Raw genomic sequence first — 55,314 nt, forward strand, 5'->3', positions numbered from 1 at the left:
ACGCACCACCCCGCTGGGACCGCCGGATGCAACAGCGGCTGGCGCGCGGCGAGGCGGCGGCTCTCGGCGAGCTCTACGACCGGTTCGCGGCGCTCGTCCACAGCCAGGCCCACCGGATGATCGACGACGAGGACGCCGCGGACGTGGTGACCCGCGAGGTGTTCGGCTACGTCTGGGAGAACCCCGACGCGTACGACCCCAAACAGGGCTCGATGAGGTCCTGGGTGACGCGCCTGACCCACAACCGTTCCGTGCAGTGGCTCCGCAGGGCGCACGACGGGACCGGTTCCGACGGCGAGGACGGCGCCCTGTCCGCGGACGAGCTGGAGCAGCGGGTGCGCAGGGCCACCGCCGCGGCCCGCGCCGACTACATCGTCGCGTCGATGCCCGCGTCGTTGCGCGCCGCGCTGGAGCTCGCGTACATCCAGCGCCGGGACTACCGGCAGACCGCGGCCGACCTCGGTGTCACCGGGGACGAGGCCCGGCGCCGGCTGCGCCTGGGGCTGCAGCTGCTCTCCACCGCCAACACCCGCCCGCTGGAAGGCTTCTCGCCGCCCGGATACGGGCGGGCACTGTGACCGGGGGCGGCGGCGGGAACGGCCGGGACGGGGAGAACCTGGGTGCGCGGCGCATACCCGGACCACGGGCTGCCGCGGACGACAGCGAGGGCCTCGCGTCGATGACCCCCGAGCCCGCTCCCCCGGTCCTCTCCCACAAGGTGCTCAAGTCCCTTCTCGGTGCCTGGGCCCTGTCCGCCTGCTCGGCCGAGGAGACCGCGGCGGTCGAGGACCACCTCACCGCGTGCGCCCCCTGCGCGGAGGAGGCTCTGCGGCTGCGCGACGCCGTGGGGCTCCTGCACAGCGACGTGAGCCTGGACCTGGACCCGATGCTCCGGGGGAGGGTCCTGGAGGGCTGTCTGGGCCGCCGCCCGGCGAAGATCCCGGTTCCTGCCTGGGCCGCCGCCTACGACGCGGAGACCGCCAGGCTCGACGCCCTGCTCCGGGACTTCGGCGACTCCGAGTGGCATGCGCCGGTCCGGCTGAAGTGGTTCGAGGACGAGCGCCAGATCAACCGCAAGACGACGGTCGCCGGGGTGATCGCCCACCTGATGGCCGTGGACGGTCTGGTCTCCACGGCTCTCGGCCTCGACGACCCGCTCGGAACCGGTGTGAAGCCCCTGTCGCCGACCGAGCGCACCGAAACATATTGGTCAGCCGCTTTCAGGCCTCTCACGCGGGCCGTCCGTGAACCCTGGCGCGACCAGAGCCACACCCTCATCCGTACGGTGTCCTTCGCCGGCCGCGGTGTCGCGGAGCAGTCCGTTCCGTACGGGGACTTCGCCCTGCCGCTGCAGGACTCGCTCCTGGAGAGGGCCTTCGAGTGCTGGGTGCACGGTGGCGACATCGCGGACGCGGTGGACTACCCGTACGAGCCGCCCGCCGCCGCCCATCTCCACCGGATGATCGACCTGGCGGCCCGGCTGCTGCCCGCCACCCTCGCGGGCCGTCGCCGCGCCGGGCTGGCCGCGCCCGCCCGGCAGCTGGTCACGGCGGGATCCCCGGGCCGCTCTCTCCACCTGGAGGTCGAGGGCCGGGGCGGTGGCAACTGGTACATCGCGCTGGACTCACCGGCCGCCGTCGGCTCCCCCGACCACACGGTCGCGCAGGTCGCGCTCGACGGCGTGGAGTTCTGCCGGCTGGTCGCCGGACATGTCCCGCCGGTGGAAGCCGCTGCGGGGCAGGAGGGCGACCGCGAGGCGATCCGCGACGTCCTGTTCGCCGCGGCGTCCCTCAGCCGGCTGTGAACCGGGGCACGGTCCGAACGGGAGGCCCTAGGCGAAGACCACCGTACGGCGGCCGTTGAGCAGGATGCGCCGCTCGGCGTGCCACTTGACCGCGCGTGCCAGCGCCTGGCACTCCACGTCGCGCCCGACGGCGACGAGCTGGTCCGGCGTGACGCCGTGCCCCACGCGCTCGACCTCCTGCTCGATGATCGGCCCCTCGTCGAGGTCGGCCGTCACGTAGTGAGCCGTCGCACCGATCACCTTCACACCGCGCGCATGGGCCTGGTGGTACGGCTTCGCGCCCTTGAAGCTCGGCAGGAAGGAGTGGTGGATGTTGATGATCCGGCCGCTCAGCTGCTTGCAGAGGTCGTCGGAGAGCACCTGCATGTAGCGGGCCAGGACGACCAGCTCGACGTTCTCACCGCGTACGAGCTCGAGGAGCTGCGCCTCGGCGTCCGCCTTGTTCTCCCTGGACACGGGGATGTGCCGGAACGGGATGCCGTACGAGGCGACGAGCTCGGCGAAGTCCGTGTGGTTGGAGACGACGGCCACGATCTCGACCGGAAGCGCCCCGATACCGGACCGGAAGAGCAGGTCGTTGAGGCAGTGCCCGAACTTGCTGACCATCAGCACGACCCGCATGCGGTCGGAGGAGCGGTGTATCTGCCAGTCCATCCGGAACGAGTCGCCGATCGCGGCGAAGCTGGCCCGCAGCTTGTCCACGTTCACCGTGACGTCCGCGGAGAAGTGGACCCGCATGAAGAAGAGACCGGTGTCGTGGTCGCCGAACTGCTGGCTGTCCTCGATGTTGCAGCCGGTCATGAAGAGATAGCTCGACACGGCGTGCACGATGCCCTGTTTGTCGGGGCACGAGAGCGTGAGGACGTACTGCTCGGCAAAGGCGTCCGAGGCAGCGGCGGGGACGGATTCGGCAGGCTGCGGCGCGGTCATTCCCGTAGGGTGCCACACCCTTCGCGGGTCAGGCCGATCTGGTCATGATGCGGAGCACGTCCAGGGAACGCGGCGGAATGTCCGGGTCCTCCGCGTCGTTCGTGGCGAGCATCACATGGGCTTCGCGAGCTGCCGCGACGGCGTCGGGCCAGCCCTGGTGCTCCAGGTAGACGGAGACGGGAGCGTCCGCGCCGACCTGGTGCATGATGCGCAGCACCCGCAGCGCGGCGACGTCCACGAGGGCGGCCTCGGCCGAGTCGCGGAAGATCGTCCCGACGTACTTCTCGGCGGACCAGTTGTCCAGCCAGGTGTCCTCGACCAGGCGGTACACGGCGTCGGTGACGTCGCCGTACCCCTCCCGGCCGGCCAGCCAGCACTCGTGGTGGAAGACGGGGTCGGAGAGCATGTGCAGCGCCGAGCGCACATTGCAGCGCCAGCGCCACCACGGCATGTCGTTGAGCGGCATGTCGCCCATGGTGGAGGAGCGACGGCCGCGACGGGAGGTGTTCTCCGAACCTTGCTGCACGGTTGTCGATCGTACGTTCCCTTCGCCCGTGTGCACACTGCCCCCCGCAATTCACCTTGACGTCACCGAGCGTTGAACGGAGCACACTGCGGCGTTACCCCGGGCGCGGAAAAGTTCATGCACATGACCGGATGGCGACGCCCCACCTCCCCCCGCCCCTACAAAATCCTCACGTGTACGGCGGCGGCAGGGGCGCTGCTGATATCCGGCTGCGGGGTGATCCCTGGAGTCTCGGGGGGCTCCAGGGAGCCCGTCACCGTCATGACCTGGGCCCCCGACACGACCGGGGCCGACTCGGTGAACATGGCGGGCATGCCGGCCATGGCGAGGACCTACGGCCGCTGGATCGACGAGCAGGGCGGGATCGACGGGCACGAGCTGCGGGTGATCACCTGCAACGAGGACGACACCTCGCGCGGCGCGGCGAAGTGCGCCCGTCGAGCGGTCGACGAGAACGTGGCCGCGGTCGTCGGTTCGTACAGCAGGTACGGCCGGTCCTTCCTGGCTCCCCTGGAGGCCGCCGGGATCCCGTACATCGGCGGTTACGGCGCCTCGGCCGACGAGTTCGTCAGCTATCTCTCCTACCCGGTCAACGGCGGCCAGTCGGCCCTGCTCGCGGGCAACGGGCAGCAGCTGGCGGCCACGTGCGACAAGGTGTCGCTCGTACGGCCCGACTCACTGGTCGGTGACGGCATGCCCTCGCTCCTCGACTCGAGCCTCACCAAAGCCGACCGGCCCGCGTCCTACGACATCAGGGCTCCCGAGGGGGCCACGTCGTACGACTCGCAGGCGTCCAAGGCTCTCCAGCAGGCGGGCGACGGCTGTGTGACCGCGGTGCTGGGCAAGCGCACGGAGACGTTCTTCGACTCGTTCCGCCGCCTCGAGCCGGAGGACAGCGAGGTCCGCATCTCCTCCGTGCTCGGCAGCATCGGGCAGCCGCTCATCGACCGTACGGGCGGCCGGAACAGCCCCTTCGAGGGCGCGTACGTCACCGGCTGGTACCCGGACTCGGGCGACGGCCGCTGGGACGAGATGCGGGGCGTGATCGAGAAGTACGCCTTCGGCGACAACCGGATCGACCCCGAGGACACCGGTGTGCAGACGACGTGGATCGCGTACACCGCGCTCAGGAAGGTCATCGAGGCGATGGACCGGCCGGAGATCACGGCGAGCAGCCTGGCGGTCGCCCTCAACCGGGGCGCCGAAGTGGACACCGGCGGCCTGACACCGGTCCTGCGCTGGCGCTGGGCGGACACGATCGGCTCGCCCGGGTATCCGCGCATCGTCAACAGGCAGGTGACGTTCCAGGTGGTACGCGAAGGACGGCTGGTCGCCCAGAAGAAGGGCTTCGTGGACGTCACGGAGACCCTGATGGACGCGCGACGGAGGTTCTGACGCACGGCCGACGTGCCCCCGGCCGAGGAGCCGGGGGCCTAGGTACCGCCCGTCAGAGCTGGGTGGGGGCGCGCTTGGTCAGGCCGTACTTCTGAGCGATGGTGTTCCACAGACCCGAGGCCTCGCGCTTAGCGAGAGTGGCCTCGCCGCTGGACGCGTCGGCCTTGGCCTTCTCGTCGGTCGACCTGGCGCTGCCGCCCTTGCAGACCTTCTTGTTCTTCGCCTGGCCTGCCCAGGCGGCGTAGTGGTCATCGGCCTCCGCGGACGCCTGCCAGGCCTTCGTCAGCGAGGACTTCAGCTCCGCGTTGGCCGGCAGCTGGTCGACGGAGAGCCCCTCGAGCCGGGTCACCAGATCGCGCCGCTGCGCAGCGGCGCCCTTGAGGTCGGCGGCCGCCTGGTCCAGTGCCCGGCAGCTCTTGATCTTCTCCACCGCGCCGATCACCGCCGCACGGCTGTTGTTGCTGTCGGCGAGCAGCTTGTCCAGCGCCTGGGCCTGCGGCTCCGCCGGGTCGGCCGCCTTCGCGGTCGGATCCCCGGCGGCGGGTGAACTCTGCGCGGCCACCGGCTGCTTGTCGTCCTTGCCGTCCTCGTCGCCACCGCTCATCAGCGCTCCCGCACCGAGCCCGATGACGGCACAGCCGACGACGACCGCGGCGATCAGCTTGATGTGTGAGGACCGTCCGCCCTGCCCTCCGCGTCTCTGGTGCTCCGGCGGCTCCTGCGGGCCCTGCACGCCCGGCTGGAAAGGCTGCTGGGCCTGCGGCGGCTGCGGCTGCCCGTGCGCGCCCTGGTAGGGCCGGCCGGGCTGCTGGTGACGCGGCTGCTGCTGCCCGGCGTCGAAGCGGGGCATCTGCTGCGTGGCGCCCGCGGGCTCCTCGCTGCGGAACAGGCTGTCGAACTCCGCGGGCGGCTGGCGGTCGCCCGGGGCCCCGGGCCGTATGCCGTACGGAGCTCCGCCGGGAACCGGCGGTATGTACTGGGTCGCGTCCGCGTCGCCCGCCTGGGCGGGCTGGGACGTCTGTCCCAGGTACTGGGTGGACTCGGCGGGACGCTCGGGCGGCAGACCGCCGGGACCGGGTCCCCCGGGGACGGGCGCGATGTACTGCGTGGCGTCCGCGTCCCCGCCCGCTCCCGGTACGGCCTCCGGCGGGAGGGGCTGGGCGTACGGCTGCTGGTACAGGTCCTGCCGGTGCGCGTACGGGTCCTGCGGGGCGGCGTACTGCTGCTGGGGCTGGTACTGCCCGTGCTGCGGTGCGTACGCGCCCGGCTGGTGCTGCTCCGGCGGGAGCTGCCCGGGGACCGGGCCGTCCTGGTGCGCGTCCTGCGGCCCCCAGGGCTGGCCCCACGGCTGCCCGCCCGCGGGCGCGACCGGGTCGGCCGCCGGGCCTCCTGCGGGCCCTCCCGCGGTCCAGGGGGCACCGCCCTCCGCGGGCAGCACGACACCTTCGTGCGCGGGCCGTACAGCAGGGAGCTGCCGTTCGTCACCCTGTCCGCTCTGCGTCACCGGGACTCCTACGTGTGAACCTATGGAATCGTCGGCTCACGCTATCGGGTGGCTGCCGCCCCACGCCAAGCGCCCAGGAGCGCTCACCACCCCTTCACACAGCCGGTAACACGCAGCGCGCCTCCGGCGCTGTTCATGGCCGACTCGAAGAATCGGCAGCTCAGGCGGCCTGAAGCTCCATCCGGGCGCCGAACTCCCGGACCGCGGGAGTCTCCCCGTACGGCAGGAGCCGCTGCTTGAGGTCATCGAGATATTCCGCACCCCGGCTGGAGCGCACGGTGCCCAGGAGCTCCATCGCCCGCAGCCCCGTGTGGCACGCCTGCTCCACCTCGCGCTGCTGCACCTGCGCGGTGGCCAGCAGCACCAGCCCGATCCCCCGGCGGCGGGTACGGGACGCGGGGAGAGCCGCGAGAGCCTCCTTCGCCCTGCGGGCGGCCGGCTCCGCCTGCCCGAGGTCGCGGTGGCAGTGCGCCAACTCGTCGGCGAGGTAGGCCGCGTCGAAGTGGGCGATCCAGGACGGGTCGTCGCCGGTGCCGGGGTCCGCCTGCTCCAGCGCCGTCAACGCCCGGCCCGCCACCACCTGGCAGGTGCGGGCGTCCCCCATCAGCGCGTGCCCCCGGGCCTCCGCCGCGTGGAACATCGCCTCGGCACGCGGCGTCACCCGGCCCCGCGCCCCCTCCTGCGCCGCCCGTGCCAGCTGGGCGATCTCGCGCGGATTGCCGAGCTGGGCCGCGAGATGACTCATCGACGCGGCCAGCACATAGCCGCCGTACGCCCGGTCGCCCGCGGCCTGGGCGAGGCGCAGCGCCTGGATGTAGTACCGCTGGGCCAGCCCCGGCTGGCCGGTGTCGACCGCCATGTACCCGGCGAGTTCGGTGAGCCGGGCGGCCGCCCCGAACAGCTCCCGGCCGACGGACTCGCGGTACGCCCCCGAAAGGAGCCCCGAAACCACGCTGTTGAGGTAGTGCACGAGGACGGGCCGCACATGTCCGCTGCCGAAACGGTGGTCGAGGTCGACGAGCGCGGTCGTCATCGCCCGGACCGCCGCCACGTCCGCCATGCCCACCCGGGCCCCCGCCGTCCGCCCCACCTGGGGGTCGGCACCCGTGATCAGCCAGTCGCGGCTGGGCTCGACCAGCGCCGAGGCGGCCACGGCCGATCCGGACAGCATGTCGCGGCGCCCCACGTCGCTGCGCCACAGCTCGCAGACCTGCTCGATCGCACCGAGCACGGTGGGCGCGAACTGCAGGCCGACGCCGGAGGCCAGGTTCTTGCCGTTGGCCATGCCGATCTCGTCGATCGTGACCGTACGGCCGAGCTTGCGGCCGAGCGCCTCGGCGATGATTCCCGGCGCCCTGCCACGGGGTTGCTGCCCGCGCAGCCAGCGGGCCACGGAGGTCTTGTCGTAGCGGAGGTCGAGTCCGCGCTCCGTCCCGACCATGTTGACGCGGCGCGCGAGGCCCGCGTTGGAACAGGCGGCTTCCTGGATGAGCGTCTGGAGCCGTTCGTTCGGCTGACGGGCGACGAGAGGCCTGGCTGCCATTTTTCCCCCTGAGACCGCAGTGATCAATGAAGGGATCACTGCCCGGCACATACACAAGAAATGCGCATATTCATCTGCATTGGGTACGAGCAGTAGCGAGTTGGCACAGTCCTGCAGTGGTTACCCGCACATCGGTGCACTGCCTCACGCGCGCCCCCGTCCATGCATCCGTGCGCCCCATATGCAGGATCGATCCGCCGTGTCCCACCGCGCCACGCCCGTAACCCCAGGTGGCGGCGGTAGTTGTGTTCTTCGTGGAAGAGCCCATCGGAGTGACGGAAGCCGCACAGGTCCCCCAACAGCGAGGTGAACAGCTGCTCGACGCCGCAGCACGGTACGCGGAGGAGCGGCACTGGGACGTGTTTCCCGGCACCTGGCTCGAAGCGGTGAAGGGGATGGAACGCTGCTCGTGCGGCGACACCGCCTGCCCCTCCCCCGGCGCCCATCCCACCCGGCCCGACTGGGCCGGGCAGGCCACCGGCAGCGCCGCGGCCGCACGCCGGATGTGGGCCGAGCACCCGAAGTCCTCGGTGCTGCTGCCGACGGGGCGCGCCTTCGACGCACTCGACGTCCCGGAGTCCGCCGGGTTCCTGGCCCTGGCCCGGATGGAGCGGATGGACGTCACGCTCGGACCGGTGACCTGTACCCCCGACGGCCGCATGCTGTTCTTCGTGCTGCCCGGCGCCGCCGCCAAGGCACCCGAGCTCGTGGGTCACCTGGGCTGGGACGCCGCGGCGATCGACCTCGTGGGCCGGGGCGAGGGCCACTACGTGGCCGGGCCGCCGACCCGTGTCGGCGGGCGCGGTGCCGTGCAGTGGGCCCGCCGCCCGACCCACACCAACCGGTGGCTGCCCGACGTCGCGGAGCTCATCAGCCCACTCGCCTACGCCTGTGCACGGGAGGCCGCCGACGCCCGGACGCGCCTTTCGTAGGGTGTCCCCAGGAGCGGGGATACCGAAAGGCAGTGCCATGCCGGAGCAGGCGGACGCGGACAGCGGAACCGTGACGGACAACGCGGACATCTCTGACGCGTTGGTGGGTGCCCCCGCTGTGCGGGTGCAGGGGCTGTGGAAGCGTTTCGGCGAACAGATCGCGGTCGCCGGGATCGATCTGGAGCTGCCCGCAGGCAAGTTCGTCGGCCTGGTGGGCCCCAACGGTGCGGGCAAGACCACGACGCTCTCGATGGTGACCGGGCTGCTCAGGCCGGACATGGGGAGGATCGAGGTCGGCGGGCACGACGTCTGGCGGGATCCGGTCGCGGTGAAGGCCCGGATCGGGGTGCTCCCGGAGGGGCTGCGGCTCTTCGAGCGGCTCTCGGGGCGCGAACTCCTCGCGTACACGGGGCGGTTGCGCGGCCTGCCGGGCGCCGAGGTCGACAAGCGGGCCACCCAGCTGCTCGACGTGCTCGATCTGGCGGGTGCCCAGCACAAGCTGGTCGTGGACTACTCGACCGGGATGCGCAAGAAGATCGGTCTGGCGGCCGCGCTGCTGCACAACCCCGAAGTCCTCTTCCTCGACGAGCCGTTCGAGGGCGTCGACCCGGTGTCGGCGCAGACCATCCGCGGGGTGCTGGAGCGCTACACGCGCTCCGGCGCGACCGTCGTCTTCTCCAGCCATGTGATGGAGCTCGTCGAGTCGCTCTGCGACTGGGTGGCCGTCATGGCGGCGGGCCGGATCCGGGCCCACGGCACGCTGGCCGAGGTGCGCGGCGACGCGCCCTCGCTGCAGGACGCGTTCCTCGAACTGGTCGGCGCGGGCAGCCGGAACACCGGGGAGTCCCTGGACTGGCTGGGCGGTACCCGATGACCGTGCTCGACGCACCCGTGGGGTCCGCCGTCCAGGCCGTCGGGGGCCACGGCCTCGTACCCGTCTTCGTACGACTCAAGTTGACGCTGCTGCGCAACGGCCTGCGCCAGTCGTCCGGGCGGCGGGCCGCCTATGTCGCGTCCCTGGTCGTCACCGTGCTGCTCGCGGTGGGCCAGGTGATCGGACTGGTCGCGCTGCGCGGCCACGCCCAGGCGACGACCCTCGTGGTGCTGATGACCGCGGTGGTGGCGCTCGGCTGGGCGGTGATGCCGCTGTTCTTCCCGAGCGGTGACGAGACTCTCGACCCGAGCAGGCTGGTCATGCTTCCGCTGCGGCCCCGCCCGCTGATCGGGGCGCTGCTCGTGGCCTCACTGATCGGCATCGGGCCGCTCTTCACGCTCGCCCTGGCCCTCGGCTCGGTGATCGCCGTGGCACGGGGCGCCGCCGCCGTGGTGACGGCGGTCGTCGCCGTACCGCTGATGCTGCTGGTCTGCGTGGCGCTGGCCCGGTCCGTCGCGACGGCGAACATCCGGTTGCTGACCTCCCGCAAGGGCCGCGATCTCGCGGTGCTCAGCGGGCTGGTGATCGGGGTGGGCATCCAGTTCGTCAACTTCGGTGCGCAGCGTCTGGGCCGGGCCGGCGGGCTGTCCTCGCTCGAACCGCTCGCGGACGTGGTGCGCTGGCTGCCGCCGGCCTCGGCACTCGGCGCGGTGGGGTCCGCGTCCGAGGGGGCGTACGGGACGGCTGTCGCGCAACTGCTGCTCTCCGTGCTCGCCCTGGGTGCGCTGGGGTGGCTGTGGCAGCGGAGCCTGGTGAAGCTGATGACCTCACCGGACGGTTCCACGATCGCCGCCGCCGAGCCGGCTTCCAAGCGGTCCAAAGCCGGCCGCTCCGGGCTCTTCGCGCTGCTTCCCGAGGGGCGTACGGGGACGGTGATGGAGCGGAGTCTGCGGTACATCGCGCGGGACCCGAAGACGAAGGCGACCTGGGTGACGGCACTGGCGATCGGTCTGATCGTGCCGGTGCTCAACGCGGTCCAGGGGACCGGCTCGGTCTACCTCGCGTCCTTCGCGGCGGGCATGCTCGGCATGCAGATGTACAACCAGTTCGGGCAGGACACCTCCGCCTTCTGGATGGTGGCGCAGACGATCTCCTCGACCCGGGACGCCTACCTCGAACTGCGGGCGCGGGCGCTGGCGCTGCTGCTGATCACCCTGCCGTACACGGCTCTGGTGACCGTCGTGAACGCGGCGGTGCTCGGGGACTGGGCGACGCTGCCGGCGGGTCTGGGGCTGTCGTTCGCCCTGTTGGGCGGGATGCTGGCGACGGGTGCCATGGCCTCGGTGCTGTTCCCGTACTCGATCCCGCAGGACGGCGCGTTCAAGAACGTGGCGCCGGGGCAGGGAGGGCTGGCCTGGATCTCCATCCTCGGCGGGATGGTGACGGCCGGTCTGCTCTGCGGGCCCGTGATCGGGCTGACGATCTGGCTGCACACGGCCGGGCTGCAGGAGTGGCTGTGGCTGGTGCTGCCGGTGGGCACGGTGTACGGCGCGTTCATCGGGTGGCTGGGGGTACGGCTGGCCGCGCCCCGTGCGGCGGACCGGCTCCCGGAGATCCTGACGGCGGTCAGCAAGGGCTGAGGGGCCGGGCCCGCCCGGAGCGGTGGGACGTCAGGGGCTGACATGTTCCCTGTCGTCCCGGAAGTCCTCGGCGAGCTGCTCCAGGAACGGTTCCACCGCCGTGCGCCAGCCCTCCGGCTGGTCGTAGTGGACGAGGTGGCCGGCATCGGCCACCTCCGCGTACTGCCCGCGCGGCAGGACGCGGACCATTTCCTGGGCCTCGGCCCGGCCGAGCTCGCCGTCGAGGCCGCGCAGCACCAGGGCGGGGCACTGGACCTGCGCCAGCTCCTCCCAGTGGGCGTCGTAGACCCAGGTCGCCCGGGACCGGAGCATCTGGCGGCGGGAGAAGACGGGGCGCCAGCCGTCGGACCGCTCGGCCATCACCTCGGCGAAGAACTCACCGCGGGACGGGTTGGGCCGCTCCACCCAGGGATCGTCCTCACCGAACCACTTCCGTACGTCGGCGAGGGTCGCGAAGGGGACGGGCCACGCGTCGAACCAGTCCTCCCATTCACGTTGCGAGGCGGCTCCGAGTGCGGAGGCCCGCATGTCGCAGATGATCAGGGCCTTGACCAGGTCGGGGCGCTTGGCCGCGAGCTGCCACGCGGTGAGGGCGCCCATCGAATGTCCGATGAGGGTGACGGGCGCGAGACCGAGCTGTTCGATCGCCGCCTCGGCGTCGGCGACGTACGCGTCACGGGTGTACGGGCCCTCGGCCGGCTTCTCGCTGCGGCCGTGCCCGCGCTGGTCGAGGCCGACGGGCCGGTGCCGCTCGGAGAGCCAGCGGGCGGTGGAGGCCCAGTGCGTGGCACGTCCCATCAGGCCGTGGAGCAATAAGATCCCGGGGGCGCGCTCGGCCTCCGCACGCCCTTTGGGCGGATTGGCGAAATCCCAGGCGGCTAGGCGTACGCCGTCGGATCCGGTCACATCAATGCGCCGCACCATAGGTTCTGGCACCCCCTTCTGGTCCTCGATCACCGTGTGGTCGCCTCCGCCAGACTATCGAACCTTTATTCGAAAATCGGGTTCCGACTCGTAACACCCCACGTTCGAGTGACAGCCCTCCAGGATTGACGCCCGCCGCTGCGGGGAGACCTTCTGCGGGAAGCGGACCGCTCGGGGACAGGGGTCCGCGGGGACTGACCTTGAGAGCTCGGGGCTCCAGGTCAGCGCAGGGGAGGACCGGCCCCGGCGCCCTCGGGCGCCGGGGCCTTCCACTGTTCCGGAACAGATCGGTCCGCGCTCACAGGGAGCCATCGGTCCACGCCCACACGGAGCCATCGGGGCACGCCACCCGTGCCGTCCGGCCGTCAGGGCGTCCGGGAGCGCGGCAGCCACCTCCCGGTGCACATGCCAGTACGACGGGCGCATTCCCTGCTCCCTCCCCGACCGCGCGGCAGGCTCTGCCGACACCCTCAGGTCATATGCCTGGCCACAGCCTGGCACGCGATTCGCCCGGGCGCTGCGATTCCGGACGGAAAACAGAAAGCGGGCTTTACTGGTCCACTTCTGCACGTGCATCTGCATCCGCGACTGCAATCGCAAGGCCGCCGCGGCCGTACCCGCCGAGGCCCCGAGGGACCCCGGCGAAGCCTTCGCCGGGCCTAGCGCTTGGCCACGAAGACGTGCGAGGCGACCTCGGAGTTCAGCTCCGCCGCCTCACCGCTGGAACCGACCAGCACACCGCCGGGCGACTCCGTCACGCTGACCACCGAGCCGGGCTGCACGCCCGCCCGTCGCAGCGTGTACATCAGCTGGGCGTCCGTCTGGATCGGCTCACCGATCCGGCGCACCACCACGGTCTTGCCCTCCGCACCCGGGTCGAGCTCGGAGAGGCTCACCATGCCCTCGTCCAGGAACGGATCGGCCTCCGCCTGCTCGCCCAGCTCCTCCAGGCCCGGGATCGGGTTCCCGTACGGAGACTCCGTCGGGTGCCGCAGCAGCTCCAGCACCCGGCGCTCCACGGCCTCACTCATCACGTGCTCCCAGCGACAGGCCTCGGCGTGGACCTGCTCCCACTCCAGGCCGATCACGTCGACGAGCAGACACTCGGCGAGCCGGTGCTTGCGCATCACGCGCGTCGCGAGGCGGCGCCCCTCGTCGGTCAGTTCCAGGTGGCGGTCGCCCGCGACCTGGACGAGCCCGTCCCGCTCCATGCGCGCCACCGTCTGGCTGACCGTCGGACCGCTCTGGTCCAGCCGCTCCGCGATCCGGGCGCGCATCGGGACCACGCCTTCCTCTTCGAGCTCGAGGATGGTGCGGAGATACATCTCCGTTGTATCGATCAGTCCGGACATACGTGCCCCTCGATGCTGTGACATGAAGTCGTCGTGCGATGGCCCTGCACCAATTCTGACGCATAGGACCGACAACCGTGCCGCCGCGGCGACAGCCGGTGCCACGGAGCGGTATTGACAGCCCAGTGGTCCAGACCGCAACGTGATCCGCGGCACGGACACCCCACCCCGTAGGAAAGGCCTCCTCGATGAGCGACAACAAGCTCGCCGGTCAGTTCTTCGACGCAGCGATCGGCCTGTTGGAGCGGGTGCGCGACGAGGAGTCCGCCGCCATCGCGGCCGCCGGTGCCGCGATCGCCGACACGGTCGCGGCGGGCGGGCGGCTCTTCGCCTTCGGAGCGGGACACTCCTCACTCGCCGCGCAGGACGTCGTCTACCGGGCGGGCGGATTCGCCCTGATGAACCTGCTGGCCGTCCCCGGCACCGTCGGCGTCGACGTCATGCCGGCCACGCTCGGCTCCGCGCTGGAGCGGGTGGACGGTCTCGCGGGCGCCGTGCTCGACTCCAGCCCCGCGACGTCCGGCGACCTCCTCGTGATCATCTCCCTGTCCGGGCGCAACGCCCTGCCCGTGGAGATGGCGCAGAACGCCCGGGCGCTCGGACTGACGGTCATCGGCGTCACCTCGGTCGCGTACGCGACGGGCACCCGGTCGCGGCACACCTCGGGGGGCTTCCTGCGGGACCACTGCGACATCGTGCTCGACAGCAAGATCTCGATCGGCGACGCGGAACTGACGACGGACGGGATCGAGGCGCCGTTCGCGCCCGCGTCGACGGTCGTCACCAGTGCGCTGATGCAGGCGATGATGGCCACCGCCGCGGAGGAACTCGTCGCCCGGGGGATCGAGCCGCCGCTTCTGCGGTCGGGGAACGTGGACGGCGGGCACGAGTGGAACGGGCGCGTGATGCGGGAGTACGGGGACCGGATCTTCTACCGGCACTGAGCGGCACCCCGGACCGGGCGACTCGGCTCCGTCCTCAGCCGCCGGACGGGCCGGCACGACCCGCGCCGTCCGGGCCGGCTGTCAGGTGGGCGAGGTCCACTGCCGAGGCGACCCGGACCGCCACGCTCTCCGCGTACATCGCGTCCGGCCGTTCGAACGCGCTACGGCTTCCCGAGCGCAGGAACGTCACCACACCCAGCGTCCGCCCCCGGCTCCGCAGCACCGCGCACAGCGCGTGGACCGAGTCGCGCGGCCACTGCCGCTCCACCGCCCACTCCTCGCCCGCCCCGGCCCGCGCGCTGGCCCGTACCGAGCCCGTACGCTCCACCGCCTGCAGGGCAGGGTGCGCCGGCCCGTACCGCGCCGGGATCGAGCCGCCCGACACCGGCAGGCACGGGCCCGGCGCGTCGGCCGGCGTCGCCGCGGCCCGCACCAGCCGCTTCCCCGCCAGGAGATCGACCACCACGTGGTCGGCGAACCCGGCCAGGGCGTAGTCCAGCGAGGAGGTCGCCGCCTCCATGGGGTCCTCGCACTCGGCCGCCTGGCGGGCCGCCCGGTGCAGCTGGTTCGACCGGAAGCGCACCCGGTCCGCCTCCTGCTCCGCGAGCTTCGCCGCCGTCACGTCCCGGAACAGCCAGCCGACCCCCAGCGGGACGGGTTCCTCGGCGAGGGGCGACGCCAGCCGCAGGAACCCGCTGCGCCAGCAGCGCCTCCGGTCGCCCTCGGCCGTCCTGAGCGTCACCCACAGCTCCGCGGGCGCGGGCGGCGCCCCTTCGGCGAGCACGTGCTGCAGTGCGCCCTCCAGGTCCTCCACCCCTTGGACGACCAGCTCGCCCAGCGGACGTCCCAGCAGCGCCGTACGCCCGCCTCCGAGCGCCCGCGCGGCGTAGGAGTTGACAACGGTCGGCCGCAGATCGACATCGACGAGGACGACACCCCAGGACGCGTCCTCGAACAGCGCCTCGCTCAGCGCGATGGACCGCTCCAGATCGATCTGCGCGTGCACCTCGCTGAACGCGCAGTACACCCCGGCCGGCTTCCCGCCGTCGCCGCGCACCCCGGAGGACTGTGTCCGTACGAGCACCCGGCCGCCGTCCTTGCGCAGCAGCGCGAACTCGTGCACCTGCCGGCCGGGGGCGTCCATGGCGGACATCAGCCGCCCCTGCACGTCCCCCGCGTCCGCGCTGCGCACCGCCCATCCGGCGAAACCGCTCCGTCCCACGGCTTCCCCGGCGGACCAGCCGAGGATGCGCTCGGCCTCACGGTTCCAGTGGGTGATCGTGCCGTGCGCGTCGAACGCGCAGAGTGCGGCGTCCATCCCGTCGAGCAGCGCGGCGAGCAGCTGGGACCCGGGAATCGCACCCGTGCGGGGCTCGAGCCCGGGGTCCGGCTCGGGGTCCTCGTCGGGTCCGAGCGCGTCGGTGGTTCCACTGCTCCTGGAAGCACTCACTCCGTACCCCCCGCAGGACGTGTTCCGCATTGCCGCACGTCAGACCATTGAACTCGAACGTGAGCCACCGCACAGCCACTTCCGCGAAATCCGGCGGCCATCCGATCCCCGATAAATGGCTTGTGTCTCCCGGGAGGGGTTCCTAGGCTGTGGTCACACGTCGAAAGGAGGTGATCCGAAAAGTGCAGTCTTATCGGATTCGTGAGGTGGCTGCGGGCTGACAGCCCGTCGTCGCACACAGTGCACCTCGGCAGGCTGTCTGCCGAAACCCAAGCAGTCACCGACCCGCAGGCTCGCCGGTAAGTCCGGCCGGCTCCTCCGCAAGGAGGGACCAGAGCCTGCGGGTTTCTGCGTGTCCGGGGTCCGGTGGGCCGCCCCGGGTCCTACGGGCAGAGCCGCTCCACGGTCCAGCTCTCGCCCTCGCGTACGTACCGCAGCCGGTCGTGCAGCCGGTTCTCGCGCCCCTGCCAGAACTCGATCGTGTCCGGTACGACGCGGAAACCGCCCCACTGCGGGGGTGCCGGGACCTTCTCGCCCTCCGGGTAGCGGGCGGCCAGCTCCTCGTAGCGCCTCACCAGCTCCTCGCGGGAGCCGATCACCGTGGACTGCTCGCTCGCCCAGGCGCCGAGCTGGGAGCCGTGCGGGCGGGTGCGGAAGTAGCCGACCGTCTCCTCGCGGCCGACGCGGACCGCGGTGCCGGTGACGATGACCTGGCGGGCCAGCGGGTGCCAGGGGAAGAGCAGCGAGACGTAGTGGTTCGCGGTCAGCTCCCGGCCCTTGCGGGAGCCGTAATTGGTGAAGAAGACGAAACCGCGGTCGTCGTAGTGCTTCAGCAGCACCGTGCGGGAGGACGGCCGCCCCTCGGGCGTGGCCGTGGAGACCACCATCGCGTTCGGCTCGTGGAGTGCGCCGCCCCCGGCGACCTGGCGGAACCACCGGGCGAACTGGTCCATCGGATCGGCGGCGAGGTCCTTCTCGGTGAAGTCCTCGGAGCGGTACTGCTCGCGCATCGCGGCCGGATCGGTGGTGCAATCGGAGGCAGAGGCGCGAGAGGAGGCGGAAGCGGAAGACGGAGTGGCATCAGCTGTGGGCACGGGGCCATCCTGCCGCAGCGGGCGGGTGTACCCGGCCGGGAGGGGGCGCGACAGCCCACCGGACCGGCCGATGGCTGTGCCGGATGTCACCCTTCCCCGCAACGTGGGTACCCGCCAGTATCGAGAGCGGGCCTCTGTGGCCCGCAGCCAGCCGCCGAGCCGAGGGAGCCGCCCGATGTCCGACTTCGTACCCGGACTTGAAGGAGTCGTCGCGTTCGAGACGGAGATCGCCGAGCCCGACAAGGAAGGCGGATCGCTCCGCTACCGCGGCGTCGACATCGAGGACCTCGTCGGCCATGTGTCGTTCGGCAACGTCTGGGGTCTGCTGGTCGACGGGGCGTTCAACCCCGGCCTGCCGCCCGCCGAACCGTTCCCGATCCCCGTGCACTCCGGCGACATCCGTGTCGACGTGCAGTCCGCGCTCGCCATGCTGGCGCCCGTGTGGGGGCTCAAACCACTGCTCGACATCGACGAGGAGACCGCGCGCAACGACCTGGCGCGGGCCGCCGTGATGGCCCTGTCGTACGTGGCCCAGTCGGCGCGCGGTCAGGGACTGCCGATGGTTCCGCAGAGCGAGATCGACAAGGCGCAGTCCGTGGTGGAGCGGTTCATGATCCGCTGGCGCGGAGAGCCGGACCCCAAGCACGTGAAGGCGGTCGACGCCTACTGGACCTCGGCGGCCGAGCACGGCATGAACGCCTCGACGTTCACCGCCCGTGTCATCGCGTCCACCGGCGCCGACGTGTCGGCAGCGCTGTCGGGTGCGGTGGGCGCGATGTCGGGTCCGCTGCACGGTGGTGCCCCCTCCCGGGTCCTCGGCATGATCGAGGAGATCGAGCGGACCGGAGACGCCACGGCGTACGTGAAGCAGGCCCTGGACAAGGGCGAACGGCTGATGGGCTTCGGCCACCGCGTCTACCGCGCCGAGGACCCGCGGGCCCGCGTCCTGCGGCGTACGGCCCGGGAGCTGGCGGCGCCGCGCTTCGAGGTGGCGGAGGCGCTGGAGAAGGCCGCCCTGGAGGAGCTGCACGCCAGGCGCCCGGACCGGGTGCTGGCGACGAACGTCGAGTTCTGGGCGGCGATCGTGCTGGACTTCGCGGAGGTCCCGGCGCACATGTTCACGTCGATGTTCAGCTGCGCCCGTACGGCGGGCTGGTCGGCGCACATCCTGGAGCAGAAGCGGACGGGCCGGCTGGTGCGCCCCTCGGCGACGTACGTCGGCCCGGGTTCGCGCAACCCGCGGGAGATCCCGGGGTACGAGCAGCTCGCGGACCTGGGGAACTGACGGCACCGGAACCGCCGTCGGGGCCCTCCGTACGGGGAGGGCCCTTCAACCGCCGCACGCGCCATGGCAGTTACTCGAAGGACCCACTGCTGGTCACGACGCTAAGGTGGCCGGCATGAGCCACGTAGCGCTGAACGACGCCACATTGCACTACGACGACGAGGGGCCGTCGGACGGTCTGCCGGTCGTCCTCGTTCACGGCCATCCGTTCAACCGCACCCTGTGGGCGCCGTCCGTCAAGGCGCTGACAGCGGCCGGATACCGCGTGATCGCCCCGGATCTGCGCGGGTACGGCGAAAGCAGTGTCACCCCCGGCAAGGTCTTCCTCTCCGGCTTCGCGGACGACATCGCCGCTCTCCTCGACCATCTGGGCGTGGAGCGTGCGGTCGTCGGCGGGGTGTCCATGGGCGGCCAGATCGCCATGGAGTTCCAGCTCCGGCACCCGCGGCGGACGCTGGCCCTGGTGCTGTCCGACACGTCCGCGCCCGCCGAGACCGAGGAGGGCAAGGAGTTCCGCAACCGCCTGGCCGACCGGCTGTCGGCCGAGGGCATGGACGGTTACGCGGCCGAGGTGATCGACAAGATGCTCGCCGCGTACAACGTCACCGCCCTGCCGGACGTGGCGGCGCACGTCCTCGGCATGATGCGGGCCACCGACCCGGAGGGCGCCGCCGCCGCTCTTCGGGGTCGGGCCGAACGCCCCGACTACCGCGACACCCTCGGCGCCGTCGAGGTGCCGGTCCTGATCGTGGTGGGCGCGGACGACGTCTACACCCCGGTCAGCAGCGCCGAGGACATCCACCGCTTCGTCCCCCACGCCACGCTGACCGTCATCGACGGGGCGGGCCACCTGCCGGGGGTCGAGCAGCCCGGACTGTTCAACGCGGCGCTACTGGACTTCCTCGGCTCGCGGGTCGTCGGCGGCGCCTGACCGGCCGAGCGCCTCGTCGAGCAGGCCGGCCCACTGGGCGACCACCCTGCGGCGGCGGGCCGTGTCGTCGGTGAGGAGGTTGGCGAGGCCCAGCCCGCGGGCCATGTCGAGGAGGCCCTGGACCGTTTCGCGGACTCCGGGGCGGCTCTCGTCGGCGCCGAGGAGCTCGACGGCGATGCGGTGGGTCTCGCGGCCGACGCGGGCCTCGAGTTCGGTGACGCGGGGGCGGAGCTGCTCCTCGTTGGACGCGGCGACCCAGAGCTGCAGCGCGGCGCGGAAGAGCGGCCCCGTGTAGAGGTCGACGATGGCGGCGAGCACCGCCGCGCGGCCCTGGACGGGCAGGGTGCGCAGGGCGGCCGAGCGTTCCTCGGCGACGTACTCGACGGCGCCGGTGAACAGGTCCTCGCGGGTGGGGAAGTGGTGCTGGGCGGCGCCGCGCGACACCCCGGCGCGTTCGGCGACGACGGAGACGGTGGAGCCTGCCCAGCCGTGTTCGGCGAGGCAGGCGACCGCTGCTTCCAGGAGCCGTTGGCGGGTGGCCCGGCTCCTGTCCTGCTTGGGGGATTTCGGGTTCGGGGGCGTTACCACACCCATGCGGGGTCCCGTCGTTCGAGGAAGGCCGTCATCCCCTCCCGTGCCTCGGCGGAGGCGAACAGGGCCGCCGAGCGGGCGATGAGGTCTTCTGCGTGCTGGTCGAAACTCCTCCGCACAGTAGCCGTGGCCAGCTCCTTCGAGGCGGCCAGCCCCTGGGGGGACGCCCTGCGCAGTCCGTCCAGTACCGGTACGAGCGCCTTGTCCACGTCCTCGGCGGCAAGGCTCACGAGCCCGATCCGCACGGCTTCCGCCGCGTCGAAGCGTTCCCCGGTGAGGTAGTAGCGGGACGCCGCGCGGGGGTCCAGGCGGGGCAGCAGGGGCAGGGAGATGACCGCCGGGGCGAGGCCGAGGCGGGATTCGGTGAGCGCGAAGGACGAGTCGGGGCCCGCGACGGAGATGTCGCAGGCGCCGAGCAGCCCGAGCCCGCCGGCCCTGACGTGCCCGGTGACCCGGGCCACGACCGGTTTGGGCAGGGTGACGATGCGCCGCATGAGGGCGACGAAGGCGTGCGGGTCGGCCGGTGCGGTGAGGTCGGCGCCCGCGCAGAACGTGTTGCCGGTGTGGGTGAGGATCACCGCCCGTACGGTGTCGTCCGCCGCGCAGTCGTCGAGTGCCCCGGCCAGTTCGGTCACGAGCCGTGCGCTCAGGGCGTTGCGGTTGGCCGGGGAGTCGAGCGTGAGGGTGGTGATGCCCCGCTCGTGGGCACGTTCCGCAAGGGTCATCGCTGCTTCTCCCTGTCGCGCAGTTCCCGTCGGAGGATCTTGCCGGAGGCCGCGCGGGGGACGGCCTCGATGAATTCCACCCGCCGGACCTTCTTGTACGGGGCGACGTGCCCGGCGACGTACGCCATGACGTCGTCGGCGGTGAGGTCCGGGGCGGCCGGCTGGCGTACGACGTAGGCCTTGGGGACCTCGTTGCCCTCGGCGTCGTACACCCCGATGACGGCGGCGTCCGCGACGGACTCGTGGGTCAGGAGCAGGGCCTCCAGGTCGGCGGGCGCGACCTGGTAGCCCTTGTACTTGATCAGTTCCTTCACCCGGTCGACGACGTGCAGCCAGCCGTCCGCGTCGACACGGCCGACGTCCCCGGTGTGCACCCAGCCGTCCGCGTCGATCATCTCGGCGGTGGCTTCGGGGCGTCCGAGGTAGCCCTTCATCACCTGGGGGCCGCGGATGAGGATCTCGCCGTCGGTGCCGGTACCGACGTCCTTGCCGGGGTCCTCGATCGACACGATCCGCATCTCGGTGCCGGGCAGCAGCTTTCCGACGGCGCCGGGCGGCGGGTTCTCGGCGTCCAGCGGTACGACGTGGGTGCCGGGCGAGAGTTCCGTCATGCCGTAGGCCTGACGTACGGGCGGCAGGCCGAGGCGGGCCGAGCACGCGGCGGCGAGTTCGGCGTCCAGGGGGGCGGCGGCGCTGACGATGTACCGCAGCGAGGACAGGTCGTAGTTGCCGACGGCCGGGTGCTTGGCGAGTGCCAGGACGATGGGCGGGGCCACGTACAGCCCGCTGATGCGGTGCTCCTGGATGGCGCCGAGGAACTGGTCGAGGTCGAAGCGGGGCAGGACGACGACCGTGGCCCCGCAGCGCAGCGGGACGTTCATCAGGGCGGTCAGCCCGTAGATGTGGAAGAACGGGAGGACGGCCAGGATGCTGTCACCGGGGCCCATGGGGATGAAGGGGCGCAGCTGCTCCAGGTTGGTGCCGATGGAGCGGTGGGTGAGCATCACGCCCTTGGGGGTGCCGGTGGTCCCGGAGGAGTACGGGAGGGCCGCGATGTCCTCGGCGGGGTCGAACGCGATCTCGGGTTCCGGGGCGGTGGAGCCCAGCATGTCCAGTACGGAGGTGTGTCCTTCGGCCTGGTCGCAGACGAAGATCTCCTGGATGCCGCCCGCGAGTTCGGCCGCCCGGCGGGCCACGTCGAGGAACATGGACACGGTGACGATCCACCGGGCCGCGGAGTCCTTCAGCTGCTTGGCGAACTCCTCGGCCGTGGCCAGCGGGTGCACGGTGGTGACGGAGGCTCCCGCGCGCGTGGCCCCGTAGAACACCGGGGGGTAGGCGATCGTGTTGGGGCTGTGCAGGGCGAGGACGTCGCCCTTGCGGAGTCCCGCTTCGGCGAGGTGGGCGGCGATGCGGCGGTGGAACGTGTCGAGCTGGCCGTAGGTGACGGAGAGGCCGTTCGTACCGTCGATCAGGGCGACGGTGTCGCCGAACGCGGCGGCCTCGCCCAGGACCGCTTCGTGGATGGGTATGTCGAGGGCCGGAACATCTGCGTACTCGCTGCGGAACACCATGGCGGTCCCCTGTCGTCGCGGTGCGGCGGGCACGGCGCCCCGCTCCGGGGAGCGGGGGGCGCCGCGCGGGTATGGAGAGACAGAATCGCCCCTGCCGTGCGGAATGGGGAGACCCTGGACCGAAGCGTCCTCAGTACGACTTCGGCAGTCCCAGCGACTGGTGGGAGACGTAGTTCAGGATCATCTCGCGGCTGACCGGCGCGATGCGGGCCACGCGTGCCGCCGTGACCAGGGAGGCGAGGCCGTACTCGCGGGTGAGGCCGTTGCCGCCGAGGGTGTGGACGGCCTGGTCGACAGCCTTCACACACGCTTCGCCGGCCGCGTACTTGGCCATGTTGGCGGCCTCGCCGGCGCCGATGTCGTCGCCCTCGTCGTACAGCCTGGCCGCCTTCTGCATCATGAGCCGGGCCAGTTCCAGCTCGATGTGGGCGATGGCGAGCGGGTGGGCTATGGCCTGGTGGGCGCCGATGGGCGCCTTCCACACCTGGCGGGTGCGCGCGTACTCGACGGCCTTGCCGAGCGCGTACCGCCCCATCCCGATGCCGAACGCGGCCGTCATGATCCGCTCGGGGTTGAGCCCGGCGAACAGCTGGAGCAGTCCGGCGTCCTCATCGCCCACCAGCGCGTCGGCGGGCAGCCGCACGTCGTCGAGGGTCAGCTCGAACTGCTTCTCCGGCGCGTGGAGTTCCATGTCGATCTGCGACCGTCCGAAACCGGGGGTGTCGCGCGGGACGATGAAGAGGCAGGGCTTGAGCGTGCCGGACCGGGCGTCCTCGGTGCGCCCGACGATGAGGGTGGCGTCCGCGATGTCGACGCCGGAGACGAAGACCTTGCGGCCTGTGAGGACCCAGCCTCCCCCGCTCTCGCGGCGGGCGGTGGTGGTGATGCGGTGGGAGTTGGAACCGGCGTCGGGTTCGGTGATGCCGAAGGCCATGGTGAGGCTGCCGTCGGCGAGGCCGGGCAGCCATTGCTGCTTCTGGCTCCCGGTGCCGAAGCGGGCGATGACGGTGCCGCAGATGGCGGGCGAGACGACCATCATCAGCAGGGGTGATCCGGCGGCGCCGAGTTCCTCCAGGACGATGGAGAGTTCGGCCATGCCGCCGCCTCCGCCGCCGTACTCCTCGGGGAGGTTGACGCCGAGGTAGCCGAGTTTGGCGGCGTCGCTCCACAGCTCGTGGGGGTGGGAGCCCTCACGGATCACGGAGGTCATGTAGTCGCGCCCGTAACGCGTGCCGAGTGCGGCGACGGCGGCGCGCAGCGCCTTGTGCTCTTCGTTCTCGAGGACGGTGCTCATGCGTTCTCCTCCGGTGCGGCGGAATCCGGTGCGGCTGGTCCCGAATCTGCGGGTCCCGAATCAGCGGGTCCCGAATCAGCTGGTCCCGCGTCTGCGGGTTCGGTGACGACGGCGAGCAGGGCGCCGACCTCGACCTGGCGGCCGGGGGCGGCGTGGAGCACGGTGAGGGTGCCGGAGGCCGGGGCGAGGATGCGGTGCTCCATCTTCATCGCCTCCAGCCAGATCAGCGGCTGTCCGGCCTCGACGGCCACGCCCGGTGCGAGCCCGTCCGCGAGGCGGACGACGGTGCCGGGCATGGGCGCGAGCAGGGAGCCGGGTTCGGTGCGTTCGGTGGGGTCGGTGAAGCGGGGCAGGGCGGTGAAGGTGTACGAGCCGCGGTCGCCGTCCACGTACACGCGCCCGTCGTGTTCGGCGACGGCGAAGTGCCGGGTGACGCCGCCGGCGTCGAGGCGGACGCGGCCGGGTTCGGCGCGGACGACGCGTTCGCCGGATTCCGGCTGGAGTCCACCGCGCCCGGCCCGGTAGGTGATCTCGTGCTCGGTGCCGTCGGGCTCGCCGCGGTAGCACCTCGTCTGGGGCTGCGAGGCGAGGTTGCGCCAGGCGCCGAAGCGGGCGGGGCCCGAGGCGGGCCGGTCGGCGGCCCGGGCGAGAGCGGCGGCGGTCGCGGCGAGACGCTGCTCCCCGGCGTCGGGCCCGGGGGTGAGGGCGGCGAGGTGCCGGTCGTAGAAGCCGGTGTCCGGCCGGGCTCCGGTGAAGTCCGGGTGGCGCAGGGACCGTACGAGCAGGTCCCGGTTGGTGACCGGCCCGTGGATGCGGGCGCGTTCGAGGGCGCGGGCGAGGTGGCGTACGGCTTCGGCACGGGTGGGCGCGTACGCGATGACCTTGGCGAGCATCGGGTCGTAGTGCACCCCGACGGTGTCGCCGCCGGTGTATCCCGTGTCGAGGCGCAGGCCGGGCTCGTCCGGCACCTCCAGGGTGTGCAGGGTCCCGGTCTGCGGCTGCCAGCCGGCGGCGGGGTCCTCGGCGTACAGCCGGGCCTCGACGGCGTGCCCGTGCGGCTCCGGAGGTGTGGCGGCGGGCAGCGGTTCGCCCTCCGCGACCCGGATCTGCAGGGCGACGAGGTCGAGCCCGTACACCGCTTCCGTGACGGGGTGTTCGACCTGGAGGCGGGTGTTCATCTCCAGGAAGTACGGGCGCCCCTCGGCCGACACGAGGAACTCGACGGTCCCCGCGCCCCGGTAGCCCACCGTCTGCGCGGCCGCGACCGCCGCGTCGTGCAGCCGTTGCCGCAGCGCGTCGTCGAGGCCGGGCGCGGGGGCCTCCTCGATGACTTTCTGGTGGCGGCGCTGGAGCGAGCAGTCGCGGGTGCCGAGCGCCCACACCGTTCCCCGGTCGTCCGCCATGATCTGGACCTCGACGTGCCGGCCGCGTTCGACGTACGGCTCGGCGAAGACCTCGCCGTCCCCGAAGGCCGAGGCGGCCTCCGCGGCAGCCGCGGTCAACTCACCCGGCAGGTCGTCGAGTTCCCGTACGATCCGCATCCCGCGTCCGCCGCCGCCCGCCGCCGCCTTGATCAGCAGCGGAAGGTCCTCGGCGGTGGCGCCGCCCGGGTCGACGGGGGCGAGGAGGGGGACATCGGCGGCGGCCATCAGCTCCTTGGCCCGGGTCTTGGACGCCATGAGCTCGATGGCCTTCACCGGCGGCCCCACCCATACGAGGCCGGCGTCCTGCACGGCCTGGGCGAATCCGGCGTTCTCGGAGAGGAAGCCGTACCCGGGGTGCACGGCGTCGGCGCCCGCCGCGAGGGCGGCGGCGACGACGAGGTCGCCGCGCAGGTACGTGTCGACGGGTGCGTCGCCCGGGAGGCGCACGGCGGTGTCGGCCTCCCGCACGTGCAGGGCTCCGGCGTCCGCGTCCGAGTACACGGCGACGGTGGAGATGCCCAGTTCACGGCAGGTGCGGAAGATCCGGCAGGCGATCTCGCCCCGGTTGGCGACAAGCAGAGTGGTGATCAACTGTGCCTCACATCCGGAAGATGCCGAAGCCGCCGCGGGCGCCCTCGACCGGTGCTGTGTGGATCGCGGACAGGCACATCCCGAGGACGGTCCTGGTGTCGCGCGGGTCGATGACCCCGTCGTCGTACAGCCGCCCCGAGAGGAACATGGGCAGCGATTCCGATTCGATCTGCTGCTCCACCATGGCGCGCAGTCCCGCGTCGGCCTCGTCGTCGTAGGGCAGGCCCCTCGCGGCGGAGGAGGCGCGGGCGACGATCGACAGGACGCCGGCGAGCTGCTGGGGGCCCATGACGGCGGACTTGCTGCTGGGCCAGGCGAACAGGAAGCGCGGGTCGTAGGCCCGGCCGCACATGCCGTAGTGGCCTGCGCCGTAGGAGGCACCCATCAGCACGGACAGATGCGGCACCTTCGAGTTCGACACCGCGTTGATCATCATCGCGCCGTGCTTGATGATGCCGCCCTGCTCGTACTCCTTGCCGACCATGTAGCCGGTGGTGTTGTGCAGGAACAGGAGCGGGATGTCGCGCTGGTTGGCGAGCTGGATGAACTGCGCCGCCTTCTGCGACTCCTCGCTGAACAGCACGCCCTGGGCGTTGGCGAGGATGCCGACCGGGTAGCCGTGCAGCCGTGCCCAGCCGGTGACCAGACTCGTCCCGTAGAGCGGCTTGAACGCGTCGAAGTCCGATCCGTCGACGAGCCGTGCGATGACCTCGCGCGGGTCGAAGGGGACCTTGAGGTCACCCGGGACGATCCCGACGAGTTCGTCCTCGTCGTACTTGGGCGGCTCCACGATCCCGGGATCGGCTTGCGCCTTGCGCCAGTTGAGCCGGGCGACGATCCGCCGGGCCTGGCGCAGCGCGTCGTGCTCGTCGAGCGCGAAGTGGTCGGCGAGCCCGGACGTGCGGGCGTGCATCTCGGCCCCGCCGAGCGATTCGTCGTCGCTCTCCTCGCCGGTGGCCATCTTCACCAGGGGCGGGCCGCCGAGGAAGACCTTCGACTGCTCCTTGATCATGACGGTGTGGTCGGACATGCCCGGGACGTACGCGCCGCCGGCGGTGGAGTTCCCGAAGACGACGGCGACGGTGGGGATCCCGGCCGCCGACAGCCGGGTGAGGTCGCGGAACAGCGCGCCGCCCGGGATGAAGATCTCCTTCTGCGAGGGCAGATCCGCCCCGCCCGACTCGACCAGGCTGATGCAGGGCAGCCGGTTGGCGAAGGCGATCTCGTTCGCCCGCAGGGCCTTCTTGAGCGTCCACGGGTTGGAGGCGCCGCCGCGTACGGTCGGGTCGTTGGCGGTGATCAGGCACTCGACCCCCTCCACCACTCCGATCCCGGTGACGAGGGAGGCACCGACCGCGTAGTCGCTGCCCCACGCGGCGAGCGGGGACAGCTCCAGGAACGGGGTGTCCGGGTCGACCAGCAGCTCGATCCGTTCGCGGGCCAGCAGCTTGCCGCGCTTCCGGTGCCGTGCCACGTACTTCTCGCCGCCGCCCGCCAGGGCCTTGGCGTGCTCCGCGTCGAGCTCGGCGAGCTTCGCGAGCATGGCCTCGCGGTGGGCGGCGTATTCGGGCCCGGCGGTGTCGAGTGCGGTGGGCAGGACGGTCATGCGGTCACCTCCGGTTCTTCCAGGAGCGCTACGGGGACGGGGAGGCGACGGGACCGCAGCCACTCCCCCACCGCCTTGGCCTGCGGATCGAAGCGGGCCTGCGCGGCAACGCCCTCGCCGAGGAGGCCGTGGACGACGAAGTTCAGGGCCCGCAGGTTCGGCAGGACGTGGCGTACGACGGTGAGCCCGGCGGTCTCCGGGAGCAGCTCCTGGAAGCGGGCGACGGTCAGCTCGTGGGCCAGCCACCGCCACGCGTCCTCGCTCCGCACCCAGACGCCCACGTTGGCGTCTCCGCCCTTGTCGCCGCTGCGGGCTCCGGCGACGCGGCCGAGCGGCGCGGAGCGGGTGGGGCCGGACGGCAGCGGCTCCGGGAGCCCGGGCTCCTCGACCGCTTCGAGCGCCCGGCTCCGTACGGCCGGGGGCACGTCCTCCCGCTCCCCGTCCGGAAGGACGGCCACGTGCCCGACCTCCTCGGCCGGTACGTACGCGGCCTCGAACACCCCGTAGGGCGCGCCCTTCCCGGGCGGGGCGGTCACATGGAAGCCGGGGTAGCTGCCGAGCGCCAGCTCGACGGCCGCCCCGGACACCGCGCGCCCGACCGCTTCCGCGTCCGGGTCCCGGACGACGAGCCGAAGCAGGGCACTGGCGGTCTCCTCGCTCGCGGCGTCGGCCCGGTCGGTACGGGCCAGCTCCCACCGCACCTCGGCGGGCCGCCGCCCGCCACGGGCCAGGGCGTCGGCGAACTGGTCCCGCACGAGCTGTGCCTTGGCCTCGATGTCGAGCCCGGTCAGCACGAAGACGACCTCGTTGCGCCAGCCGCCGATCCGGTTGAGCCCGACCTTGAGCGTGGGTGGCGGTGCCTCGCCCCGCACCCCGGAGATCCGTACCCGGTCCGGCCCGTCCTGCGTCAGCCGTACGGTGTCGAGCCGGGCGGTGACGTCCGGTCCGGCGTACCGGGCCCCGCCGGTCTCGTACAGCAGCTGGGCGGTGACGGTGCCGAGGTCGACGACACCGCCCGTACCGTCGTGCTTGGTGATGACGCTCGACCCGTCCTCGTGGATCTCGGCGAGCGGAAAGCCGGGCCTGCGGATGTCGTGGTCACCGAAGAACGCGTAGTTCCCGCCGGTGGCCTGGGTTCCGCACTCCAGTACGTGCCCGGCGACGACCGCCCCGGCGAGGGCGTCGTGGTCCTCGTCGCCCCATCCGAAGTGGGCGGCGGCGGGCCCGGTGACGAGGGCGGCGTCGGTGACGCGTCCGGTGACGACGATGTCGGCCCCGGCACGCAGGCAGGCGGCGATCCCGGCGCCGCCGAGGTAGGCGTTGGCGGTGAGGAATCCGTCGGGCACGGGCCGGCTGTCGCCCTCGACGTGCGCGACACGTACGGGCACACCCGCCTTGTCGGCCAACTCCCTGACGGCGTCGGCGAGCCCGGCCGGATTGAGCCCCCCGGCGTTGGCGACGATCTTCACGCCGCGCTCGTGGGCGAGCCCGAGGTTCTCCTCCAACTGCCGCAGGAAGGTGGACGCGTACCCGCGTCCGGGGTCCTTGAGCCGGCTGCGCCCCAGGATCAGCATGGTGAGCTCGGCAAGGTAGTCCCCGGTCAGGACGTCGAGGGGACCGCCGGTGAGCATCTCGCGCACGGCGTCGAAGCGGTCGCCGTAGAAGCCGGAGGCGTTGCCGATGCGCAGCGGCCGCGTCATCGGTCCCCCTGCCGGGGGCGCCCGGGACCGGCGGGCCCGGCGAAGGCCTGCGCGATGTCGAGCCACCGATCGGCGTCGGCTCCCGTGGCGTGCAGGGCGAGGTCGTCGCGGTGGGCGCGCTGGGTGACGAGCAGGCAGAAGTCGAGCAGGGGGCCGGTCACGCGCTGCGCGGCGTCCTCGGGTCCGTAGGCGGCCGACTCGCCGTCCGGTCCCTCCAGTTCCACCCGGAACGGCTCGCCGGGCGGCTGTTCGCCGCGCACGAAGTAGGCGTAGTCCCGGGCCCGCACCCCGATCCTGGCCACGTGCCGCAGCCGCGCGGTCGGCTTCCTCGTCACACCGAGGGCGTCGGCGACGTCCTGCCCGTGCGCCCAGGTCTCCATGAGCCGCGCGGTCGCCATCGAGGCGACGCTCATGGGCGGCCCGTACCAGGGGAATTTGACCCCTGCGGGTGCCTCCCGCAGTGCTGTGTGAAGCCGAGCCCTGTCCTCCCGCCACTGCACGAGCAGGGCGTCGGGCGGCAGGAGCGCCACTCTCTCGGCGGCTGCCTGATCGACGAAGGTCTCGGGGTCGGCCACCGCCCTGTCGACCTCGGCGGCGAAGGCGTCGGGCTCGGTGACGGCGACCAGCGCGACCTCGTCGGTCCAGTTCAGGTGAGCGATCTGGTGGGCGACGGTCCACCCGTCGGCGGGCGTCGGCCCGGCCCACCCCTCCGCGCTCAGTCCGGCTACCAGGAGGTCGAGTTCGTCGCTCTCCTGACGCAGGTCGTCGAGTACGGCGACGGTCACGGCCGATGCATCGGACACGGTGCGCTCCCTGGGGGCGTGGCGGTGTGCCCCGGAGCATGCCAGCGCCCCAGAAAACAAGCAAGCATGCTTGCATTATTTTCCGGCGGACCCCTGTGCGCACTCCCGGAATCGGATCCCGGAACCGGGAGTGCGCACAGGGGTCCCCGTAGTTCCCGACGAAACACCGTGGCCGTACAGCCCACGGGCTGAACTGCCTTCGGGAGGACCGTCAGCCGGTACAGCCCGGGATCGCGCCGGCCGGGCTGCAGTTGTTCGGCCGGTTGCTGCGAATGTCATCGCCGTTCAGGGTCAGGACGCCGGACGCCTTGAAGATGCCGCCGCCGTCGCCCGCCCGGTTGTAGGTGATGGTGTTGTCCTCCAGCATGGTGGTGCCCAGCCCCGCGGTTCCCCCGGCGTGGTAGAGGCCGCCGCCCTGCGCGATGCCGTCCTTCGCGGTGACCGTGTTCCCGAGAACCTTGTTGCGCCTGGCCGTCAGGGTGCCGCCGTCGGGGTTGTCGAGGCCGCCGCCCTGAGCCGTGCCGTTCGGTGCGTCGGCGGTGTTGCCGGCGATGAGGCTGTCGGTCAGGTCGAGCGCGCCGAAGGGGCCCACGCGGACGCCACCACCCCGCGCGGTGCCGTCCTTGGCCACCGCCCGGTTGCCAATGATCTTCACGCTGCTCACGGTCATCAGACCGTTGTTCGCGATGCCGCCGCCCTGGGCGACACCGTGCGGAGCATCCGATGTGTTGTGGCTGATGGCGCCGCCGGTCACGGTCAGCCTGCCGGGTACCGGGATGCCGTTGGAGACGGCGGCACGCGCGAATCCACCCGGGGCGAAGGAACGGTTCTTGCTGATGATCGTGTCCTTCACGGTCGTCTCGGCGAAGCTGATGATGCCGGCCGCGAAGGCGGTGCTCTTCGTGCCCTTGGTGACGGTCGCGGTGTTCCCGGTCAGCCGGGAGCGGGTGACCGTCAGCGGGCCGTCGTTCGCGATGGCGCCGCCGGCGGCGCCGCCCTCGGTTGCACGCCCGTTGTAGATGACGTGGTTGCCGGCGACTTCGGTCTCGCTCACGCTTCCGGTGCCGGGGCTGTCGATGCCGCCGCCCTGGGCGAACACGGCGGACCGGGCTGTGTTGCCGATGAACTTGCTGCGGGTCACCGTCATCGTTCCGGCGTTGGAGATGCCGCCGCCGCAGGCCAGGCCCGGGGGGTCGGGGAAAGCAGGGCAGTCCGTGGCGAAGCCACCACTGATCGTCGTCCGGGTGAGAGTGAGGTTTCCCGTTGGTGCGACATAGAGGATCCGGAACTTCGGCACCCTGTGTCCGTGATCGTCCCGCGTGATCGTGGCCCCACGCCCGTCGATGGTGATCTCACTGGTGATCACCGGCAGCCCGTTGCCGGGGTTCACGAGGTCCGGCGCCGTCAGCTTGTACGTGCACCTGTGCGCCAGCCGGAGCGTGTCCGGCTCCGGTGAGCTGTTCGCGGCTTTGATTGCCGCGACGAGATCCGGGACCGAGCATTGAACCTGCACCGTGGCGGCGTGAGCGGCCGGGGCGGGGGCCGCCACCAGCGCGCCCGCCACGAGGCCGAGGACGGCCGGAACATGCCGACGAGACATCGAAAACTCCATCCTTCTGCGGTGTATGGCCAGCCGTCAGGGGACCGCAACCAGCCGAGCACAGCCGAACATGACCACCCGCCGTCGGCTTCCCGGCGTGATCCGTACGGGCGGGCGGACAGCCCGGACGGAGCATGAAATCGCGCGAACGGGGTCACCCTGGAGGCACTGCGTCACGGCGAACGGGCCGGCCGGCGTTGCCCACGTACACGCTGCCGTTCATGGCTCCGGAACGGAGCCGACGGCCGAAAGGGCGGGACGTACAGGCCCGCACGGTCTACCTTGGCTGCTCGATGCGGGGACACGGAACGGGGGCCGATGGTCATGGCACGGTCGGACGGATCGAGCCGGCGGGCATGGCTCGCACTGGGCATCGGGGCCGGTGCCGCCGTCGCGGTCGGCGGCACCGTGTACGCCTTCGGCGGCCCGACACGGGCACAGCAGGACGCCGAGCGGGTTCTCACGGATGTCGCCCCGCTGCAGGAGCAGTTCGGCGAGGCGGGGCGGCTGTCGGACCCGCACTGGCTGGTGTACGACCAGGACGAGGCCGAGCGGAGCCGGGAGCTTCTGCCGAACCCGGACGCGCGTTACCGGGTGGTGGGCGTCGCACGGCTGCCCGCCGGAACGGCGGCGTCGATCGTGGCGACACCTTCGTACGCCTTCGCGCCCGTCGATCCGGTGGACGTGCCAGACGTGCTGACGGAGTTCCTGCCCGGGCAGGCGCGGTGGATGAGAAGTGCGGCCTTCGACCGGCGCCTGCTGGCCCCCGGCACGAAGGACGTCACCCATGGCCGGTTCTTCCTCGACCCTTCGACGGACAGCCTGTACTTCGACACCTTCTAGGGCACGGAACCCCGCGACGGCACCGCCGGGCCGGCAGCCGCACGGACGGCGCGATCAGGTGCCCTACGTATGGCAGGTGGTAATCTGCGAGCATGATAAAGACGACGGTGTACCTCCCGGAGGACCTGGAAGTACGGCTGGAAGCCGAGTCGTCCGCCACCGGGATCAGCAAGGCCGAGCTCATCAGGCGGGGCATCGCGCTGCTCCTCGAGAACGCCGAGCGACCCAAGGGGACCCGGAGGCTTCCGGTCTTCGACAGCGGGCGTCCGCTGAGCCCCGAGGCGATGGACGACGCCGTCTACGAGCACATCAAGGAACGAGCGGCACGCCGTTGATCATCGTCGCCGACACGTCCGCCCTGTACGCCGCCTTCGACGCGGCCCAGCCGGAGCATTCCGAGGCTGCCGGGATCCTCGAGCACGAGAGGCTCGCCATCTCACCTCTCGTCGTCACCGAACTGGATCACCTGGTGCACCGGGATCTGGGCTTCCCTGCTGTGATGCAGGTGATGGAGGCGTTGAACTCCCGCATGGCGGACGGACAGTACAGGCTGGCCGAGCTGAAGCCCGCAGACCTCGGAGCGGCCCATCAGGTGCGCCAGAAGTACGAGGGGCTGAGGCTGGATCTCGCGGACGCGGTGGGCGTCGTCCTCGCGGACCGGTACAGGACCGACCGCATCTTCACTCTCGACCAGCGGGACTTCCGGGCCATCACCCCTCTGACACCCGGTCTCACCGCGTTCCGCATCCTGCCCGTCGACGCCTGAGCCCGGGCCTACTCCATCCGGTCACCCTCGGCCTGCGAGGGTTCGGTCCGTGGAACGTCCGGGTGGACCTCGGAGGCCCTGGTGCCATCGGCGGGTTCGTCACGATCGCCCTCGGCCTGCGAGGGGGTGTGCGCGTACAGCCCGTCGTACTCATCGGTTCCCTTCATGGATCCCATGGGCGGGCCCCCTTCCTCAGCTCCCTTCCATGGTCCCTCTGCGCGAGGCGGCGCGCACCGCACCCATGCTGGCGCCGATGACCAGGGCGATGGCCAGGGCGTCGGTCGTGGAGAGCGCCTGGTCGAGGATGAGGAAGCCCGCCGTGGCGGCGATGGCGGGTTCCAGGCTCATCAGGATCGCGAAGGTGGGGGCGGGCAGACGGCGCAGGGCCATGAGTTCCAGGGTGTACGGGAGGACCGAGCTCAGCACGGCCACGGCCGCACCCAGGGCCAGCGTGGACGGCACCAGGAGTTTCGAGCCGGCCTCCATGATCCCGAGCGGGAGCGAGAGGACCGCCGCGACGACCATGGCCAGGGCCAGGCCGTCCGCTTGCGGGAAGCGGCGGCCGGTGCGCGCGCTGAAGACGATGTACGCCGCCCACATCGCGCCCGCCCCCAGGGCGTAGGCCGCCCCGACCGGGTCCAGGCGGTCGAAGCCTCCGCCGCTCAGCAGGAAGACGCCGCACAGGGCCAGGCCCGCCCAGACGAAGTTGACCAGGCGGCGGGACGCGACGACGGAGAGGACCAGGGGACCCAGCACCTCGAGGGTGACGGCGGCGCCCAGCGGGATGCGGTCGGCGGCCTGGTAGAAGAGCGTGTTCATGCCGCCCATCGCGATGCCGAACGCCACGACCGTGCCCCAGTCCGCCCGGGAGTGCCCGCGCAGTTTCGGCCGGCAGACGACCAGCAGGACGAGCGCGGCGGCTGCCAGGCGCAGCGTGACCACGCCGAGTGCGCCCGCCTTCGGCATCAGCAGGACCGCGACCGCCGCGCCGAACTGCACGGAGAGCCCGCCCGCGACCACCAGCGCGACCGGCCCCAGGGCCGCCCTGCGGGCGCCGGGGCGGCCCGGGCGGCCGTGGCCGGGCTCGTCGAGCGCGGACACCGCCTCCGGCACGGCGACGGCTGCGGCCGGCTCTGCGGCACTGCGCTGGTCGTTCACCTGGGAGACCTTTCAAAAAAGTTCAGTGGAGTGCACTAGTAGGTCCACAGTAAAGCACTGCCCGCCTGAGCCTCACCCCTTCACCGTAGAGACGCGCGCGCCGCGCGTGAAATGCCGATTGCGCTCCCGTTATGCTCCCCACGCATGAGCACAGGACAGGGCAGTGGCGGGGGCGGACGCGGTATCGAGCTCCGGCACCTGCGGGCCTTCCTCGCGATCGCGGAGGAGGGAAGCGTCACCCGGGCCGCCGCCAGGCTCCGGGTCACCCAGCCCGTCGTCTCCCGGACGCTCGCGGCCCTGGAGAAGCACCTGGGCGTCCGGCTCGTCGACCGGTCCACGCACCATCTCGCCCTCACCGCCGAGGGCGTCCTCTTCCGGGACAAGGCCGCCGCCGCGGTCGGCGCCTTCGACGAGGCCGTGGACGCCGGACGGCTGCGCCACTGGCCGCTGCGGCTCGGGCACGCGTGGTCCGCGTTCGGCCCCTACACCACACCCCTGCTGCGGACCTGGCAGCAGCGCCACCCGCAGACCCCCCTCGAACTGCTGCGGATCGACGACCGTACGGCCGGTCTGACCCGTGGCGAGGTCGACGCGGCCCTCCTGCGCGGGCCGGTGGACGCACCGGGGCTCGTCACCGAGCTGCTGTTCACCGAGGACCGGGTCGCGGCCGTCGCCGCCGACGGACCGCTCGCCGCCCGCCGGTCGCTGTCACTCGCCGACCTGGCCGGCGGTGCCGTCGTCCTGAACACCGTCTCCGGCACCACCACACTCGGCCTGTGGCCCCCGCACGCGCGGCCCGCCTCCACGCTCACGGTCGCCAACACCGACGACTGGCTCACCGCCATCGCCGCGGGCCGCGGGGCCGGCGTCTCCGCCGCGTCCACCGCCGGCATGCACCCCCACGCAGGGGTCGCGTACCGGCCGCTCGACGACGCCCCGCCGCTGCCCGTCCTGCTGGCCCGTCGGGACGGTCCCGGCCACCCGGCCCTGCCCCAACTGGTCGCGCTCGCACGGGAAATCGTCGACCGCGGGGAATGAAGCCCCGGTGTCGGGAAGTTGGCAGCTGAGCACAGTCCAACCGAACCGATCACTCCGGGGGGAATCATGTCGGACAAGGACAGGACCATCACCGTGCACGGCACGGTCGCGGACGGCTTCGAGAACGTACGGGAGGAGTTCGCCGCCGTACTCGCCGAGGACCACACCGAGCCGGGCGGCCAGCTCGCCGTTCACCACCACGGCCGCCGGGTGGTGGACCTGTGGGCCGGGGAGGGGATCGCCGGGGATTCGCTGCCCGCGGTGTTCTCCTCCACCAAGGGCGCCGCGCACCTCGTCCTCGCCCTGCTCGTCCAGGACGGCGTCCTGGACCTGGAGCGGACGGTCGCCTCGTACTGGCCGGAGTTCGCCGCCGAGGGCAAGGGCGAGCTGACCCTGCACGAGCTCGTCTCGCACCGCTCCGGGGTGATCTGGGCGGACGGCGGCCTCGGCGTCGCGGAGCTGGCCGACGACCGGATACTCGCCGAGCGGCTCGCGGGCCAGCGGCCGTTCTGGGAACCCGGAACGGCTTACGGCTACCACGCGCTGGTGGTCGGCGCCCTCACCGGTGAGGTCGTGCGCAGGGCCACCGGACGGTCGATCCAAGAGCTGTTCGAGGAGCGGGTGCGCGCCCCGTACGGGCTGGACTTCCACCTGGGGCTGCCCGAGGCGCTCGAACCGCGGTACGTGGCCATCCGGCCCGGCGTGCCCACGCCCGAGCAGGCCACGGAGGCCGAGGCGAACCCCGTGGACCCGGAGGGTCTGATGGCGCTCGCGTTCGGCTGGGCGTCGGACCCGCCGCTCGACCTGGTCGCATTCGCCAACACCCGTGCCGTGCGCGCCCTCGGCCAGGCCTCGGCCGGCGGGGTGGCCTCGGCGCGCGGGCTGGCCGGGATGTACGCGGCGGCGATCTCGGAGGTGGACGGCCGGGCGCCGCTGCTCAAGCCGGACACGCTGGCCGAGGTCGGCCGGGTGCGGTGGGCGGGCGACGACGTCGTGGTCGGAGCACCGAACCCCTTCACCGTCGGCTTCGAGGCGTCGCGGGTGCCCTACCCGTTCCTGGGCGAGGGCGCGTTCGGGCACGCGGGGGCCGCGGGGTCGCAGGCGTTCGCCGACCCGGTCCACGGTGTGGCCTACGGCTACACGCGTCGCCGGTTCGCCCTTCCGGGCGGGGCCGCACCGGAGAACGAGCGGCTGGCCGCGGCGGTGACCCGGGCGGCGGACCGGGTGCGCGCGTAGCGCGGAGTGCGCGTGCGGTGTGCCGGCCGGCCCGGTGCGGGCAGGAGCCCCGCACGGACGGGCCCGGTGCGGGGCACCGGGCCCGTCCGCGGTGGGACTACTTGGCGCAGACCGCCTTGTCCGCCTGGACCTGCTGGATGTCCTTCGGGGCCTTCTCCGGGGCCGCGAGCGGGGTGCCCGCCTCCTTGAAGTCCGGGCCCAGCGTCAGCACCATCGGTTCCGTCGCGCCCGCGTCCGTCGTCGTCGGCTTCAGGGCCGAGGCCGACAGGCCCATCAGGTCGGCCAGCCGGCGTGCCTGGTCGGCCTGGTTGGGGGCGTAGACCAGCTGGGTCTTCGCCACCTTCTCGGGTGCGTTGGCCTGGTTGGCGGACTTGAGTACGCCCTCTTCGTTCTGCAGCCAGTCCAGCGCCTCCTGCGCGGAACCTGCCGGGGCTCCGCCGTTGAAGACGTCGACCCGCACATCCGCCGGGTCGGCCATCTCGCCCTTGAGCTTGGCGGCGTTCTCGGCCTTGGCAGCGGCCTTCTCCTGCTTCTCCACCGCGGTGAAGGAGACGTCCTCGCGCATCATCGAGAACACCTGCGGAGCCTTCGACTCGTCGAGGATCACGGTGGCCTTGTCGTCCGGGTTGTCCAGCACCGGCACCGTGGTGAAGGTGATGTTCTTCGGGTCGACCGAGGCCAGCTCCATGCCCAGTTTGCGCAGCTGGTTTATGTCGTCGATCTTGTCGTCGACGGTGAGCGCCTTGGTGGCCGCATCGGCGAGGGTCCACATCTTGGTGGGGCTGGTCAGGGTGTCGTTGGACTTCAGCTTGCGCATGAGCGAACCGAGGAACTGCTGCTGGAGCTCGATACGGCTCAGGTCGCTGCCGAAGCCGACGGAGTACCGGGTGCGCAGGAAGGACAAGGCCTGCTCGCCCTGAAGGGTGTGCTCGCCCTTCGTGAGGTTCAGGTGGGACTTCTCGTCCTTGATGTCCTTGGCGAGGCAGACCTCCACGCCGTCGACGGCGCTGGTCAGGGACTTGACCGCGTTGAAGTCGGCCACCATGAAGTGGTCGGCCTTCATGCCGGTGAGCTCCGTGACCGTGCGCATGGTGCAGCTGGGCGTCCGGTCGGACTGCCCGAGGCTCGTGTTGAAGCGAGCCCCCTCGGTCCCTGTCCCGGGGATGTCCTTCGTCGAGCCGTCGGTCTGCTCCGTCGGGCAGTCGGGGATGGCCGTTATCAGGTCACGCGGGATGCTCAGCGCGGTGGCGTTCGTACGGTCCTTGGAGACGTGGAAGAGGATCGTCGTGTCGGCGTGGCCGACGCTCTCCTTGTCGCCGTAGCCCTCGTTCCCCGCACCGGTCCGCTTGTCGGTCCCGATCACCAGGATGTTGATGGCCCGGTCCTTGCTGAAGCCGCCGGTCCCTGCCCCGTCGCTGGAGACGGACGCGATGTTGCCGTTGAAGTGCTGGTACACGAGGTAGCCCGCGGTACCGACGCCGACCAGCAGGAACGCCAGTACACCGCCCGTCCAGACCAGCGCCTTCTTCTTGCCGGACTTCTTCGGCTTCGGCCTGCGGCGTCCCGTCGACGGCCCGGCCGCCCGGCCCGCGGCGCGACCGCCCGGCTGCCGTGCGTCGTCCCGGTCCCCGCGGCCGGACCTGCGTCCGCCGCGCTGCCCGGGTACGGAGGTCCGCCCGTCGTCCGGCGGCGTCGCCGTACCGGAACGGCGGCGCGGGGAGGGCGCGGCTGGGGCGCCTCCGGCTGTGCCGCTTCCTGATCTGCTGCTTCTGGGGGAAGCCGGTGCGGCTGATCGCCCTTTGGAGGGGGTCAGTCGCAGTTCGTAATCACCGGTGTCCGGGTTGAGTACCCACTGGTCTGCGGGGTCGATGCCCTCGTCCCGCCCACGGCCTTGCGCGTCCACGGTTGCCTGCGTCCTCCGTCGGGGCCCACGCGGCGCCTCCCCCTCAAGGCGCTCGGTGTGTCTTACGGCGGTGCGCCGACCTTGCAGGTCGGGCTGCACCGGAGCGCTCACACTAGCTGCCCGTTCGCCTGCGAGCGACGATCGTGACAAATCAAGCTCCTCACAGGGGACATACCGCCACATTCACCCCTCTTTCCCCGCCCGCCACACGGTTTCATCCGATGAGCGGGGCCGGGAGCGCTCGGACGAGGCACCTTCCGGACCAGATTTCAAACAGAAGTGACCACAAGGAATCCCCAAACAACTCGTCAATTCTCCTATAGTTGCCGTGACTTGATCAGGAACAATCAGCTCCAGTTGTGGCTCTTTCATCACTTCCACACCGAAGCGTCCGTATTGTCCCTGCCCCCCCCCCCCCCGAACCGTCCGCCCCGAGGACTCCGATTGCGCCCTTCACTCCGGCCAACCGCACTCGCCCTGCTGATCTCGGCAGCCGTCACCGGTTCCCTGTGCCTGTGGGCGGCCGCCGCCTCACCCACCTCGGTACGGACCCCAGTCATCTGGGGGGCGAGCGCCGCTGCCGTGCTGCTGTGCGTCGCGGCGACCGTCACGGTCCGTACGCTCGCCGCGGCGCGCAACCTGCGTGCCCTGCGGGCCGCCGACGCCGAACGCTTCACCGCCGAGACCTCCCGCCTCGTCTCGACCTCCGCGTCGGAGGCCCAGCGCTTCACCGCGGAGACCGCCCGCATCAGAGCCGCGGCCGCCGCCGAGACCGCCCGGGTCACCAATGAGGCGCACGACCGTGTCGCCCGGGTCACCGCGGACGCCTCCGAGCAGAGCGCCCGCCTCACCGCCGAGGCCGAGCGGCTCACCGCCCGTGCCCGGCGCAGTGAGACCGAGCGCTCGGCGGCGATCGCCGCCTGCGCCAACGCCGCCGGCCGGATGCAGGCCCTGGCCACGAGCATGCTGGCCGACCTGCGCGAGATGGAGCACCGCCACACCGCCGAGGACGTCCTCGGCGATCTGCTGCACCTGGACCACCGCACCGCCCAGGCGGGCCGTCTCGCCGACTCCATCGCCGTGCTCACCGGCGCGCGCTCAGGGCGCCGCTGGGCGAAGCCGATCGTCATGGAGTCGATCCTGCGCGGCGCGATGGGCCGTATCGGCAGCTACCAGCGCATCCGCCTGCACTCCACGAGTGACGTCGCGATCGCCGGCCACGCCGCCGAGGGCGTCATGCACGCACTCGCGGAACTCCTCGACAACGCGACCAACTTCTCGCCGCCCACGGCCGAGGTGCACGTGTACGTCGAGGAGGTCCCGGCCGGTCTCGTCGTCACCGTCGAGGACAGCGGTCTGGTGATGAGCGACGTGCAGCTGCGCCGTGCGGAGCGTGCCGTGTCCGCCGAGAACCAGGACCTCACGGCCCTGTCCGGCACCCGGCTCGGCCTCGCCGTCGTCGGCCGGCTGGCCCGCAAGCACGGCCTCACCGTCTCCTTCCGGCCGTCCGCGCGCGGCGGCACGGGCGCGCTGATGATGCTGCCTCAGGAGCTCATCTCCCGTACGCCCACGCCCGCACCGGCCCCCGCACCCGTCGGCCGCCCGGAGCCGGAGCCCGACCACGCAACGGCGGCGACGCCGTCCGCCGCCCCCGCGGCGGACACCCGGGACCAGGGCTCCCCCGAGCCCGTACCCGGTTCCTCGACGGATTCCGCATCCGAATCCACCGGTGCAGTCCCCCAGTTCGGTGACAGCGGCCTGCCCAAGCGCCGACGTGGCCGCACTCTGGCCGCCGCCGAATCCCGTACCGGCAATGCCACCCCCGGCGGAGCCGATTCCCCCAGGCCCCGTGCCACCGACGCGAAGGTCCAGGCAGCACGCTTCAGCACCTTCAGCCAGGCGGTACGAGCCAACTCCCCGCACCCGGAAGGCAACACCCGATGACCGCGACCACCGACGAGAAGCTCAACTGGCTGCTGGAGGGGCTGCTCGACCGCACGCCCGGCGCCCGGCACGCCCTCGTCCTGTCCCGGGACGGCCTCAAGCTGTGCCGTACCCCCGAGCTCTCCGTCGACCAGGCCGACCAGCTGGCCGCGATCTCCGCCGGTATCCAGAGCCTGTCGCACGGAGCGTCCATCGAGTTCGGTGACGGCACGGGTGGCGTGCGGTCCGCGATGGCCGAGTTCTACGGCGGTGTGCTGTTCATCGTCGAGGCGGGCGCCGGCGCCCATCTCGCGGTCGTGGCCGCCGAGGACTCCGATGTCGGCCTCGTCGGCCACAACATGAGCGAACTCGTCGAGCAGCTCGGCGAGTACCTCGTCGCCCCGCCCCGCACCCCCGCAGAAGTGGTGGACGACGCAGCGGCCACGGCCGCGGAAACCGCGGACGTATGACGTCGGCGCCGCGCCCCCGCCCCGGACGCGACGACGACCCGGACCGGCTGTACACCCTCACCGGTGGCCGCAGCCGGTCCGACTCGGCCGCGTTCGACCTCGTGACGCTCGTGGTCGCCGAGTGCGACCCGAACCCCGGTATGCAGTCGGAGCACGTCGCGATCCTGCGGATGTGCCGGCGCCCCACCGCGGTCGTCGAAATCTCGGCAACCCTGAATCTGCCCGTCAGCATCGTCCGCATCATGCTCTGCGACCTGCTCGACACCGGCCGGATCAGCGCCCGCCATCCCCGTACTGCCCGTGTCGAGGACCGGTTCCCCGACACCGACACCCTGGAACAGGTGCTCGTTGGACTCCGCAACCTCTGACCGTGCCGCCCTGCAGGCGACAGCCGACAACGGACTGAAGATCGTCGTTGTGGGCGGCTTCGGGGTCGGCAAGACCACCATGGTCCGTTCGGTGAGCGAGATCCGTCCGCTCAACACCGAAGAGACCATGACCCGCGCGGGCGAGGCCGTCGACCACCTCGACGGTGTGCAGTCCAAGACGTCCACCACGGTCGCCTTCGACTTCGGCCGGATCACGCTCGACGCGCGCTCGGTCCTCTATCTCTTCGGCGCGCCCGGCCAGGAACGCTTCTGGTTCCTGTGGGACCGCCTGTTCTCCGGGACCCTGGGTGCCGTCGTGCTCGTCGACACCCGGCGGCTCGCCGACTCCTGGTACGCGATCGACCGGCTCGAGCACCACGGCACGCCGTTCATCGTCGCGTGCAACGACTTCGGCGGCCCGCTCCACACCGAGCAGCAGATCCGCGAGGCGCTGGACCTCTCCCCCGACGTTCCGCTCGTCGAGTGCGACGCCCGGGACCGGTCCTCCAGCAAGTACGTCCTGATCACGCTCGTCGAGCACCTCCACGCACTCTCCGTCGCCCGTTCCCGGACCGCCGAGGCGGCCCTGGCGGGAAGCACGGCCGCGGCGGCGCCCGCAAAGACCCCGGAGCCCACGCTGTGACCCAGTGCCCCGTGTCCCATGGTTCCGTCCCGCTGTCCGGAGAGCGGTTCCAGACCGATCCCGTGCGGCTGTACCAGGACATGCGGCGCGACCACGGCGCCGTGGCCCCGGTCGTGCTCGACGGCGACGTACCCGCCTGGCTGATCCTCGGCTACCGCGAGCTGCACCAGGTCACCACCGACCCGGTGCTCTTCAGCCGGGACTCCGACCTGTGGAACCAGTGGGACAACATCCCCGACACCTGGCCGCTGCTCCCGATGATCGGCCGCAAGCAGCCCTCGATCCTCTACACGGTCGGCGAACGGCACAGCGTCCGGGCCGCGATGATCAGCAACGCGCTGGAGGGCGTCGACCCGTTCGCGCTGAAGCGGTACGCGGAGGAGTTCGCCGACGGCCTCATCGACCGGTTCTGCTCCACCGGCCGGACCGACATCATCGCCGAGTACGCCATGCTGCTGCCCGCCCTGATCCTCGCGAAGCTCTACGGGTTCAGCAACGAGGTCGGCGCAGCCCTCGTCGGCGCGCTCAACGACATGATCGACGGCCGTGAGCGGGCCCTCGCCGGACAGCAGCTCCTCGCCACGTCCATGTTCCAGCTCCTGGCGGACAAGCACGCCGAGCCCGGCGACGACGTCGCGACCAGGATGCTGAACGACCCCGGCGGCTTCACCGACGAGGAGGTCGCCCAGGACCTCATGGTCATGATGGCGGCGGGCCACCAGCCCACCGCCGACTGGATGGGCAACTCGCTGCGGCTGATGCTGACCGACGACCGCTTCGCCGCTTCGCTGTCCGGCGGCCGGCACAGCGTCGCCGAGGCCATGAACGAGGTGCTCTGGGAGGACACCCCCACCCAGAACGTGGCAGGCCGCTGGGCCTCCCGCGACACCCACCTCGGCGGACGTCACATCCGCTCCGGTGACCTGCTGCTCCTGGGCATCGCCGCCGCGAACGGCGACCCGCAGGTGCGCACCGACGGCTCCACGCTCACCGGCGGCAACAACGCCTTCCTCTCCTTCGGGCACGGGGAGCACCGCTGCCCCTTCCCCGCGCAGGAGACGGCCGAGGTCGTCGCCCGTACGGGGATCGAGGTGCTCCTGGACCGGCTTCCGGACGTGGACCTCGCCGTCCCCGCGGACCAGCTCACCCGGCGCCCGTCCCCGTGGCTGCGTGGGCTGACGGACCTGCCGGTGCACTTCACGCCCACTCCCGCCCTTGGAGGCCAGAAATGACCCGGATCGTCCTCGATCCCTTTGTCGCCGACCTCGATTCGGAGAGCTCGGCGCTGCGCGCCGCCGGACCTCTGGCCGAGGTGGAGCTGCCAGGCGGGGTGCACTGCTACGCGGTGACGCATCACGCCGAGGCGCGCCAGCTGCTCACCGACAGCCGTGTGGTCAAGGACATCAACGTCTGGAACGCGTGGCAGCGTGGCGAGATACCGATGGACTGGCCGCTGATCGGTCTCGCCAACCCGGGCCGCTCGATGCTCACGGTGGACGGCACCGAGCACCGCAGGCTGCGTGCTCTCGTCGCGCAGGCGCTGACCGTGAAGCGGGTAGAGCGGCTGCGGGCGGGCATCGAGGCGCTGACGAACGCGAGCCTGGACCGGCTGGCCGCGCTGCCGAAGGGCGAGCCCGTCGACCTGAAGGCGGAGTTCGCCTACCCCCTGCCGATGAACGTCATCAGCGAGCTGATGGGCGTGGACGCGGCCGACCACCCCCGGCTCAAGGAGCTGTTCGAGAAGTTCTTCTCGACGCAGACGCCGCCGGAGGAGGTCCCGCAGATGATGGCGGACCTCGGCGCCCTGTTCACGAAGATCGTCGACGACAAGCGGGCGAACCCGGGCGACGATCTGACGAGCGCCCTGATCGCGGCCTCCGAGGAGGGCGACCACCTCACCAACGAGGAGATCGTCAACACCCTGCAGCTCATCATCGCGGCCGGTCACGAGACCACGATCAGCCTGGTCGTCAACGTCGTCGAGGCGCTCCAGACGCACCCCGAGCAGCGCAAGCGGGTGCTGAGCGGGGAGATCCCGTGGGAGAACGTGATCGAGGAGACCCTGCGCTGGAACACACCCACGTCGCACGTCCTGATCCGGTTCGCCACGGAGGACGTCCAGGTGGGCGACAAGGTGCTGCCCAAGGGCGAGGCGCTGATCGTCTCCTTCGGCGCGCTGGGCCGCGACGAGGAGCAGTACGGGCCGACCGCGGGTGACTTCGACGCCTCCCGCTCCCCGAACCGCCACATCGCCTTCGGCCACGGCCCGCACGTCTGCCCGGGTGCGGCGCTGTCCCGGCTGGAGGCCGGGGTGGCACTCCCGGCGCTGTACGAGCGCTTCCCCGACCTGGACCTCGCGGTACCGGCCTCGGAGCTCCGCAACAAGCCGATCGTGACCCAGAACGACCTGTTCGAGCTCCCGGTCGACCTGGGCTGATCTTCCCCACCGCGTCGGCCGTCCACGGGCCGGAGCGTGCGTCTCATCCGACGGACACGGTCCCTGGCCGTGTCCCCGAGGGACTACGCTCCGGACCGTGGCCGACATCCAGATTCCCGCTGACATCAAGCCCGCCGACGGACGTTTCGGCGCCGGACCCTCCAAGGTGCGGACGGAGGCGGTCGACGCGCTGGCCGCCACCGGCACCTCTCTGCTCGGTACGTCCCATCGCCAGGCCCCGGTCAAGAACCTGGTCGGCGAGGTACGTGACGGCGTACGCAGCCTCTTCTCCCTCCCCGAGGGCTACGAGGTCATCCTGGGCAACGGCGGCTCCACCGCCTTCTGGGACGTGGCGACGCACGGGCTCATCGAGAACAAGTCCCAGCACCTGAACTTCGGCGAGTTCTCGTCGAAGTTCGCGAAGGCGGCCAAGCTCGCCCCGTGGCTGGCCGACCCCACCGTCATCGCCTCCGACCCGGGCACCCACCCGGACCCGAAGGCCGAGGCGGGCGTCGACGTCTACGCCTTCACCCACAACGAGACCTCCACCGGTGTCGCGGCCCCGGTCAAGCGGGTCGCGGGTGCCGACGAGGGTTCACTCGTCCTGGTGGACGCCACCTCCGGTGCGGGCGGCCTGCCGGTCGACATCACCGAGACGGACGTCTACTACTTCGCCCCGCAGAAGTCCTTCGCCTCCGACGGCGGCCTGTGGATCGGTGTGTTCTCCCCGGCCGCCCTGGAGCGCGCCGCCCGGATCCACGCCTCCGGCCGGCACATCCCGGAGTTCTTCTCGCTGCCCACGGCGATCGACAACTCCCTGAAGAACCAGACGTACAACACCCCGGCGCTCGCCACCCTCTTCCTGCTGAACGAGCAGCTGAAGTGGATGAACACCCAGGGCGGACTGGACTTCACCACCGGCCGCACGGCCGCCTCCTCCCGGAACCTGTACGGCTGGGCCGAGGAGTCCAAGTACGCGACCCCGTTCGTCACCGACCCCGCGAAGCGCTCGCAGGTCATCGGCACGATCGACTTCGCGGACGAGATCGACGCGTCCGCGGTCGCCAAGGTGCTGCGCGCCAACGGGATCGTCGACACGGAGCCGTACCGCAAGCTGGGCCGCAACCAGCTGCGCGTGGCGATGTTCCCGGCGATCGACCCGGCGGACGTCCAGGCGCTGACGGCCTGCATCGACTACGTGATCGACAAGCTGTAGCGGTTACGCGTACGGAACGGCCCTGCACCCCTCACGGGTGCAGGGCCGTTTCTGCTTCACTCGACCGGGTGGCGCACCGCTTACAGGACGAAGTGGGGTGACCCGCCCTACGATGATGGTCTCGACACCAGCCATTCCAGGAGGCCCGCAATGTCTGCAGCAGCAGTCGAGCACCCCTGTGACGGTGAGCCGGAGTCGCTGCTCGAGAGTGCCAACCGACTCTCGGAGCAGCTCCCCCCGGGCTACCGCGTCGAGATCATCGGAGGCGTCATCACCGTGGCCCCACCCCCGGACGGCCCGCACGCCCGCGCTCTGACCCAGCTCATGATCCCCTTCCTGGCTGCAGGCCTCCACGACGAGGAGACCGAGGTCCTTCAGGGAATCGGTCTGTGGCTGCCCGGCGGGCCCGAGGACTACGCCATTCCCGACCTGGCCATCGTCGATGCCGATCTCGACGAGCACCTGGTCGAGAACAACTGCTACGACCCGGCCGTCTTCCGCCTCGTGCTGGAGGTGACCTCCGGTAACTACAAGAACGACCTGCGCAACAAGGTCGCCGCGTACGCCGAGGCCGATATCCCGGTCTATGTGATCGTCGACCGCAAGCACAGCCGGGTGCACGTCCTGACGGAGCCGGCCGGTGGCGAGTACAACAGCCACGAGGTGTACGCACCGGGCCGGGCGGCCGAGCTCCCCGACTCCATCGGCGCCAAGGTGACGCTCGACGTGGCGGAGCTGGTGGCGGCCGGGCGGCCCCGCGCGTAACACCTACAGGTTCCTGGTTCCTGTCACGAGGTGGGCTTGCGGGCCAGCAGGAACGCCTGCGGGGTCGGCTCGGGGAAGGCGCTCTCCTCGTCGATCTCCCGCACCGTCCGGGCCCTCATCGTCAGGCCCGCCGCGACCAACAGCCCGGCCATCCGCTCCGGTTGGCGGCGGATGAAGTCGAGTTCGATGTCGCGCCCCCACGCATCCGTGCGGCGCACCACTTCCACACCGGCCTGGAACCCCAGCAAAAGGTGACCGCCCGGCGCGAGGACCCGGTGGAACTCGCCGAACACCTGCGGCAGTTGCTCGTCGGGTACGTGGATCGTGGAGTACCAGGCAAGCAGCCCGCCCAGCCCGCCGTCCGGCAGGTCGAGGCCGAGCATCGATCCTTCCTCGAACCGCAGCCCGGGATACTTCCGCCGCGCCACCGCCAGCATCCCCGGGGACAGGTCGATGCCGAACGCGTCGACGCCCAGGGTGTGCAGATGCTGGGTCACCCGTCCGGTTCCGCAGCCCACGTCGGCCACGGGGCCGCGGCTCCTGGCCTGGACGAGTTCGGCGAAGCCCGCCAGGACGGCGCGGTCGACGGGCTTGGCGGCGAGTTCGTCCTGGAACTGCGCGGCGTAGTCGTCGGCCATGACGTCGTACGACGCGCGGGTGGTCTGCAGGAAGGCGGGTTCGGTCATGGCCGGACACCCTACTCCGCGGGGTGACCGGCGTCAGGGGGACAGTGCGACGCCCAGGGAATCGGCGCCCATCACCTTCGGGGCGCCCTTCTCGTAGAAGACGTCGAGTTCCAGCACCGCGAATCCGGCGGTCGTCAGCATGTCGACGATCGGCCGGGTGAGGTGGCACCCGCCGAAGAGCCGTTGCTCCAGCGGATCGAGGCGTCGCTGCCAGCGGCGGACGTCGTCGTCCGCCTCCGGGGCCAGCCCGTGCTCGACGAAGTGCAGTGCCCCGCCAGGTCCGAGGACACGCCGCACCTCACGCAGGGCGGCAGCGGCGTCGGGGATGGTGCACAGCGTCCAGGTGGACAGGGCGGCATCGAAACTGTCGTCCTCGAACGGCAACGCCTGTCCGTCCAGCCCGGCACGCCGCACCGGGACGCCTGACGCCCTGACGCGTTTGCCGGCGAGTCCCCAGGCGACCGAGGAGGGCTCGACCGCGGCCACACCGGCGACGGCCTCCGGGTAGAAGGGGACGTTGTGGCCCGAGCCGAAGCCGATCTCGACGACGGTGCCGCTCAGGCCCTCGCAGACTCGTTGCCTCAGCGGTGCGGCCGTCCTCGCCCCGCAGACGACGTTCACGATCCTCGGCACGACCTGGTCCGTGTAGAAGCCCATCGTGACCTCCGTACCTCCTCTCCAGGATGGCACCGGAGCAGGCGGGGCGCACCGACCCGGAGCGCTCACCCCGGCTGTTCGGCCTGCCGGGAGGCGCCGCCGGCGAGGTCCCTGTGCCAGCGCACCTCGCCGTCCTCCCACACGTCCGTCGGGGCGAGCCCCGCCGCGGCGGCCACGGCGGCCGATGCCGTGTGGCCGGGGTGGATGTGCGCGAGAACGGTTCGGACGCCCTCGTCCCGCAGGTGCTCGACGAGCCCGGCCGCCGCCTCCTTCGCGTACCCCCGGCCCTGCCACGCGCCCCCGACCACCCAGGCGATCTCGGCCCGCGCACCGCGCACGGTCGCCTGTACGTAGCCGGCCAGGCAGCCGTCGGCACGCACCCGGAGCACCCAGTTCCACCACAGCTCGGCGGGGTCCGGGGAGCCGGCGCTCTGGCGGGCGTAGCGGGCCCGCAGGGTGTCCGTGTCCTCCGGGGCGCCTCCCGTGTACGTGTACAGGGCGGGGTCGGCGAGGACGGCGGTCATCTCGTCCGCGTGCGCGACATCGAGCGGCAGCGCGTCGAGTCGGCTGGTGGAGAAGGCCTCGGGCCCGTGGTCCGGCATGGGGCCCGACCCTACGCGGGCCCCGTGCCGGCCGGTCAGCGGCTGAGCCGCTGGAACCTGCGTACGGCCAGCGGCAGGAACACCAGCGTGATCACGAGGGGCCATACCATCGCCATCAGGAGCGCGTGCTCCTCCACCCATGTGCCCCCGCTCGCCACCGGGTTGCCGAACAGTTCCCGGGACGCGGTCACCGTCGAGGACACCGGGTTCCATGCGGCGACCGTGCCCAGCCAGCCGGGCATCAGCGAGGGGGCGACCAGGGCGCTGGAGATCATCGTGACGGGGAAGGCGATGGCGTACAGGCCGCCCGCCGACTCCGCGTTCGGGACGAGCAGGCCCAGCCAGACGCCCACCCAGATCAGGCTGAAGCGCAGCAGCAGGAGCAGTCCGAACGCGCCCACGGCCTCCAGTGGGCTGCCGCCCGCGCGCCAGCCGATGGCCAGTGCGGTGAGGGCGAGGATCGTCAGTTCGGCGCAGGCCACCACGAGGTCGGCGACCCCGCGGCCGGCGGAGACGGCGGACGGGGACATCGGCATCGATCGGAAGCGGTCGATGACGCCCTTGCCGGAGTCGGTCACGACCGCCATCGCGGTGTTCATGAAGCCCATGGTCATGGTCGTGGCGAACATGCCGGGCATCAGGAACTCCCGGTAGTCGCCGCCGCCGGGCACCTTCATCGCGCTGCCGAAGACGTACCCGTACAGCAGGACGGACACGATGGGGAAGCCGAGTTGCCAGATGATGGCGACGGGCTGGCGCTGGTAGTGGGTGAGGCTGCGCCTGACGACGTTCCAGGTGTCGACGATCGCCCAGAGGGCCCGGCTCCGCTCGGGGCCGGTGCGGGCGGGCAGTTCGAGTGCGGTCATGCCGCGACCTCCATCTTCGTGCCGTTGCCATGGGCGTTGCCGTTGCCCGCCCCGGTGTCCGCTTCCGCCCCGTGTCCCGTCAGGCGCAGGAACACGTCGTCCAGGCTGGGTCTGCGCAGCCCGATGTCCTCGACCGCGATGCCCTCGTCCTGGAGGGCACGCGCCACTTCGGTCAGGGCGGCCACCCGGTCCACGACCTGGGCGTGCACCCGGCGGTCCGCCTCGTCGGTCACGACCAGCCCGCCGCCTGCCACCCGGTCCACGGCCTTCACCACCGCCGGGATGTCGGCCGCCTCGGCGGCGACGACTTCGATCCGGTCGCCGCCGACCCGGTTCTTCAGCCCGTCCGGGCTGTCGTCGGCGATGGACCGGCCCCGGTCGATGACGGTGATGTGCGAGGCGAGCTTGTCGGCCTCGTCCAGGTACTGCGTGGTCAGCAGGACCGTCGTACCGCCGGCCACCATCGCCCGTACCGCGTCCCACACCTCGCCCCGGCTGCGCGGGTCGAGGCCGGTCGTCGGCTCGTCCAGGAACAGCACCGTGGGGGCGAGGATCATCGAGGCGGCCAGATCGAGCCGCCGCCGCATGCCTCCGCTGTACGCCTTGACTCCCTGGTCGGCTGCGTCCACGAGGTCGAACCGCTCGAGCAGTTCACCGGCCCGCTGCCGCGCCCCGGTCCCGCCCAGGTGGAAGAGGCGGCCGAACATCTCCAGGTTCTGCCGGCCCGTGAGCACCTCGTCAACGGCGGCGTACTGCCCGGTGAGCCCGATCCTGCTCCGTACGAGCCGGGGCTCGCGCGCCACGTCCAGGCCCGCGACCTCGGCCCGGCCCCCGTCGAACCGCAGGAGGGTGGCGAGCACCCTGACGGCGGTGGTCTTGCCGGCCCCGTTCGGTCCGAGCAGGCCGTGGACGGTGCCGGGGCGCACGGCCAGGTCGAATCCGTCGAGCGCCCGCTTCTCCGCCACCCCCTTCTTCGCCCCGTAGCGCTTCACGACCCCTTCGGCCAGCACGGCGTATCCGGACGCGGACATGGCTCACTCCCCTCATCGCACAGAACTGAGTACGGCGTACCCAGATGAGAGTACACCGTACCCAGTTTCTGTCCAGGGGATTACCCTGAGCCCATGACGAAGAGCGGACCGACGGCGGCGGCAGACGGCACGACCACCGGAAGCGGCGACATCGGACGCAGCCTCGAGCTCCTGTGGGGCACCGCCGAACGCCCCAGCCGCGGCCCCAAGCCGGGTCTCACGCTCGACCGGATCGTCGCCACCGCCGTCGAGGTCGCCGACGCGGAAGGCCTCGCGGCCCTCTCGATGCGCCGGCTCTCCACGGAGCTCGGCACCGGCACGATGTCGCTCTACCGGTACGTCCCCGGCAAGGCCGAACTGCTCGACCTCATGCTCGACCGGGTCCTGGGCGAACCGCTCTCGGCGGACGCCTCACAGGTGCCTTCGGACTGGCGGGTGGCCGTCGAGTCGATGGCCCACACCTACCGGGCCAACCTCCGCACCCACCCCTGGCTCCTCAAGATCAACCAGGCCCGCACGGTCCTCGGCCCCAGCGCGCTGCGCGGCCTGGAGCTCGCCCTGACCGGACTCAGGGGCATGGGTCTGCGCGACCCCGAGCTGATCGGCGTGATCATCACGGTCAACAGCTTCGTCGAGGGCCTCGCCCGGACGGAGAGCCACGCGACGGAGGCCGCCCGGCAGACGGGCCTCAGCGACGCCGCCTTCTGGGAGGGCCAGCGCCCCTACCTGGAACGGGCGATGCTCAGCGGCGAGTACCCGTACATGGCCGCCCTGTCCGAGGACGCGTTCGGGGCCGACTTCGATCACTTCGCGTTCGGTCTCGGCCGTCTCATCGACGGCTTCGAAGTCCTCGTGGAGCAGCGCGCACGCGGATGACACGGCGCCCGATCCGTGGACCATGGGACATATGGACACGATTCACGAGCTGGAGCCCTTCGTGAAGCAGTACACCGTCCTGCTGAGCAGCCGCCGGCCGGATGGATCGCTCGCCCGTACACCCGTCAGCATCGCCGTCGAGGGCGACCACGCCTACATCCGTACGTTCTCCTCGGCGTGGAAGGTCGACCGGATGCGCAACCACCCCGTGGTGGAGATCTCCCCGTGCACCGTGCGGGGAGCGCCGACGGGACCGCCGATCAGTGCCTCGGCCCGCCTCCTCGCCCAGGGGTCGAAGGAGAACACCCACGCCGCCCGTACTCTCTCCCGCAAGTACCCGGCGCTGCACGGTGTGTTCGTCCCCCTCGCCCACCGGCTGAAGAGGGACCGGACACTGCACTACGAGCTCCGCCCGCTCCTGCCGGAGTACTGAACGGCCCGTCGCGCGCCCGCTCTATCCGCGCCGCCGCCTGAAGCCGAACACGGCCAGCGCGATGACCGCGAGCACCACGGCTCCCCCGGTCACGGTGCCCTTCCCGGTCCCGTCGGTCCCGCCGCCTCCCGCACCGGAGGAGGACGCCCCACCGTCCCGGGAGGGCGCCTTGCTCCCACCCCCGCCGCTCCCGCCGCCCTCGACGTCGACCCGCACCACTTCGCTCTGCTCGCCTTCGGAGCCGAACATCATCGCCGAGCCGTCCGCCGTGTACGTCACCGACTCGGACTGTCCCTGGAGCGGCACGCTCACCGCGTGGTCCTCGCCGAGCCTGCCTCCCTCGAAGGCGTACGCCCTGGTGCTGAAGTACGAGCGCAGGACCAGCTCCCGCCCGTCCGGCGAGAACGCCCCGTCCGTCACCCACGGCACCTCGCCGACCCGCCGGAACACGTTGGCCCCGCCGGTCGACAGCTTCGCGGGCCCTTCGTAGAGCCCGCCGCCGTCTTCGTTCTTCGACGCGATGTAGACCCTGCCCGTCTTCGGGTGGACCATCAGCGCCTCGGCGTTGCGGGCCCCGTCGGCGTACTTCACGTCGAACTGGGTGGCCCGCACGGTGGCGTCCGCGAGCCGCTTCGGCTCGGGGAAGCGGTAGATCCAGACGTGGTCCCAGGACCCGTCGAGGTTGTCGCCGATGTCACCGACGTACAGGTTCCCGTCCGGCCCGAGCGAGATCGCCTCCACGTCGCGGGGCGCCCCCACCCCCTGCATGGTGATCCTCGCGACGGTCTTCCCGGTCCGGGAGTCGACGGCGTAGACGTACGGCCCGTCCTCGCTGTCGTTGTGCGTCCAGTAGATGCCCGGATGGGCGCGGCTGGCGGCGAGGCCGCTGGACTCGGTGATCCGGGAGTCCTCGATCGTGAAGGTCCGATCGGCCTCGTCCCCGTCGTCCGCCACGGCGGGCACCGCACCCGTGAGGAACAGGAGGGCGGCGGCGGAAACAGTCAGCAGCGATCTCATGGCACAAGTGTCCACTGTCACGTCGCAGGCGGGAGCGGTGATCCGCCATGATGTCGCCATGCGTTTTCTCTTCGTCGGTGACTCGATGACCATCGGCAGTGCCGGCGACTTCACCTGGCGCTACCGCATGTGGCAGCACCTCGAAGCGACCCTCGGCGACGGCGGCTACGCGATCACCGGCCCGCGCACCGAGCTGTACGACCTCGGGACGAACGCCGCCGACTCCTCCACGTACGGCGATCCGGCCTTTCCCGCCCACGCCCGGCGGCACCTGGCCGGCTGGGGCGAGGGCTGGCTCCACATGGCCCCGGTCATCGGCGACACGGTCACGGCGACCCGCGCCGACGTCCTGCTCGTCTCCCTGGGCCTGATAGACCTCGGCTTCTACACGGACAGCGAACAGACGGCCCTGAACGTACGGGAGTTCATCGCCGCGGCCCGCACGGCGAACCCGAGCGTCAAGATGGTCCTGCTCCCCGTGATACCGAACATACGGGCCGAGTCGGACGCCCCCTTCGCCGCCGAGTGCGACCGCTTCAACCTGCTCCTCGGGAAGGCCGTCGCCGACCTGGACAACCCGTCGTCCCCGATCCTGCTGGTTTCGCACCCGGCGGGCTACGACATCCACACGGACACGTACGACGGCACCCATCCCGGCCCCACCGGCGAGCACAGACTGGCCGGAGCCTTCGCGGACGCGATGCACCAGGCCTGGGGCGTGGGCGGACCGTACGCGGGAGCCCTGGCCTCGGCGTGAGACCTCCGGAACCGCGACCGGTGATCATGACGTCGTACCGTGCGACGCCGTGCCGTGCGGCCAGGGCGTGAGGTTACCGACGGAACCGGGCGGGGCAATGGCGAAGCCGGAGAGCAGCAGGGCTCCATGGGGGTGGAAGCGGGGACGGGCCCTCGGGCCGCTCGCCGTCCTGGTCGCTCTCCTCCTGGCCTTCCACTCCGTGGTCCCCCAACTGCCCGGCCACGTGGGCAGCCTCCTCGAGACGTTCCTGCCCTGGCTGGGCCTGGCCGTCCCCGTCCTGCTCGCCTTGGCCCTGCTGCGGCGTTCGTACGTCGCCCTGACCGCACTGCTGCTGCCGGCCGTCGCGTGGGGCGCGCTCTTCGGCGGGCTGCTGTTCTCCGGTCACGACCGCGGGGGCGACGGGATCACGGCGCTCCAGCACAACGTCAGCGACGTGAACCAGGACCCTTCCGGCACCGCACGCGCGCTGCTCGGGGCCCGGCCCGACCTCATCGCCCTGGAGGAGCTGACGCCGTCCGCGCTTCCGGCCTTCCACGCGGTCCTGGATGCGGACTACCCGCACCACGCGGTCCGGGGCACCATCGGGCTCTGGTCGAAGTACCCCCTGTCCGACGTGCGCCGCGTGGACATCAAGCCGAAGGCCGTCGGCGACGGCTGGGACCGGGGGCTGCGGGCGACGGCCACGACGCCTCGGGGCAGGGCCGCCGTGTACGTCGCGCACCTGCCGTCGGTCCGACTGGGCCTGAGCGGCTTCAGTTCCGGATGGCGGGACGAGAGTGCCGTCCTCCTCGGCAGGGCCGTCGCCGCCGAGCCGCTGGACCGGGTGATCCTCCTCGGAGACCTCAACAGCACGCTGGACGACCGGGGTCTGGAGCCGGTCACCTCGCGGATGGGCCGGCCGGACACGGACTTCGCGTTCAGCTGGCCCGCGAAGCTGCCGCTGGCCAGGATCGACCAGATCCTGACCCGGTCCGCCGAGGTCACCGAGCTGTGGTCACTGCCCGCTACGGGAAGCGACCACCTGCCCATCGCCGCACGCATCAGGCTCTGACAGTTTTACTTGTCAGCACATTGGCTCGACAGGTATAACTGTCACATGGATGACGCAGTGGCGATCCCCGTCCCCGAGAGGGACGACGAGAATTTCTGGTCCACCATCACGACCCTCGTGGAGCCCGCCTGGAGCGAGCCCACCGACGACGACACGTTCGCCATGGACGACAAGGTGCTCGACGCGTCCCGCGCGCTGGCCGAACGGATCTCGACGCGCGCACTGGCCTACCGCACCGCCGACAAGCCCTTCGACAGCGCCCTCATGGCCGCACCCGACGTGCAACTGGCGCTGCTGCGGGCCCTGTACGAAACCAAGCGCTCCGTCGACCGACTGGCTGAGAGCGCAGCCACCGTCGCGGGCCGCAACGGGGCCAGCTACACCCAACTGGGCACGGCCTGGGGAGGCATCAAGCGCCAGTCCGCCCGCCTCAAGTGGCCTCACGCAGTCGTCAAGAGGTCAGCGGGCGAGTCCATCCCGCTCCGCTACGCGGGTGGCTCCGCCGTCATTCACCACGACCCGAACGTCGACGCCTGGTGGTACACCGCCACCGCCGCGGACCAGCAGGACGAGGAGTCCGAGGCCGTCCACACCACCTCCGCGGAAGCCATTGCGCGGGCGACCGAATTCCTCCTGACGCACGCCCAGCCCGGCCGGCAGGTATCCACATGACCGTCCGGCGGTAGACGTGGGCTACCCGCCCGCCCCCTGAATCCCCAGCATCGCCAGCCCCAGCTCGGTCAGCTCCGCCGACACCCCACCGGCCGGGCGCCCGTCATCTCGGGTTTGCGGGAAGCTCTCGGAGCTACGGGAGCCAGGCATCGACAGCCGTATCCCGCAGGACCGGTTCGGCCCCTACGGGACACAACCCCGGGTTCGTTGGGGGGCAGCCCCGATAGGCCGGAGGACAGCGGCATGTGAGTCTGCCGGTATGACCTCCAAACTCACGGGCAGTCGCAGCCCCGCCGTCATCGCCCCGCTCCTGCTGGTGCTGTACGGCCTCTTACGACTCGTCGACGGACTGGACGGGGATCACGGACCCGGGCTTGCCTGGAACCTCGGACACACGCTGTTCTTCATCGGCTTCGCACTCTTCGGCGTGGTCACCATCAGACTGCGTCAACTCGTCCCCGCCGCCACCGTGCGCACACGTCTCGTATCGAACACTGCCGCGGCCGTCAGCCTGTTCGGCGTCGCCTGCTTCCTCTGGGTGATCCTCGGTGACCTGTTCGCAGACCTGGACAACGCGGCACCGTTGCCCGAACCACTGGAGATGATCGGCCCCCTTGCCTTCCAACTGGGCTGGCTGACCCTGCTGATCATGCTGGTGGCCGCCAAACCCCGTCTGCTGCCCGCTTGGAGTCCACTGCTGGTACTCGCGGGCTTCGTCATGTTCGCGGCCAACCTCGACCTGATGCCGATCGGCGCGCTGCTCCTCATGGCCGGGCTGGCTCCCGTAGCACGCGCCCCCAGGCCGGCATCCCCCACGACACCGCGTACAGCCGGATGAGGACGTCGGGCTCTGCGGGATCCGCT

Annotated in this window: 54 protein-coding genes (1 of these 54 running past the window's edge); 28 read left to right on the forward strand and 26 right to left on the reverse strand. The window is 71.5% G+C overall.

All coding sequences use genetic code 11. The annotated features are described in order from the left end of the window. Positions 1 to 578 carry the 3' portion of a sigma-70 family RNA polymerase sigma factor gene (locus ACFW9O_RS04370; protein ID WP_351165285.1) on the forward strand. It extends 10 nt beyond the left edge of the window, so only the last 578 of its 588 coding nucleotides appear in the window; its start codon lies beyond the left edge, outside the window; its stop codon occupies positions 576 to 578. After that, complete coding sequence (locus ACFW9O_RS04375; protein WP_384604834.1) at positions 575 to 1,804, forward strand: zf-HC2 domain-containing protein; 1,230 nt, start codon at positions 575 to 577, stop codon at positions 1,802 to 1,804. The genes ACFW9O_RS04370 and ACFW9O_RS04375 overlap by 4 nt, the downstream gene beginning before the upstream one ends. A 27-nt stretch (positions 1,805 to 1,831) precedes the next feature. Here the strand turns inward: ACFW9O_RS04375 and purU are convergent, their stop codons facing one another. Next, on the reverse strand, positions 1,832 to 2,734 hold the full coding sequence (purU, locus tag ACFW9O_RS04380; protein WP_351165289.1) for a formyltetrahydrofolate deformylase: 903 nt from the start codon (positions 2,732 to 2,734) through the stop codon (positions 1,832 to 1,834). Positions 2,735 to 2,762: 28 nt separating this feature from the next. Further along, entirely contained in the window at positions 2,763 to 3,209 is a 447-nt protein-coding gene (locus ACFW9O_RS04385) for a hypothetical protein (RefSeq protein ID WP_351165569.1), read from the reverse strand. A gap of 174 nt (positions 3,210 to 3,383) precedes the next feature. On the opposite strand from ACFW9O_RS04385, the gene ACFW9O_RS04390 reads away from it, so the two are divergent. Then, the gene (locus tag ACFW9O_RS04390; protein WP_384604837.1) at positions 3,384 to 4,655 is read left to right on the forward strand and encodes an ABC transporter substrate-binding protein; all 1,272 of its coding nucleotides are present in this window, start codon (positions 3,384 to 3,386) and stop codon (positions 4,653 to 4,655) included. Between the two features lie 52 nt (positions 4,656 to 4,707). Here the strand turns inward: ACFW9O_RS04390 and ACFW9O_RS04395 are convergent, their stop codons facing one another. Both ACFW9O_RS04395 and ACFW9O_RS04400 read right to left on the reverse strand, forming a co-directional pair. Next, on the reverse strand, positions 4,708 to 6,159 hold the full coding sequence (locus ACFW9O_RS04395) for a hypothetical protein (RefSeq protein WP_384604840.1): 1,452 nt from the start codon (positions 6,157 to 6,159) through the stop codon (positions 4,708 to 4,710). A 160-nt stretch (positions 6,160 to 6,319) separates the two neighbouring features. Then, a complete protein-coding gene (locus tag ACFW9O_RS04400; RefSeq protein WP_351165297.1) occupies positions 6,320 to 7,702 on the reverse strand; it encodes a transcriptional regulator in 1,383 nt (460 codons plus the stop codon). Positions 7,703 to 7,947: 245 nt separating this feature from the next. On the opposite strand from ACFW9O_RS04400, the gene ACFW9O_RS04405 reads away from it, so the two are divergent. From ACFW9O_RS04405 to ACFW9O_RS04415, 3 genes are read left to right on the forward strand one after another with little or no spacing between them, the layout of a single operon-like run. Then, complete coding sequence (locus tag ACFW9O_RS04405; RefSeq protein ID WP_384604843.1) at positions 7,948 to 8,634, forward strand: bifunctional DNA primase/polymerase; 687 nt, start codon at positions 7,948 to 7,950, stop codon at positions 8,632 to 8,634. Between the two features lie 37 nt (positions 8,635 to 8,671). Further along, on the forward strand, positions 8,672 to 9,508 hold the full coding sequence (locus ACFW9O_RS04410) for an ABC transporter ATP-binding protein (RefSeq protein WP_384604846.1): 837 nt from the start codon (positions 8,672 to 8,674) through the stop codon (positions 9,506 to 9,508). Next, the gene (locus tag ACFW9O_RS04415; RefSeq protein WP_384604849.1) at positions 9,505 to 11,148 is read left to right on the forward strand and encodes a transporter; all 1,644 of its coding nucleotides are present in this window, start codon (positions 9,505 to 9,507) and stop codon (positions 11,146 to 11,148) included. The genes ACFW9O_RS04410 and ACFW9O_RS04415 overlap by 4 nt, the downstream gene beginning before the upstream one ends. A 30-nt stretch (positions 11,149 to 11,178) precedes the next feature. Here ACFW9O_RS04415 and ACFW9O_RS04420 read toward each other — a convergent pair whose 3' ends face one another. Both ACFW9O_RS04420 and ACFW9O_RS04425 read right to left on the reverse strand, forming a co-directional pair. Continuing rightward, positions 11,179 to 12,072: an alpha/beta hydrolase gene (locus ACFW9O_RS04420; protein ID WP_351165306.1), complete on the reverse strand. Its 894-nt coding sequence runs from the start codon at positions 12,070 to 12,072 to the stop codon at positions 11,179 to 11,181. A 659-nt stretch (positions 12,073 to 12,731) separates the two neighbouring features. After that, entirely contained in the window at positions 12,732 to 13,424 is a 693-nt protein-coding gene (locus ACFW9O_RS04425; protein WP_384604852.1) for a metal-dependent transcriptional regulator, read from the reverse strand. A gap of 188 nt (positions 13,425 to 13,612) precedes the next feature. Here ACFW9O_RS04425 and ACFW9O_RS04430 point away from each other — a divergent pair, with 188 nt between their 5' ends. Further along, entirely contained in the window at positions 13,613 to 14,368 is a 756-nt protein-coding gene (locus ACFW9O_RS04430) for an SIS domain-containing protein (RefSeq protein WP_351165310.1), read from the forward strand. Between the two features lie 34 nt (positions 14,369 to 14,402). Here ACFW9O_RS04430 and ACFW9O_RS04435 read toward each other — a convergent pair whose 3' ends face one another. Continuing rightward, the gene (locus ACFW9O_RS04435) at positions 14,403 to 15,818 is read right to left on the reverse strand and encodes a PAS domain-containing protein (protein ID WP_384604855.1); all 1,416 of its coding nucleotides are present in this window, start codon (positions 15,816 to 15,818) and stop codon (positions 14,403 to 14,405) included. 383 nt (positions 15,819 to 16,201) lie between these two features. Then, the gene (gene pdxH / locus ACFW9O_RS04440; protein ID WP_384604858.1) at positions 16,202 to 16,828 is read right to left on the reverse strand and encodes a pyridoxamine 5'-phosphate oxidase; all 627 of its coding nucleotides are present in this window, start codon (positions 16,826 to 16,828) and stop codon (positions 16,202 to 16,204) included. A 259-nt stretch (positions 16,829 to 17,087) separates the two neighbouring features. Between pdxH and ACFW9O_RS04445 the strand changes: the two genes are divergently transcribed. Together ACFW9O_RS04445 and ACFW9O_RS04450 are read left to right on the forward strand one after the other, a co-directional pair. Then, a complete protein-coding gene (locus ACFW9O_RS04445) occupies positions 17,088 to 18,197 on the forward strand; it encodes a citrate synthase 2 (protein WP_351165317.1) in 1,110 nt (369 codons plus the stop codon). 115 nt (positions 18,198 to 18,312) lie between these two features. Continuing rightward, positions 18,313 to 19,128, forward strand: a complete 816-nt coding sequence (locus ACFW9O_RS04450) for an alpha/beta fold hydrolase (protein WP_384604860.1) — start codon at positions 18,313 to 18,315, stop codon at positions 19,126 to 19,128. Here the strand turns inward: ACFW9O_RS04450 and ACFW9O_RS04455 are convergent. From ACFW9O_RS04455 to ACFW9O_RS04495, 9 genes are all read right to left on the reverse strand, one after another. Further along, positions 19,087 to 19,722, reverse strand: coding sequence for a TetR/AcrR family transcriptional regulator (locus ACFW9O_RS04455; protein WP_384604861.1), 636 nt, complete (start codon positions 19,720 to 19,722; stop codon positions 19,087 to 19,089). The two genes, ACFW9O_RS04450 and ACFW9O_RS04455, sit on opposite strands and share 42 nt — an antisense overlap. After that, entirely contained in the window at positions 19,710 to 20,444 is a 735-nt protein-coding gene (locus ACFW9O_RS04460; RefSeq protein ID WP_384604864.1) for an enoyl-CoA hydratase family protein, read from the reverse strand. Before ACFW9O_RS04460 ends, ACFW9O_RS04455 begins: the two co-directional genes overlap by 13 nt. Continuing rightward, positions 20,441 to 22,018, reverse strand: a complete 1,578-nt coding sequence (locus ACFW9O_RS04465; protein WP_384604865.1) for a 4-coumarate--CoA ligase family protein — start codon at positions 22,016 to 22,018, stop codon at positions 20,441 to 20,443. Before ACFW9O_RS04465 ends, ACFW9O_RS04460 begins: the two co-directional genes overlap by 4 nt. 130 nt (positions 22,019 to 22,148) lie before the next feature. Continuing rightward, the gene (locus ACFW9O_RS04470) at positions 22,149 to 23,312 is read right to left on the reverse strand and encodes an acyl-CoA dehydrogenase family protein (protein ID WP_384604868.1); all 1,164 of its coding nucleotides are present in this window, start codon (positions 23,310 to 23,312) and stop codon (positions 22,149 to 22,151) included. Further along, a complete protein-coding gene (locus tag ACFW9O_RS04475) occupies positions 23,309 to 25,327 on the reverse strand; it encodes an acetyl/propionyl/methylcrotonyl-CoA carboxylase subunit alpha (protein WP_384604870.1) in 2,019 nt (672 codons plus the stop codon). The genes ACFW9O_RS04470 and ACFW9O_RS04475 overlap by 4 nt, the downstream gene beginning before the upstream one ends. 7 nt (positions 25,328 to 25,334) lie before the next feature. After that, positions 25,335 to 26,933, reverse strand: a complete 1,599-nt coding sequence (locus ACFW9O_RS04480; RefSeq protein WP_351165337.1) for a carboxyl transferase domain-containing protein — start codon at positions 26,931 to 26,933, stop codon at positions 25,335 to 25,337. Then, entirely contained in the window at positions 26,930 to 28,633 is a 1,704-nt protein-coding gene (locus ACFW9O_RS04485; protein ID WP_384604873.1) for an acyclic terpene utilization AtuA family protein, read from the reverse strand. The genes ACFW9O_RS04480 and ACFW9O_RS04485 overlap by 4 nt, the downstream gene beginning before the upstream one ends. After that, positions 28,630 to 29,436, reverse strand: coding sequence for a TIGR03084 family metal-binding protein (locus ACFW9O_RS04490; protein WP_384604875.1), 807 nt, complete (start codon positions 29,434 to 29,436; stop codon positions 28,630 to 28,632). The genes ACFW9O_RS04485 and ACFW9O_RS04490 overlap by 4 nt, the downstream gene beginning before the upstream one ends. 211 nt (positions 29,437 to 29,647) lie before the next feature. Then, a complete protein-coding gene (locus ACFW9O_RS04495) occupies positions 29,648 to 31,036 on the reverse strand; it encodes a hypothetical protein (RefSeq protein ID WP_384604878.1) in 1,389 nt (462 codons plus the stop codon). Between the two features lie 324 nt (positions 31,037 to 31,360). On the opposite strand from ACFW9O_RS04495, the gene ACFW9O_RS04500 reads away from it, so the two are divergent. The 3 genes from ACFW9O_RS04500 (at position 31,361) to ACFW9O_RS04510 (ending at position 32,645) form a co-directional block, all read left to right on the forward strand. Beyond that, positions 31,361 to 31,879 (forward strand): hypothetical protein, encoded by a 519-nt coding sequence (locus tag ACFW9O_RS04500; protein WP_384604881.1) that lies wholly within the window; start codon positions 31,361 to 31,363, stop codon positions 31,877 to 31,879. A 92-nt stretch (positions 31,880 to 31,971) separates the two neighbouring features. Beyond that, positions 31,972 to 32,214, forward strand: coding sequence for a CopG family transcriptional regulator (locus ACFW9O_RS04505; protein ID WP_351165347.1), 243 nt, complete (start codon positions 31,972 to 31,974; stop codon positions 32,212 to 32,214). Beyond that, the gene (locus tag ACFW9O_RS04510) at positions 32,211 to 32,645 is read left to right on the forward strand and encodes a type II toxin-antitoxin system VapC family toxin (RefSeq protein ID WP_384604884.1); all 435 of its coding nucleotides are present in this window, start codon (positions 32,211 to 32,213) and stop codon (positions 32,643 to 32,645) included. The genes ACFW9O_RS04505 and ACFW9O_RS04510 overlap by 4 nt, the downstream gene beginning before the upstream one ends. Positions 32,646 to 32,653: 8 nt before the next feature. Here ACFW9O_RS04510 and ACFW9O_RS04515 read toward each other — a convergent pair whose 3' ends face one another. Together ACFW9O_RS04515 and ACFW9O_RS04520 are read right to left on the reverse strand one after the other, a co-directional pair. Continuing rightward, on the reverse strand, positions 32,654 to 32,821 hold the full coding sequence (locus tag ACFW9O_RS04515; RefSeq protein ID WP_384604886.1) for a hypothetical protein: 168 nt from the start codon (positions 32,819 to 32,821) through the stop codon (positions 32,654 to 32,656). 16 nt (positions 32,822 to 32,837) lie between these two features. Beyond that, a complete protein-coding gene (locus tag ACFW9O_RS04520; protein ID WP_384604888.1) occupies positions 32,838 to 33,803 on the reverse strand; it encodes a DMT family transporter in 966 nt (321 codons plus the stop codon). A 144-nt stretch (positions 33,804 to 33,947) separates the two neighbouring features. Here ACFW9O_RS04520 and ACFW9O_RS04525 point away from each other — a divergent pair, with 144 nt between their 5' ends. Together ACFW9O_RS04525 and ACFW9O_RS04530 are read left to right on the forward strand one after the other, a co-directional pair. Further along, positions 33,948 to 34,841 (forward strand): LysR family transcriptional regulator, encoded by an 894-nt coding sequence (locus tag ACFW9O_RS04525; protein WP_351165356.1) that lies wholly within the window; start codon positions 33,948 to 33,950, stop codon positions 34,839 to 34,841. A 66-nt stretch (positions 34,842 to 34,907) separates the two neighbouring features. After that, on the forward strand, positions 34,908 to 36,077 hold the full coding sequence (locus ACFW9O_RS04530; RefSeq protein ID WP_384604892.1) for a serine hydrolase domain-containing protein: 1,170 nt from the start codon (positions 34,908 to 34,910) through the stop codon (positions 36,075 to 36,077). A gap of 97 nt (positions 36,078 to 36,174) precedes the next feature. Here ACFW9O_RS04530 and ACFW9O_RS04535 read toward each other — a convergent pair whose 3' ends face one another. Continuing rightward, positions 36,175 to 37,980, reverse strand: a complete 1,806-nt coding sequence (locus tag ACFW9O_RS04535; RefSeq protein ID WP_384604894.1) for an LCP family protein — start codon at positions 37,978 to 37,980, stop codon at positions 36,175 to 36,177. 444 nt (positions 37,981 to 38,424) lie between these two features. Here ACFW9O_RS04535 and ACFW9O_RS04540 point away from each other — a divergent pair, with 444 nt between their 5' ends. From ACFW9O_RS04540 to ACFW9O_RS04575, 8 genes are all read left to right on the forward strand, one after another. Then, positions 38,425 to 39,924, forward strand: coding sequence for a sensor histidine kinase (locus tag ACFW9O_RS04540; RefSeq protein WP_384604896.1), 1,500 nt, complete (start codon positions 38,425 to 38,427; stop codon positions 39,922 to 39,924). Beyond that, entirely contained in the window at positions 39,921 to 40,373 is a 453-nt protein-coding gene (locus tag ACFW9O_RS04545) for a roadblock/LC7 domain-containing protein (protein WP_351165365.1), read from the forward strand. The genes ACFW9O_RS04540 and ACFW9O_RS04545 overlap by 4 nt, the downstream gene beginning before the upstream one ends. Further along, positions 40,370 to 40,741 carry a DUF742 domain-containing protein gene (locus ACFW9O_RS04550; protein ID WP_351165367.1) on the forward strand — a complete coding sequence of 124 codons (372 nt, stop codon included), beginning with the start codon at positions 40,370 to 40,372 and terminating at the stop codon, positions 40,739 to 40,741. Before ACFW9O_RS04545 ends, ACFW9O_RS04550 begins: the two co-directional genes overlap by 4 nt. Further along, positions 40,722 to 41,384, forward strand: coding sequence for an ATP/GTP-binding protein (locus ACFW9O_RS04555; RefSeq protein WP_351165370.1), 663 nt, complete (start codon positions 40,722 to 40,724; stop codon positions 41,382 to 41,384). The genes ACFW9O_RS04550 and ACFW9O_RS04555 overlap by 20 nt, the downstream gene beginning before the upstream one ends. Next, entirely contained in the window at positions 41,381 to 42,616 is a 1,236-nt protein-coding gene (locus tag ACFW9O_RS04560) for a cytochrome P450 (protein WP_384604900.1), read from the forward strand. Before ACFW9O_RS04555 ends, ACFW9O_RS04560 begins: the two co-directional genes overlap by 4 nt. Beyond that, positions 42,613 to 43,821 carry a cytochrome P450 gene (locus tag ACFW9O_RS04565; RefSeq protein ID WP_384604903.1) on the forward strand — a complete coding sequence of 403 codons (1,209 nt, stop codon included), beginning with the start codon at positions 42,613 to 42,615 and terminating at the stop codon, positions 43,819 to 43,821. The genes ACFW9O_RS04560 and ACFW9O_RS04565 overlap by 4 nt, the downstream gene beginning before the upstream one ends. A 97-nt stretch (positions 43,822 to 43,918) precedes the next feature. Then, positions 43,919 to 45,037 (forward strand): phosphoserine transaminase, encoded by a 1,119-nt coding sequence (gene serC, locus ACFW9O_RS04570; protein ID WP_384604904.1) that lies wholly within the window; start codon positions 43,919 to 43,921, stop codon positions 45,035 to 45,037. A 150-nt stretch (positions 45,038 to 45,187) separates the two neighbouring features. After that, positions 45,188 to 45,802: a Uma2 family endonuclease gene (locus ACFW9O_RS04575; RefSeq protein ID WP_384604907.1), complete on the forward strand. Its 615-nt coding sequence runs from the start codon at positions 45,188 to 45,190 to the stop codon at positions 45,800 to 45,802. 23 nt (positions 45,803 to 45,825) lie between these two features. Here the strand turns inward: ACFW9O_RS04575 and ACFW9O_RS04580 are convergent, their stop codons facing one another. The 5 genes from ACFW9O_RS04580 to ACFW9O_RS04600 form a co-directional block, all read right to left on the reverse strand. Continuing rightward, a complete protein-coding gene (locus ACFW9O_RS04580) occupies positions 45,826 to 46,488 on the reverse strand; it encodes a class I SAM-dependent DNA methyltransferase (protein ID WP_384604909.1) in 663 nt (220 codons plus the stop codon). A 33-nt stretch (positions 46,489 to 46,521) separates the two neighbouring features. Continuing rightward, complete coding sequence (locus ACFW9O_RS04585) at positions 46,522 to 47,145, reverse strand: class I SAM-dependent methyltransferase (protein WP_384604911.1); 624 nt, start codon at positions 47,143 to 47,145, stop codon at positions 46,522 to 46,524. 65 nt (positions 47,146 to 47,210) lie between these two features. Continuing rightward, a complete protein-coding gene (locus ACFW9O_RS04590) occupies positions 47,211 to 47,747 on the reverse strand; it encodes a GNAT family N-acetyltransferase (RefSeq protein WP_384604914.1) in 537 nt (178 codons plus the stop codon). 35 nt (positions 47,748 to 47,782) lie between these two features. Next, positions 47,783 to 48,613, reverse strand: coding sequence for an ABC transporter permease (locus ACFW9O_RS04595; protein WP_384604917.1), 831 nt, complete (start codon positions 48,611 to 48,613; stop codon positions 47,783 to 47,785). Further along, on the reverse strand, positions 48,610 to 49,644 hold the full coding sequence (locus ACFW9O_RS04600) for an ATP-binding cassette domain-containing protein (RefSeq protein WP_384604919.1): 1,035 nt from the start codon (positions 49,642 to 49,644) through the stop codon (positions 48,610 to 48,612). The genes ACFW9O_RS04595 and ACFW9O_RS04600 overlap by 4 nt, the downstream gene beginning before the upstream one ends. 93 nt (positions 49,645 to 49,737) lie before the next feature. Between ACFW9O_RS04600 and ACFW9O_RS04605 the strand changes: the two genes are divergently transcribed. Further along, positions 49,738 to 50,520: a TetR/AcrR family transcriptional regulator gene (locus tag ACFW9O_RS04605; protein WP_351165393.1), complete on the forward strand. Its 783-nt coding sequence runs from the start codon at positions 49,738 to 49,740 to the stop codon at positions 50,518 to 50,520. A gap of 31 nt (positions 50,521 to 50,551) precedes the next feature. Next, complete coding sequence (locus ACFW9O_RS04610) at positions 50,552 to 50,953, forward strand: PPOX class F420-dependent oxidoreductase (RefSeq protein ID WP_384604921.1); 402 nt, start codon at positions 50,552 to 50,554, stop codon at positions 50,951 to 50,953. Between the two features lie 21 nt (positions 50,954 to 50,974). Here ACFW9O_RS04610 and ACFW9O_RS04615 read toward each other — a convergent pair whose 3' ends face one another. Continuing rightward, entirely contained in the window at positions 50,975 to 51,970 is a 996-nt protein-coding gene (locus tag ACFW9O_RS04615; RefSeq protein ID WP_384604924.1) for a WD40 repeat domain-containing protein, read from the reverse strand. Between ACFW9O_RS04615 and ACFW9O_RS04620 the strand changes: the two genes are divergently transcribed. The 4 genes from ACFW9O_RS04620 (at position 51,969) to ACFW9O_RS04635 (ending at position 55,288) form a co-directional block, all read left to right on the forward strand. Continuing rightward, complete coding sequence (locus ACFW9O_RS04620) at positions 51,969 to 52,727, forward strand: GDSL-type esterase/lipase family protein (RefSeq protein WP_384604925.1); 759 nt, start codon at positions 51,969 to 51,971, stop codon at positions 52,725 to 52,727. The two genes, ACFW9O_RS04615 and ACFW9O_RS04620, sit on opposite strands and share 2 nt — an antisense overlap. A gap of 97 nt (positions 52,728 to 52,824) precedes the next feature. Continuing rightward, the gene (locus ACFW9O_RS04625) at positions 52,825 to 53,778 is read left to right on the forward strand and encodes an endonuclease/exonuclease/phosphatase family protein (protein WP_384604928.1); all 954 of its coding nucleotides are present in this window, start codon (positions 52,825 to 52,827) and stop codon (positions 53,776 to 53,778) included. Between the two features lie 45 nt (positions 53,779 to 53,823). Continuing rightward, positions 53,824 to 54,450 carry a hypothetical protein gene (locus ACFW9O_RS04630; RefSeq protein ID WP_384604930.1) on the forward strand — a complete coding sequence of 209 codons (627 nt, stop codon included), beginning with the start codon at positions 53,824 to 53,826 and terminating at the stop codon, positions 54,448 to 54,450. Positions 54,451 to 54,709: 259 nt separating this feature from the next. Further along, complete coding sequence (locus tag ACFW9O_RS04635; RefSeq protein ID WP_384604932.1) at positions 54,710 to 55,288, forward strand: hypothetical protein; 579 nt, start codon at positions 54,710 to 54,712, stop codon at positions 55,286 to 55,288. Positions 55,289 to 55,314: the final 26 nt, after the last annotated feature.

It is taken from the genome of Streptomyces sp. NPDC059499 (assembly GCF_042749285.1).
In the GTDB taxonomy this organism is placed as follows: Bacteria; Actinomycetota; Actinomycetes; order Streptomycetales; family Streptomycetaceae; genus Streptomyces.

Excerpts from the sequence above, each read along its gene's own strand:
- purU (WP_351165289.1), bottom strand. The coding sequence starts at position 2,734 with ATGACCGCGCCGCAGCCTGCCGAATCCGTCCCCGCCGCTGCCTCGGAC.
- ACFW9O_RS04385 (WP_351165569.1), bottom strand. The coding sequence starts at position 3,209 with ATGGGCGACATGCCGCTCAACGACATGCCGTGGTGGCGCTGGCGCTGC.
- ACFW9O_RS04390 (WP_384604837.1), top strand. The coding sequence starts at position 3,384 with ATGACCGGATGGCGACGCCCCACCTCCCCCCGCCCCTACAAAATCCTC.
- ACFW9O_RS04400 (WP_351165297.1), bottom strand. The coding sequence starts at position 7,702 with ATGGCAGCCAGGCCTCTCGTCGCCCGTCAGCCGAACGAACGGCTCCAG.
- ACFW9O_RS04410 (WP_384604846.1), top strand. The coding sequence starts at position 8,672 with ATGCCGGAGCAGGCGGACGCGGACAGCGGAACCGTGACGGACAACGCG.
- ACFW9O_RS04415 (WP_384604849.1), top strand. The coding sequence starts at position 9,505 with ATGACCGTGCTCGACGCACCCGTGGGGTCCGCCGTCCAGGCCGTCGGG.
- ACFW9O_RS04420 (WP_351165306.1), bottom strand. The coding sequence starts at position 12,072 with ATGGTGCGGCGCATTGATGTGACCGGATCCGACGGCGTACGCCTAGCC.
- ACFW9O_RS04425 (WP_384604852.1), bottom strand. The coding sequence starts at position 13,424 with ATGTCCGGACTGATCGATACAACGGAGATGTATCTCCGCACCATCCTC.
- ACFW9O_RS04430 (WP_351165310.1), top strand. The coding sequence starts at position 13,613 with ATGAGCGACAACAAGCTCGCCGGTCAGTTCTTCGACGCAGCGATCGGC.
- pdxH (WP_384604858.1), bottom strand. The coding sequence starts at position 16,828 with ATGCGCGAGCAGTACCGCTCCGAGGACTTCACCGAGAAGGACCTCGCC.
- ACFW9O_RS04445 (WP_351165317.1), top strand. The coding sequence starts at position 17,088 with ATGTCCGACTTCGTACCCGGACTTGAAGGAGTCGTCGCGTTCGAGACG.
- ACFW9O_RS04450 (WP_384604860.1), top strand. The coding sequence starts at position 18,313 with ATGAGCCACGTAGCGCTGAACGACGCCACATTGCACTACGACGACGAG.
- ACFW9O_RS04455 (WP_384604861.1), bottom strand. The coding sequence starts at position 19,722 with ATGGGTGTGGTAACGCCCCCGAACCCGAAATCCCCCAAGCAGGACAGG.
- ACFW9O_RS04460 (WP_384604864.1), bottom strand. The coding sequence starts at position 20,444 with ATGACCCTTGCGGAACGTGCCCACGAGCGGGGCATCACCACCCTCACG.
- ACFW9O_RS04465 (WP_384604865.1), bottom strand. The coding sequence starts at position 22,018 with ATGGTGTTCCGCAGCGAGTACGCAGATGTTCCGGCCCTCGACATACCC.
- ACFW9O_RS04470 (WP_384604868.1), bottom strand. The coding sequence starts at position 23,312 with ATGAGCACCGTCCTCGAGAACGAAGAGCACAAGGCGCTGCGCGCCGCC.
- ACFW9O_RS04480 (WP_351165337.1), bottom strand. The coding sequence starts at position 26,933 with ATGACCGTCCTGCCCACCGCACTCGACACCGCCGGGCCCGAATACGCC.
- ACFW9O_RS04485 (WP_384604873.1), bottom strand. The coding sequence starts at position 28,633 with ATGACGCGGCCGCTGCGCATCGGCAACGCCTCCGGCTTCTACGGCGAC.
- ACFW9O_RS04495 (WP_384604878.1), bottom strand. The coding sequence starts at position 31,036 with ATGTCTCGTCGGCATGTTCCGGCCGTCCTCGGCCTCGTGGCGGGCGCG.
- ACFW9O_RS04500 (WP_384604881.1), top strand. The coding sequence starts at position 31,361 with ATGGCACGGTCGGACGGATCGAGCCGGCGGGCATGGCTCGCACTGGGC.
- ACFW9O_RS04505 (WP_351165347.1), top strand. The coding sequence starts at position 31,972 with ATGATAAAGACGACGGTGTACCTCCCGGAGGACCTGGAAGTACGGCTG.
- ACFW9O_RS04515 (WP_384604886.1), bottom strand. The coding sequence starts at position 32,821 with ATGGGATCCATGAAGGGAACCGATGAGTACGACGGGCTGTACGCGCAC.
- ACFW9O_RS04525 (WP_351165356.1), top strand. The coding sequence starts at position 33,948 with ATGAGCACAGGACAGGGCAGTGGCGGGGGCGGACGCGGTATCGAGCTC.
- ACFW9O_RS04530 (WP_384604892.1), top strand. The coding sequence starts at position 34,908 with ATGTCGGACAAGGACAGGACCATCACCGTGCACGGCACGGTCGCGGAC.
- ACFW9O_RS04545 (WP_351165365.1), top strand. The coding sequence starts at position 39,921 with ATGACCGCGACCACCGACGAGAAGCTCAACTGGCTGCTGGAGGGGCTG.
- ACFW9O_RS04550 (WP_351165367.1), top strand. The coding sequence starts at position 40,370 with ATGACGTCGGCGCCGCGCCCCCGCCCCGGACGCGACGACGACCCGGAC.
- ACFW9O_RS04565 (WP_384604903.1), top strand. The coding sequence starts at position 42,613 with ATGACCCGGATCGTCCTCGATCCCTTTGTCGCCGACCTCGATTCGGAG.
- ACFW9O_RS04575 (WP_384604907.1), top strand. The coding sequence starts at position 45,188 with ATGTCTGCAGCAGCAGTCGAGCACCCCTGTGACGGTGAGCCGGAGTCG.
- ACFW9O_RS04580 (WP_384604909.1), bottom strand. The coding sequence starts at position 46,488 with ATGACCGAACCCGCCTTCCTGCAGACCACCCGCGCGTCGTACGACGTC.
- ACFW9O_RS04585 (WP_384604911.1), bottom strand. The coding sequence starts at position 47,145 with ATGGGCTTCTACACGGACCAGGTCGTGCCGAGGATCGTGAACGTCGTC.
- ACFW9O_RS04590 (WP_384604914.1), bottom strand. The coding sequence starts at position 47,747 with ATGCCGGACCACGGGCCCGAGGCCTTCTCCACCAGCCGACTCGACGCG.
- ACFW9O_RS04595 (WP_384604917.1), bottom strand. The coding sequence starts at position 48,613 with ATGACCGCACTCGAACTGCCCGCCCGCACCGGCCCCGAGCGGAGCCGG.
- ACFW9O_RS04600 (WP_384604919.1), bottom strand. The coding sequence starts at position 49,644 with ATGTCCGCGTCCGGATACGCCGTGCTGGCCGAAGGGGTCGTGAAGCGC.
- ACFW9O_RS04605 (WP_351165393.1), top strand. The coding sequence starts at position 49,738 with ATGACGAAGAGCGGACCGACGGCGGCGGCAGACGGCACGACCACCGGA.
- ACFW9O_RS04610 (WP_384604921.1), top strand. The coding sequence starts at position 50,552 with ATGGACACGATTCACGAGCTGGAGCCCTTCGTGAAGCAGTACACCGTC.
- ACFW9O_RS04620 (WP_384604925.1), top strand. The coding sequence starts at position 51,969 with ATGGCACAAGTGTCCACTGTCACGTCGCAGGCGGGAGCGGTGATCCGC.
- ACFW9O_RS04615 (WP_384604924.1), bottom strand. The coding sequence starts at position 51,970 with ATGAGATCGCTGCTGACTGTTTCCGCCGCCGCCCTCCTGTTCCTCACG.
- ACFW9O_RS04625 (WP_384604928.1), top strand. The coding sequence starts at position 52,825 with ATGGCGAAGCCGGAGAGCAGCAGGGCTCCATGGGGGTGGAAGCGGGGA.
- ACFW9O_RS04630 (WP_384604930.1), top strand. The coding sequence starts at position 53,824 with ATGGATGACGCAGTGGCGATCCCCGTCCCCGAGAGGGACGACGAGAAT.
- ACFW9O_RS04635 (WP_384604932.1), top strand. The coding sequence starts at position 54,710 with ATGACCTCCAAACTCACGGGCAGTCGCAGCCCCGCCGTCATCGCCCCG.